The organism is Mycobacterium sp. KBS0706 (assembly GCF_005938675.2).
GTDB lineage: Bacteria > Pseudomonadota > Alphaproteobacteria > DSM-16000 > Inquilinaceae > Inquilinus.
Window position 1 is genome coordinate 1 of sequence record NZ_VCCH02000044.1, and the last position, 55,927, is coordinate 55,927.

Consider the following 55,927-nt stretch of genomic DNA (forward strand, 5'->3'; position numbering starts at 1 on the left):
TCGCCGCGCGGCTGCTGGCCCGGCTGCAGCGGCGCGGGCCGGTGCTGTGGTGCGCCACGGCCGACGACCTGTACCCGCCGGCCCTGGCTGCGCTGGGCCTGGATCCTGACCGGCTGATCCTGGTCCGGCCGCGCGACGAGACCGGCGTGCTGGCGGTGGTGGAGGAGGCGCTGCGCACGCGTGGATTCGGCGCCGTGCTGGCCGAGGCGGCACGTGCCGACTTGCTGGCTGAGCGGCGGCTGCAGTTGGCCTGCGAGTCGCACGGCACCACTGCCCTGCTGCTGCAACGCCGGCCGATCGCACCGCGGGCCGGACGCGACGGCATTGTCCGGGCGGGCGCCAGCGCCGCGGTGACGCGCTGGACCGTGGCCCCGGCGCCGAGCGGCGGCACCGCCGCCTGGGTCGGGCCGGCGCGCTGGGCGCTGGACCTGACCCACAGCCGCGGCGGCCTGCCCGGCCGCTGGATCGTGGAGACCGAGGATGGGACGGATCGTCTCGCTGTGGTTGCCGAACTGGCCGATCACGCGACTGAGACTGTCGACGCCCCCCGACGCCTGGCCGGCTGAGCCGGTCGCGATCGTCGAGACCGTCGAGCAGCGGCGCCAGGTGGTGGCGGTGGACGACCGCGGCTGGGCCGCCGGCATCCGGCCGCGGCAGAAGGCGACCGATGCCCGCGCCGTACTGCCGGGGCTGGCCCTGATCCCGGCCGACCACGCCGCCGATGCCCGGGCCCTGGCCCGGCTGGTGCGCTGGGCCGGCCGCTACAGCCCGGCCGCGGCCCCCTGCCCGCCCGACGGGCTGTGGCTCGACATCACCGGCTGCGCCCATCTCTGGGGCGGCGAGGACGGGCTGGTGGCCGACCTGGCCGCACGGCTGCAGCGCTGGGGCCTGCCGGCCCGCATCGCCGTCGCCGGCAGCTTCGGCGCCGCCTGGGCGCTGGCGCATCACGACAGATCCGATCGGCGGATCCTGCCCGACGGCGCCGAGCGCGCGGCCCTGGCCCCGCTGCCCATGGCGGCGCTGCGGCTGGACGAGGAGGAGGTCGCGGCGCTGCAGCGGATCGGCCTGACCCGGATCGGCGAGCTGCTGGCGGCGCCGCGCCCCGGCCTGGCCCGCCGCTTCGGCGCCGGGCCGCTGCTGCGGCTGGACCAGGCGCTGGGCCGGGCGGAGGAGACGGTCGGCTTCCGCCGGCCGCCGACGTCCTGGTTCGCCCGCCTGGCCTTCGCCGAGCCGATCGGCACCCCGGAGGACCTGCAGCGCGCCATCGCTGCGCTGGCCGCCGATCTCTGTGCCCGGCTGGAGGCGCGGATGATGGGCGCGGCGCAGTTCACCGCCGCCTTCCACCGGGTCGACGGCCGCTGCCAGGGCATCGCCATCCGCACCGCTTTGCCGGTGCGCGACCCAGCCCGGGTCGGGCGCCTGCTGGCCGACCGGCTGGACCGGGTCGATCCCGGCTTCGGGGTCGAGGTGGCGACCCTGCGCGCCGACCGGGTGGCGCCGGTCGGCGGCCGCCAGTCCGGGTTGAGCAAGCTGGAGGGCGAGGGTGCCGGAATCGGCGATCTGGCCGGCTTCGTCGACATCGTCGGCAACCGCATCGGCTTCGACCGGATCTGGCGCCCGGCCGCGGTGGAGAGCCACCTGCCCGAACGCTGCGTCGCCGCCCGCCCGCCGCTGGCGCCGGACCAGGCCAAGCCCTGGCCGCCCGGCTGGGTGCGGCCCTTGCGCCTGCTGCGCCGGCCGGAGCCGATCGAGGCGATCGCCCAGGTGCCGGACGACCCGCCGAGCAGCTTCCGCTGGGCCGGTGCGACCCATCGGATCCGCCGCGCCGACGGGCCGGAGCGCATCGCCTATGAATGGTGGCGCCGGCCCCGGCCGCGGGACCGGGACGAGCCCGACATGATCCGCGACTATTACCGGGTGGAGGACGAGACCGGCCGCCGCTTCTGGGTCTACCGCGCCGGCCTGTACCACGAAGGCGAGACCGCCCGCTGGTTCCTGCACGGGATGTTCGACTGATGGCGTTCGTCGATTGCCCCCTTTCTGTCATCGCCGGGCTTGACCCGGCGATCCAGGGGCCACCCAGAACCGCTCTTGCCGCCCTGGATGCCCGGGTCAAGCCCGGGCATGACAGGAAAGGGAATCTCGGTTTCGTTCCAGATCTTCATTCCGGGCAGGCGCAGTGGCGGTCATCCCCATGACCGCCTATGCCGAGCTCCAGGTCACCACCAACTTCTCCTTCCTGCGCGGCGGGTCGCATCCGGCGGAGCTGGTGGAGACGGCGATCCTGCTGGGCCTGTCGGCCATCGCCGTGACCGACCGCAATTCCCTGGCCGGGATCGTGCGCGGCCATGTCGCCGCCAATCGCAACGAGAATCACCGCAAGGCCAGCCGCATCCCCTACATCGTCGGCTGCCGGCTCGACTTCGCCGATGCGCCGAGCCTGCTGTGCTACCCGACCGATATCGACGCCTATGGCCGCCTGTGCCGGCTGCTGACCCAGGGCAATGGCCGGGCGAAGAAGGGCGAGTGCCTGCTGCACCAGGCGGACCTGCTGCCGTTCAGCGACGGCCAGATCCTGGTGGCGCTGCCGCCCGACCGCATCGATGACGGCTTCGTCGCGCATCTCGACCGGCTGCGCGCGGAGATGGGCAAGCGGGTCTATCTGGCGGCCAGCCACCGCTATCGCGGCGACGACGCCCGGCGGCTGGAGGCGCTGCGCGAGGTGGCCCTGCGCACCCGGACCCTGCTGGTCGCCACCAACGACGTGCTGTACCACGTGCCGCAGCGGCGCCGGCTGCAGGATGCCCTCACCTGCATCCGAGAGCACTGCACCATCGACGATGCCGGCTGGCGGCTGGAGGCCAATGCCGAGCGGCACCTGAAGACCCCCGAGGAGATGGAACGGCTGTTCCGCGACCATCCCTATGCGCTGGAGCGGACGGTCGAGATCGCCGAGCGCTGCCGCTTCGACCTGGACGAGTTGGCCGACAAGTACAAATACCCCGAGGAGATCACGCCCGACGGCGAACCGGCCCAGGCCCGGCTGGAGCGGCTGGCCTGGGAGGGGGCGGCCAGGCTGTACCCGGCGGGCGTGCCGCCCGGGCTGCGCGGCCAGATCGAGAAGGAGCTGGACCTGATCGGCCGGCGCGACTACGCGCCCTTCTTCCTGACCGTGGCCGATATCGTCGGCTTCGCCAACAGCCAGCAGATCCTGAACCAGGGCCGCGGCTCCGCCGCCAACAGCGTCGTCTGCTATTGCCTGGGCATCACCGCGGTCAACCCGGTCGAGGTCAACCTGCTGTTCGAGCGCTTCATCAGCGAGCAGCGCCACGAGCCGCCCGACATCGACGTCGATTTCGAGCATGAGCGGCGCGAGGAGGTGATCCAGCACATCTACCGGAAGTTCGGCCGCCATCGCGCCGCGCTGACCGCCACCGTCATCTGCTACCGCACCCGGGCCGCGGTGCGCGATGTCGGCAAGGCGATGGGCCTGTCGGAGGACATGATCGGCGCCCTGTCCGGCTCGGTCTGGGGCTGGAGCATGAACGGGCTGGACGAGGGCCAGGTGCGCGAGGCCGGGCTGGACCCGACCGATCCCCGGCTGCGCCTGGCGCTGGAGCTGGCGGTCGAGCTGATGGGCTTTCCCCGCCATCTCAGCCAGCACACCGGCGGCTTCGTCTTCGCCCGCAAGCGGCTGGACGAGCTGGTGCCGATCGAGAACGCGGCGATGGCGGACCGCACCGTCATCTGCTGGGACAAGGACGACATCGAGGCGCTGGGCATGCTGAAGGTCGACGTGCTGGCGCTGGGTATGCTGACCGCCCTGCGCCGCTGCTTCGACCTGCTGCACGCGCACTATCCGGAAACATTCCCCGAACGGCCGAAGCTGGGCCGCCGGCCGACCGACAAGGCGGTCTACGACATGCTGAGCCGAGCCGATTCGGTCGGCGTGTTCCAGGTCGAATCCCGGGCCCAGCAATCGATGCTGCCGCGGCTGAGGCCGCAGACCTATTACGACCTGGTGATCGAGGTCGCGATCGTCCGCCCCGGCCCAATCCAGGGCGACATGGTGCATCCCTATCTGCGCCGCCGCGACGGCATCGAGCCGGTGAGCTATCCGAAGGACGAGCTCAAGGAGGTGCTGGAGAAGACCATGGGCGTGCCGCTGTTCCAGGAACAGGGCATGAAGCTGGCCATCGTCGCCGCCAAATTCACCCCGGCCGAGGCCGACAGCCTGCGGCGGGCGATGGCGACCTTCAAGAATGTCGGCACCATCCACACCTACGAGAAGCGCTTCGTCGAGGGCATGGTCGCCAACGGCTATGAGCGCGACTTCGCCGAGCGCTGCTTCAACCAGATCAAGGGCTTCGGCAGCTACGGCTTCCCTGAGGCGCATGCCGCCTCCTTCGCGCTGCTGGTCTATGAGAGCGCCTGGGTCAAGCACCACCACCCCGAGGTGTTCTGCTGCGCCCTGCTCAACTCGCAGCCGATGGGCTTCTACGCCCCGGCCCAACTGGTGCGCGACGCGCGCGAGCATGGCGTGGAAGTGCGCCCGGTCGACGTCAACCGCAGCGATTGGGACTGCACGCTGGAGCCGACCGGTGGCCGCGACCACGCCGTGCGCCTGGGTCTGCGCCTGGTGAAGGGGCTGAACGAGGAGGAGGGCAAGCGGATCGTCGAGCGCCGCGGCGCCGGCTACGCCGCGCCGGCCGAGCTGGCCCGCCGTGCCGGCGTCTCCGCCCGTGCCCTGAACCGCCTGGCCGAGGCCGCCGCCTTCGGCTCGATCGGCCTCGACCGGCAGCAGGGGCTGTGGGCCGTGGCCGGGGTGGAGGGCGAGGCCCTGCCGCTGTTCGCCGCCCGCCCGGCCCAGCTGGCGCTGTTTGAGGAGGAAGCGGCGGCGCTGCCGCCGCTGCCGCCGGGGCTGGAGGTGCTGGAGGACTACGCCACCACCGGCCTGTCACTGACCAGGCATCCGCTGGCGCTGCTGCGCCCGGCGCTCGCCAGGCTGGGCATCGTGCCGGCGCGCAGCCTGCGCGACGACGGGACCCGTGACGGCACCCGCATCCGCGTCGCCGGCATCGTGCTGTTCCGGCAGCGGCCGCAGACCTCCAACGGCACCATCTTCGTCACCGTCGAGGATGAGAGCGGCGCCGCCAACATCGTGGTCTGGTCGCAGGTGTCGGAGCAGTATCGCCGCGCCGTCTATGCCGGCCGCCTGCTGGCCTGCGAGGGCCGGGTGCAGAAGGTGGGCGAGGGCGAGCACCAGGTAATCCATGTGGTGGCCGAGCGCTTCGTCGACTGGACCGACCAGCTGCCGGTGCTGGCCCGCGGCACCGACCAGGTGATGCTCGACCCCGGCCACCAGGCCCGACCCCGCGCCGATCCCAGCCGCGGCCACCGGGTGACGCTGCGCAGCCGCGACTTCAAATAGACCCTGCCGCCAGCCTTCCCGCCGCCGCAAATCCCGGCTAAAGCTCGGCCATGTCCCTGCTGCGCGGCATGGCGACGGTCGGAGGGTTGACGGCCGTCAGCCGGATCGCCGGATTCGCCCGCGATATGCTGACCGCCTCGCTGCTGGGCGCGGGGCCGATGGCCGACGCCTTCGTGATTGCAGTCAAGCTGCCCAATCTGGCCCGGCGTCTGTTCGGCGACGGCGCCTTCATGGTCACCTTCGTGCCGCAATACGCCGCCGAGCGCGGCGAGCGCGGCCCGGCCGCGGCGCTGGCCTTCGCCGGCGAGGTGCTGGCCGCCCTGCTGGCGGTGCTGATCCCGCTGACCCTGCTGGCGCTCTTGGCCATGCCCGCGATCCTGGCGGTGATCGCCCCCGGCTTCGTCGCCGACCCGGTGCGCAAGGCCCTGGCGCTGGACTATGCCCGCCTCGCCTTCCCCTACCTGCTGCTGATGTCGGTCTCGGCCCTGCTCGGCGGCATCCTGAACGCGCAGGAGAAGCTGGCCCCCTTCGCCGCGGCGCCGATCCTGTTCAACCTGGTGCTGATCGCGGCACTGCTGTTCGGCACGCATCTGGCCGGGTCGCCCGGCCGGGCGCTGGCGATCGGCGTCACCCTGTCCGGCATCGTCCAGCTGGCCTGGCTGGCGCTGGCCTGCCGCCGCCACGGCGTGCCGGTGCGGCTGATGCCGCCGCGGATCGGGCCGCGGCTGCGCCGGCTGGTGGTGCTGATGGGGCCGGGCGCGATCGGCACCGGCATCACCCAGATCCAGATGGCGCTGAACACGCTGATCGCCAGCTTTCTGCCGGCCGGCGCGGTCAGCGCCCTCTACTACGCCGACCGGCTGACCCAGCTGCCGCTCGGCATCGTCGGCATCGCGCTCGGCACCGCCCTGCTGCCCACTCTGACCCGCCTGCTGGTCGCCGACAGCACGCAGGAGGTCGCGGCGACCCAGAGCCGGGCGATCGAATACGGGCTGCTGCTGGGCTTGCCCGCCGCCGCCGGGCTGGTCCTGCTGGCCGGGCCGATCGTGCATGGGTTGCTCGAGCGCGGCGCCTTCGGGCCGGAGCAGACGGTGGCGGTGGCCGGGGCGCTCGCCGCCTACGCCGCCGGCATCCCGGCCTATATCTTGATCCGGGTGTTCTCGACCCTGTGCTTCGCCCGGCAGGACACGGCGACGCCGATGCGCACCGCCCTGGCCGCCACGGTCCTCGCCGTCGCCGGCGCCCTACTGCTGATGCGGCCGCTGGGCCATGTCGGCATCGCGCTGGCCACCGCCGTCTCGGCCTGGGCCAATGCCGGGCTGCTGGCCTGGTCGCTGCGCCACCGCGGCGCCCTGCCGATCGATGCCGGGCTGCGCCGGCGCGGCGGCCGGATCCTGCTGGCGGCGCTGGGCATGGCGGCCGGGCTGCTGCCGGCCCGGCAGGGCACGGCGGCGACCGGCATCGCGGCGCTGGCCGCGCTGATCGCCGGCGGCATCGCGCTTTACGCCGTCCTCTGCCTGCTGCTGGGCGCGGTCGATCGCGGCGAGCTGGCCAAGTTCCGTCGCCGCGGGCATCAGGCGGCCCCGAATCTACACCGTTGACCCGCCCGCACCGGCCCGGCCATAAACCGAGCCTCCCCATCCCTCTGCGGCACCGGCGGACATGAAGCGCATCTTCTCGGGCATCCAGCCCACCCACAACATGCATCTCGGCAACTATCTCGGCGCGGTGCGGAACTGGGTGGCGCTGCAGGGGGACGAGTTCGAGACCATCTACTGCGTCGTCGACCTGCATGCCCTGACCCAGCCGCAGGATCCGGCCGAGCTGCGGGCCCATATCCGCGAGCTGACCGCGACATTGCTGGCCGTCGGCATCGACCCGGAGCGCAGCATCCTGTTCGCGCAGAGCCAGGTGCCCGGCCACAGCGAGCTGGCCTGGCTGTTCTCCTGCGTCACCCCGCTGGGCTGGCTGCGCCGCATGACCCAGTTCAAGGACAAGGCCGGCAAGCAGCAGGACACGGCGATGCACGGCCTCCTGGCCTATCCCGTGCTGATGGCGGCGGACATCCTCTTGTACAAGGGCACGCATGTGCCGGTCGGCGAGGACCAGAAGCAGCATCTGGAGCTGACCCGCGACATCGCCCAGTCCTTCAACCAGCGCTACGGCGTCGACTTCTTCCCGCTGCCGGAGCCGCAGATCCTGGGGTCTGCCACCCGGGTGATGAGCCTGCGCGACGGGTCGAAGAAGATGAGCAAGTCGGACGAGTCCGACTACAGCCGCATCAACATGACCGACGACGCCGACACCATCGCGCTGAAGTTCCGCCGCGCCAAGACCGACCCCGAGCCGCTGCCGACCGAGGCGGCCGGGCTGGCGAGCCGGCCGGAAGCCGAGAACCTGGTCGCCATCTATGGCGCTTTGGCCAACAAGGACGTCGACGCGGTGCTGGCCGAGTTCGGCGGCGCGCCGTTCTCGACCTTCAAGGGCGCCCTGACCGACATCGCGGTCACGGTGCTGGCACCGATCGGCGGCGAGATGCGCCGGCTGATGGCCGATCCCGGCCATGTCGATGCGGTGCTGCGCCGGGGCGGCGAGAAGGCCGCCGCCATCGCGGCGCCGGTGCTGGCCGAGACGCAGGACATCATGGGGCTGCTGCGGCCGTGAGGGAGCGTCCGATCGCAGCCCTGCCCAATCTGGGGCCCAAGACCGCCGAGTGGCTGGCCGCCGTCGGCATCACCACCGAGGCCGAGCTGCGCGCGATCGGCCCGATCGAGGCCTGGCAGCGGCTGAAGGCGGCGCAGCCGGAGCTGATCACGGTCAACGCCCTCTACGCGCTGCACGGCGCCCTGACCAACCAGCACTGGGCCTCGCTGCCGCAGGAGCTGCGCGCTTTGCTGCGCAAGGATGCCGGGGTGGAGTGAGGTCGGCCCGGTGGCCACCGGGCCGGAAAGTCCCTATATTGAGGGCATGAGCCGAGCCCTGTCCCCGATCGAGTCCGAGTTCGCCACGGTCGAAGAGGCCGAGGCCTATGACCGCTGGTTCCGGGCCAAGGTGGAAGCGGCCCTGGCCAGCACGCAGCCTTCCGTTCCTCACGACGAGGCGATGGCACGCCTGCGCGCGCTGATCGAGGAGAAGCGTCGCGCCCATGCTGCCCGTAAGCTGGAGCGCTGAGTCTTTCGCCGATCTCGAGCAGATTCTCGGCTACATCGCCGAACGCAATCCCGCTGCCGCAGACCGATTGCTGGCCATCTCCGCCGAGACGGCGGAGCGGCTTTCCGAGCATCCTTACCTGTATCGACCGGGACGCGTTGCCGGAACGCGCGAGGGGGTGATCCACCCGAACTACATCATCGTCTATCGGGTCGGCCCGTCCGTCATCGATATCATGAGCGTCCTCCACGCACGGCAAGCCTACCCGCCAGGCTGAGGCCGCCTCGAACACCATCCACCTGTCATTGCCCGGCTCGACCCGCAATCCAGAGGATGTCGACGCTCTTGGATGCCCGGGTCAAGCCCGGGCATGACAGAATGGGGAGGTCAGCCCTACCTCAAATCGACGGATCCGCATCCTCCCCCGCCCGCTTGGCCGAGCCGGCGAAGCTGGTGATGGCGAAGGATTCCAGCAGGTCGATCGCGGCGTCGCGCGGCATGGCGCCGGTGTCGATCGTCAGGTCCGGCGTCTCCGGCTCCTCGTAAGGCGCCGAGACGCCGGTGAAGCCCTGGATCTCGCCGCGGCGCGCCTTGGCGTAGAGGCCCTTGGGGTCGCGCTGCTCGCAGATCGCCAGGTCGGCCTTGACGAAGATCTCGCGGAAGCCGTCGCCAATCACGTCGCCGGCCAAGGCGCGGTGCCAGCGCTCCGGCGAGATCAGCGCCACGATCGCGATCAGCCCGGCCTCGGCGAACAGCCGCGCCACCTCGGCCGCGCGGCGGACATTCTCGGCCCGGTCCTCGGTCGAGAAGCCGAGATCGCGGCCCAGGCCGGTGCGCAGCGAATCGCCGTCCAGCACCGTGGCCTGCCAGCCACGGGCGAACAGCCGCGACTCCAGCGCCGTCGCCAAAGTCGACTTGCCGGCGCCGGACAGGCCGGTCAGCCAGACCACGCCGCCGGCATGGCCGTTGGCCAGGCGCCGGGCCGCGGCATCAACCCGCCGCTCGGTCGGGAACAGCAGGCGGCTGTCGCCCGTCGCGTCGAGGATGGTGACGCCGCCCACCACGTCGTAGCCATCGACCAGCACGCCGCGACCGGTGCCCGGCAGGTCGGCATGGCGGTCGAAGGCGATGGCGGTGCGGCCGACCACCTCGATCTCCGCGGTCTCGTTGCGCCGCACCAGCTCGGCCGTCCGGGTCTCCAGCGTGTGCACCTCGACCACATGGGCGATGCGCTCCACCGTCACCGTGTGCTCGGCGGCGGCCAGGCGCAGCGTCAGCCGGGCGCCGGGGCGCAGCGGCTCGCGCGCCAGCCAGAACAGCCGCAGCTTCAGCCGGGTCGAGGTTTCCGGCGCCTGCTCGACCAGGGTCGCGATCTGGCCGCGCTCGACGAAGACCGGCGGGTCGAGCGTCAGCCCGACCGCCTGACCGGCCTTGGCCGAGGTAATCTCCGCCGCCGGCCAGCTCTCGATCGAGGCGATGCGCGCGACCTTGCCGGAGGGGGCGAAGCGCAGGGTCTGGCCGACCGCCAGCCCGCCGCTCTCGATCCGGCCGGAGACGATGCGGCGCTCGTCGAATTTGTAGACGTCCTGCACCGGCAGGCGCAGCGGCTGGTCGACTGCCGACGGCGCCGCCTCCAGCCCGTCCAGCGCCTCGACCAGAGACGGCCCGTCATGCCAGGGCATCAAGGCCGAGCGGGTGGCGATGTTCTCGCCATGCCGCGCGGCCAGCGGCACCACCACCGCGGGGGTGATGCCGACGCTGCTGAGATAGGCCGAGATCTCGTCGGTCACCGCCTGGAACCGGGCCTGGTCGTACTCCACCAGGTCCATTTTATTGATCGCCACCACCACCTGGGTGATGCCGAGCAGGCCGAGGATCAGGGCGTGGCGGCGCGACTGCTCCAGCGTGCCCTCGCGGGCATCGACCAGCAGCAGCGCCGCGTCGGCCCCGGCGGCGCCGGAGACCATGTTCTTCAGGAACTCGGCATGGCCCGGCGCGTCGATCAGCACATAGCGCCGGCGCGGGGTGCGGAACTGCACCTCGGCCGTGTCGATGGTGATGCCCTGGTCGCGCTCCGACTGCAGCGCGTCGATCAGGAACGACCATTCGAACGGCATGCCGCGCTTCTTGCTCATCGCCTCGACCGCCGTGACGCGTTCGGGGCCGAGCGCGCCGGTGTCGTGCAGCAGGCGGCCGATCAGGGTCGACTTGCCGTGGTCGACATGGCCGGCGATGACGACGCGCAGGGTGCGGGCCGCGGCCAGCGCGGGGTGCAGGGCGACGATGCCGTCCATCTTACATGTATCCCGCACTGCGGAGGCGCTCAAAGCCGTCCTCGGTCTCGTTGTCGATGATGCGGCCGGCGCGCTCGGAGACCTTGGTGGTCTCGAGCTCGGCGATGATCGCCTCGATCGAATCGGCGTCGCTGGCCACCGGCAGGGTGATGTTCTTCTCGCCCAGCGAGCGGTAACGCAGCCCGTCCCTGGCCAGGTACAGCGGCACGATCGGGATGCCCTCGCGCTGGGTGTAGCGCCAGACGTCGATCTCGGTCCATTTCAGGATCGGGTGGATCCGGACATGGGTGCCGGGCTCGAACCGGGTCTTGTATTGGCCCCAGAACTCGGCCGGCTGGTCGGACACATCCCAGGCGCCCTCGAAGCTGCGCGGGCTGAACACCCGCTCCTTCGCCCGCGTCCCCTGCTCGTCGCGGCGGATGCCGACGATGATGCCCTCGAAGCCCTCGCGCTGGATCACCGCCTTCAGCCCCTCGGTCTTGCGCGCCGCCGCCCGGCCGCCGGGCGCCAGGGTCTGGTCCATCAGCTCCTCCGGCGGGCAGTCCTCGACGATCAGCGGCAGCTTCCACTCGCGCACCAGCCGGTCGCGGAACTCATAGACCTCCGGCAGCTCCATATGGGTCTCGAGCTGGACCAGCGGGAACGGCACATGGCCGAAGAACGCCTTGCGCAGCAGCCACAGGATCAGGGTGGAGTCCTTGCCGATGGACCACAGCATCGCCAGCCGATCGATGCGGGCGAAGGCCTCGCGGAGGATGGTGATGCTCTCCGCTTCGAGTTCGTCGAGATGATTCATGGCCTAAAGGAACGTGACTGGGGAGGGATCGGCGGGGCGGTGGATACCGCATTCGGTCTTGTCTTGGCCAGACCAGCGGCCGGAGCGCGGGTCTGCGCCTTGCGCCACCCGCTCGGTACAGGGCATGCAGCCGATCGACAGGAAGCCGTCGGCCTCCAGCGGATGATGCTGCAGGCCCCGGGCCTCGAATTCCGCGGCGATCCGGTCGGGTGACCAGCCGGCCAGCGGGTTGATCTTGAAGCGGCCCTCGTCGGCCGCCCATTCGACCGCCGGCAGGTCGGCACGGGTGAGCGCCTGGAAGCGCTTGCGGCCGGTGATCCAGCCGCCGAAGCCCGACAGGGCCCGTTCCAGCGGCTCCACCTTGCGCAGCGCGCAGCAGGCGTCGGGGTCACGCTGGAACAGCAGCAGATCGGGGTCTCGTCGGGCGATTTCGTCGGGGTCGGGCCTGACCGAGCGTACATCCTCGAGTCCGAGCTGCGCGACCAGACGGTCGCGGTAGCGCAGAGTCTCGCCGAAATGTCGCAGCGTGTCGAGGAAGATGACCGGCACGGCCGGCGCGACCTCGGCGGCCAGGGCCAGCAGCACCGCCGATTCGGTGCCGAAGGACGATACCAGGGCGACCGGCCCGAGCCGTGGATCCGCCAGCACCTTTTCGATCAGCGCATGCCCGTCCAGCCCGTCGAATTCGGCGGCGATCAGCTCCTGGACAACAGTGGCGGCAGCGGACATAGAGTGCTCATGGTCGGCAAATTTCTCCAGTTTTCCTGTAAAATGGAGCACATTTGCTGGTTGACTGTGTGTGAATCCCGAGACTAATGTCAACCATCAATTGTGGATAGAACGCCGCCGCCGATGTCCGCCGAACACCCCGCCGCCCCCGCGGCCCCGCCGAAGCTTTCCGCCGTCGAAGGCGTGAAGGAACAGAGCCGATTCCTGCGCGGCGGCATCGCCGCCGACCTCCTCACCCCCGGTCCCTCGGTCACCGAGGAAAGCTATAACCTGCTGAAATTCCATGGCAGTTATGAGCAGTACGACCGCGACACCGCGACGCCGCGGAAAAAGCAGGGGCTGGAGAAGGAATACCAGTTCATGGTCCGCGCCCGCATCCCGGGCGGGCGGCTGACGGCCGAGCAGTACCTGGCGCTCGACGCCATCGCCGACAGGTATTCCAACGGAACGCTGCGGATTACCACGCGCCAGGGAATCCAATTCCACGGCGTTCTGAAGGGAAACCTGAAGGCGACGATCGCCGACATCAACCACTCGATGCTGACCACCATGTCGGCCTGCGGCGACGTGGTGCGCAACGTCATGACCACCCCGGCGCCGATCCGCGACGCGGTGCATGCGCGGCTGGAGGCGGATGCCCGTTTCCTGTCGACGCGGCTGCTGCCGAAGAGCCGGGCCTATTACGAGCTGTTCCTCGACGAGGAGAGCCAGGCGCCGGCCGAATCGGTCGACGAGCCGCTGTACGGCGCCACCTACCTGCCGCGGAAGTTCAAGATCGGCCTCGCCACGCCCGAGGACAACTCGATCGACCTGCTGACCCAGGATCTCGGCATCCTCTCGGTGTTCGAGGGCGACCACCTGGTCGGCTACAACCTCAATCTCGGCGGCGGCCAGGGGCTGACCCACACCAAGGCCGGCACCCATGCCCGCATGGCGTCGCCGATCGCCTCGGTCGGCCCGGGCGAGCTGCTGCAGGGCGCCGAGGCGGTGATCCGCCTGTACCGCGACCACGGCAACCGCACCGACCGCAAGCGCGCCCGGCTGAAATACGTGCTCGACGACATGGGGCTGGACTGGACCCGCAAGGAGCTGGAGCGCCAGTTCGGCCGGGTCCTGGCCGACCCGCTGCCGCATGCGCCGTTCCAGGTGCCCGACCATCTCGGCTGGCATGAGCAGGGCGACGGCCGCTTCTGGCTCGGCCTGCCGGTGGCCAGCGGCCGGATCGAGGACGGCCCGAAGGTGCGGCTGCGCACCGCGCTGCGCGCCCTGTTCGAGAACTGGGCCAAGCCGGCGGTGCTGACGCCGCAGCAGGACATCCTGATCGCCGACATCGCGCCTTCGGAGCGCGACGAAATCGAGGCCCATCTGCGCGCCCACGGCGTGGTCTTCGCCGAGGACCTGACCGCCGTCCGCCGCTGGACCCTGGCCTGCCCGGCCCTGCCGACCTGCGGCCTGGCCCTGTCCGAGGCCGAGCGCATCCGCGAGCCGCTGGTCGATTCGATCGAGGTCGCGCTGCGCAAGCACGGGCTGATCGAGGAGCGGATCAGCATCCGCATCACCGGCTGCCCGAATGGCTGCGCCCGCCCCTATGCCGGCGACATCGGCCTGGTCGGCCGCACCCCCGGCACCTTCGCCCTGTTCGTCGGCGGCGATTTCGAAGGCACCCGGCTGAACGCCAAGCTGACCGAGAAGGTGCCGGAGGCGGCGATCGCCGACACGCTGGACCCGCTGCTCGGCGCCTTCGCGCAGGAGCGGCTGCCGGGCGAGGGCTTCGGCGACTGGTGCCACCGCCAGGGCATGGACAAGCTGGCCACGCTGCTGCCCGGCGGGAAGGCGCTCTGATGCTGCCGATCGCGCTGTGCCCAGAGGCCGTGCCGGTCGCCCTGGTCGGCATCGGCGACAAGACGGTGCATCGCCTGGCCCAGCTGGACGAGGCCGGCTTCACCGTTACCGTATTCTCCGACGCGCCGTCGCCGGATCTCGTGCTCGCCGCCGGCGACCGGCTGCGGCGCCGCCTGCCCGGCGCGGCCGATCTCGGCGCCCAGCGTCTGCTGCTGGTGGCCGACCTGGACGAGGGCCGCGCAGCCGACCTCGCCCTGCTGGCCCGCCGCCTGGGCCTGCTCGTGAACGTCGAGGACCGCACGGCGCTGTGCGACTTCCACCTGCCGGCGATCGTCCGCCGCGGCGACCTGGTGGTGGCGATCTCGACCGGCGGCCAGAGCCCGCGCCTGGCCGGCCGGCTGCGCCGCGCCGCCGAGCGTCTGATCCACCGCGACTGGGGCGCCCGCCTGGCCCGGCTCGGCCTGCTGCGCTCCGAGCTGCGCGCCCAGGGCAAAGGCCCGGCCGAGATTTCCCACGCGGTCGACGCCATGATCGACGGCGAAGGCTGGCTCGGCCGGCCGGGAGCTTGAGCGGTCAGACGGTGCGCTTCGCTGCATTCGCGGCGACGATCTTTCGTCCCGGTCGGCCTCAGGCTTTGTCGAGCGGGAAGCCCCTGAACGGCTTGATCTCCTTCAGCACGAACATCGTCTGCATCTCCTTGATCCCGGGCAGGCGGCGCACCACCGCCATGGCGAAGTCGGCATAGCTGTCGAGGTCGGGGGCGACGACCTGCAGCAAAAAATCCGAATCGCCGGCGATGCTGTAGCAGGCGACCACCTCCGGCAGCTGCCGGACGCTCTCCGAGAACTCCTCCGCCTCCGCCTCGCTGTGGCTGTCGATCCTGACCCGGATGAAGGCGAGCACGCCGAGGCCGATCCGCCGCCGGTCCAGCAGCGCCGCATAGCCCTGGATGACGCCGTCCTCCTCCAGCTGGCGGACCCGGCGCCAGCAGGGCGAGGTCGACAGCCCGACCTCGGCTGACAGCGCCTGGTTGGTCAGCCGGCTGTCCTGCTGCAGGGCGGCCAGGATGCGGAGATCGACCGGTTCGAGCATGATCTACCTTGTGGAAAATGATTCTGGGTAGACCCTACCAAAGATCTTCGCAGACGGCGCAAGGATAGGCAGGATCGACCAGCCGGCCGGCGGTATCCTGCCTGCAGACAGCATCCGCGAAAGCCGCCATGACTCAAGATCTCCGCCTCGCCATCGTCGTGAACCCCGACCTGCCGCTCGGGCTGATCGCCAACACCGCCGGCGCCATCGCCATCGGCCTCGGGGCCCGGCTGCCGGCCCTGGCGGCGCGGCAGCTGACCGACCGCCACGACCGCACCATCGACATCAGCTCGAACCAGCCGGTGCCGGTGCTGCAGGCCGATGCGGAGGCGATCCGCGCGCTGCTGCTGAAGGCGCTGGCCCGGCCGGACGAGAGCGAGCGGGCGGTCGTCCCCTTCCCGGCCTTCGCCCGGTCGCTGCACGCCTATGCCGACTACGAGGCCGCCTTCCCCGGCCGCGACCTGGGCGAGGAGGCGATCGACGGGCTGGGCCTCGCCGGTCCGGCGAAATGGGTGAAGTCGCTGACCGGCTCGCTCAAGCTGCTGCGCTAGCCTACTCCGGATCCTCCGGCCAGCGCCGGGCGTGCTCGGGGATGATCACGCCGGGCAAGGCCCGGCTGGTCCAGATATGGACGGCGTCGCCGAGGTCCAGCGGCGCGTCGAGCGAGCCGCCCTTGATGCAGACCTCGTCCTCCCGGTCCTTGTCGCCGTCCCAGAGGCGGGACCCACAGTCCGGGCAGAAGGAGGAGACGATCGTCCACCCGGATTTCGTTGGCCGCGACCAGCGGCTGGGCGTGCCGCCGAGCAGGCGGAGGTCGGCGCTGCGGAAGAACGCCGAGATCCCGAAGGCCGAGGCCGACTGCTTCCGGCATTCGCGGCAGTGGCAGACATACAGGCCGAGCGGCGGGCCGGTGAGCTCGTAGCGGACCTGGCCGCATTGGCAGCCGCCGGTGCGGGATAGTCCGGCCGTTGAGGCGCTCATGGCTCATCCTCCTGAAGCGGCGACAAAGGCAGGCCCGCCATGATGCCTGCCTTCTCGGCCACGCGAAAATCGATCTTGGACCTGTGTGACGCCGGTGACAGCGATCCCCCGCCCGACCAGGGCAGCTTGAGGATCAGCATCCAAGGGAGATCCGAGATGACCATGATCGTTTCACCCCGCGAGTCCCGGGCACCGACCATCCGGCCGGCAATCTGGACGATGACCGGCGGCATCGCCTGGGTCCGGCATCGGCTGCGGATCCGGCGGGACGCGGCGAAGCTGCTGGCGCTCAGCGACCACCTGCTCGCCGATATGGGCATCCGCCGTGATCAGGTCAGGCACGCCGTGCACGACGGCTACCGCACCCCGCAGTGACAGAGCCTCAGCCGCCGGTCGTCAATCGCAGCCGGAAGCGGAACTGCAGCGTGCCCTCGCACCACATCGGAAAGTTGGTGCCCCATTTGTTGTTGTGCAGGTTGATCCGCACGCCGCCGGAGACATCCGGCAGGCCGGGGGCGAAGGGCATGAAGGGCGAGGCCACCGGCGCCGCCAGCGGCGCGTCGAGCGATTGCAGCAGGCCGATGCCGCCATCCGCCAGCCGGCCGCGGAGGCCGGACACGGCCTGCAGCTGGCCGCCGCCCTTCGGCGTGATGCGGTCGGCCGGCTGCCACAGCCCCATCTTGCGGAAGTCCCAGCCCTCGACCCCGGCCGGGGTGAAGCCGAGGAAACTCGCCTCCGGCATCCGGTTCGCCGGCTTGTCGCGCAGCACCAGGATGAGGTCGAGCCCGTCTTCCGCCGCCACGATCCGCAGCTCCGCCCGCCGCGGCGCGCCGAACACTTCATGGGCCTCTTCGGGCAGATCCAGCAGCAGCGACGCACCCGATTCGTCCTGCGCCAGCCCAGCCAGGCGCGGCCGCCAGACGGCGGAACGCGCAGTCCGGGCCCGCTCCAGCCCCGGCTTGCCGTGGTCGAGCAGCGCCCATTCCAGCCGCTGGGTCAGATAGAACTGCATATGGGCGGCGACATCGGCGGCGTCGTAGCTCTCATAGCCATAGGCGATCAGGCTGCCGCCGATCCCCTCCAGCCCACGGCCATCCGGCGCGGTCAGCGCGGTCACGGCCCCGGTCGTGCCGTCGACGCCCAGCCGCCAGTCGCCGGCCCGAACCTCGACGAGTCCGGCCGCCGGCATGTCCCCTTCGACGGGTTCGCCCGGCCGCAGCTCCGCCAGCGCCTGGTCCGCCGCCGGCCGGTCTGCTGGAGCCAGCGCCTCCAGGGCTGCGTCGAGATAGCCGCGCTGCTCGGCCCAGGAGCTCTCGGTGAAGCGGAAACGCGGGTCGCGCTGCCGGGCCGCCTCGAACTCCGGCCGATCCCAGGCCGCCTCATCGCGCAGGAAGGTCTTCACGTCGACGCCGCAGGTGTGCTCGGCGACCATCGCCAAGCGCCGGCCGAAGGCCAGGCGGCCGGCATCCAGCCCCTGCTCCGCGAACCGGTCATAGACCCGCTGCAGCGCCAGGAACCGGGCGGTCTTCTCCGGATCGCTGGCGCTGCCATGGATCCAGCTGTCGCCGATCTCGCGGTCGACCACCGGGAAGCGCTCGCGCTGCGGCCAGACCCCGGCGGCGAAATCGTCCAGGGTCGAGGCCCGGACCGCGGCGCCCGGATTCGCCGCCCGGATTTCGCGATGGCATTCCGCCGCCGCCGAGATGCCCTGCGGCCCGACATTGTCCGAGGTGTGGGCGAAGCTCAGCCCCTGGTCCATGCCCTCGGGGAAGAAGGTGGCGCCGTAGCTGCTCTGATACGCCACCAGCACCTCCTCGCCCGACGGCGCGCGCCAGCGGAACAGCGGCGGCACCTCGGGCAGGGTCGAGGCCGAGTTGACGCCGATATGCAGGAAGCGGATGCCGGCTTCGGCCAGGATCGGCACGATGCCCAGCGGGTGGCCCGGCACGTCGGTCATCTTGGCGGCGATGGTGCTGGTGCCGAAGCGCCGGTCCAACTCCTGCGCATAGGACAGCCCGGCGCGGAACAGCGCCGGCGACATCAGCTCGGTGTGGGTGGTGAAGGGCAGGCCGTGCCAGCGGATCAGCCCGCGCTCGATCGCCCGCTCCAGCCGCCGCACCTTGTCGCGCGGCTGGGTCTCGAGATGGTCCCAGATCAGCCAGGCCCCGGTGGTCCAGACGAACATGCGCTGCGCCGGGTCCTCGGCGAAGAAATGCTCGCCGGTGTCGATCGCGCGCGGGATGAACACCTCGTGATATTCCCGCCGCACCGCCTCGGCCAGCTGGGTGAAGCCGATGTCGAGATGCGTCTTGAAGACGAGGTGGATCGTCCGGCCGGTCATCGTCTCATCCATGATGGCGTGATGGGTCAACCCACGGTGCTGCGGACGACCAGCTTGGTGCGGATCGTCTCGACCAGCGGCGGGGCGGCGCGGTGCTGCAGGCGCTGCAGGATCAGCCGCACCAGCGCGGCCACCCGCTCCTCGACATCGATCTTGATGGTCGTGAGGTCGTAGCTGCGCCAGGCGGCCTGGTCGATGTCGTCGAAGCCGACGACGCTGACCTCTTCCGGCACCCGCAGGCCCAGGGCATGGCGCAGGGCATCGAGCGCACCGAAGGCGCTGACGTCGTTGGCGGCGAACACCGCCTCAGCCCCCGGCCCGCCGCGGAACAGCTCGATGGTGGCGTCATGGCCGCGCTGGTAGCTGAAATCGCCCTCCACCACCGCGGCCGGCGGCAGGCCGCGCGCCGCCAGCACCTGCTGCAGCGTGCGCAGCCGCGCCGTGTTGGCCTGGGCCTTCGGGTTGCCGGCCAGATAGGCGAAGCGCCGCCGGCCGAAGCCGGACAGCAGCGCCACCGCCTGCTCGATGCCGTCACGCTGCAGCACCCGCAGGCAGTCGAACCGGTGCATCCCCGATTCCGGGAGCGGCCCGGGGTCGGTCGCCTCGTTCGGATAGTCGACATAGACCGGCACCGCCTGGTCGAAGGCGCGGTGCAGCTGGTCGGGCGGCACGTTCTCGGTGAACACCACCACGCTGTCCGGGTTGTAGGCCCGCATATAGGACAGCAGCTTCGGGTCCAGGCTGCGGTCGACCTGGGTCTTGAACAGCAGGGTAGCGAAGCCACGCGCCTGCAGCGCCGTGGTCAGCGCGTCGATCTCGAGGCTCTCCCAGGGGCTGCAGACATGCGGCACGATCACGCCGACCAGATGCGACCGCTGCGTCGCCAGCGCCCGGCCGGCCATGTTGGGGACGTAGTTCATCTCCTCGGCGATGCGCAGCACCAGCTCGCGCTTGTCGGCCCTGAGCGGCGCCTTCGGGTTGAACGCCCGGGACACCGCCGCGCGAGAGACCTTGGCCCGGTCCGCCACGATCTCGGCGATGGATTGTCTCTGGTCCTCTCGTGCCACCGGCCCCTCAACAAACTGAAATCGCTTTCAGCCACACTGAGCAGGCGGACTTGGGCTGTCAAGCGTGGTTCCGTGGAAATCTGGCAGGATTCCTTGCATTCTATCGATTCCCGGGCGGAGCATCAGCGACATCCGGGATCCAGAACGATCGCGATTGACGGAGAACTGAAAGCGTGTTCACTTTTGGGCGAAGCCGCATCCCGCCTGAAGGATGCGCCGCCTTGGGGAGGACAAGAGCGCATGACCGCACATCGCCTGGGGATTCTCGCCGCCGGCCTGCTCGCGACCCTGTCCTGGGGCGCGCCGGCCCAGGCCGCCGACCTGTCGATCGTCTGCCGCTGCGTCGAGGGCGGCGTGAACACCGAGCTGGCGACCTGGATCAAGACCTGGGTCATCCCGGAATTCGCCAAGTCCCCGGCCGGCGCCGGCAACACCGTGACGCTGAAGAGCTTCGGCGGCACCGACGAGCAGCTGACGCAGCAGCTGGCGCTCGACTTCTCCACCGGCGCCGGGGCCGACGTCTCCAGCTTCGACGGCTTCCTGATCCCCAGCTTCGTCGAAGGCGGCCTGTTGAAGCCGCTCGACGAGATCGCCGGCTCCGAGGTCGACGGCTGGGACGGCTGGCCGCACATCTCGGCCGGCGCCCAGGCGTTGATGTCCTACCAGGGCAAGCGCTTCGGCCTCGCCGAGGGCACCGATGTCCGCGTCATCTTCTACCGCCGCGACGTGTTCGAGAAAGCCGGGCTGAAGGCCGAGGGCTGGCAGCCGGCCAGCTGGGACGAGCTGCTGGCCACCGCCCGCGCCCTGAAGAAGGCCGATCCGGACAGCTTCCCGCTGCAGATCAATGCCGGGGTCTCGATGGGCGAGGCCACCACCATGCAGGGCTACTACCCGCTGCTGCTCGGCGCCGGCGAGGCGCTGCAGGACAAGGATGGCAAGTGGATCACCGGCAGCCCGGCGATCCTGGCGGCGCTGACGCTGTACAAGACCATCTATGTCGACGAGAAGCTGGGCGACCAGCGGGCCCAGCTGCTGGCCGACGGCCGCAACCGCAGCTTCGCCAATTTCCGCGACGGCAAGACGGCGATGCTGGTCGAGGGCGACTGGTTCTACCGCTCGGTCACCGCGCCGGGCAGCGAGTTCGCCGTCGCCGACCGCGACAAGACCATGGGCTGGGCCAAGATCCCGGCCGAGGCCGCGGGCCGCGGGCTGGACGGCCGCGACTTCGTCACCATCTCCGGCGGCACCGGCTTCGTGCTGAACCCGAACACGCAGCACCCGAAGGAGGCCTGGGCGCTGCTGGCCTTCATGAACAGCCAGACGGCGCTGGCCGCCTATCAGGGCTTCGAGGAGCGGATCCGCATCCGCGACGACGTGCCGGTGCCGAACTCCGCCTTCCTGCAGGACACCGCCAAGGCGCTGATGCCGATCACCACGGCGCGGCCGAACGACCCGAACTACGACAAGGTCTCGGCCGAGCTGCAGCGCATGACCGAGGCCGTGGTCTCCGGCACCGCCACGCCGGAGGAAGCGATGGCCCGCTACGGCGCCGCCGTGAAGAAGATCGTCGGCGAGGCCAACACCGTCAGCAAGGGCTGAGGATGGGGCCGGGGCTTGATGTGCCTGCAAGGCTGATGACCTCCCCCTCCCCTTGCAGGCTGCCCGCTTCACACATCGGTGAAACGAGCTTTTTAAAGTCAAAGAAGGCGACATCCGGATGCCCTGACCCCGCGAGGGGAGAATAGTGGAGAGACGCCCCACCCTGCTCTCCGCCCGCACCGGGGCCGCCTTCATGGTGCCGGCCGGGGTGCTGGTCGGGCTGTTCGTCGTCGTGCCGTTCTTCTGGATCATCGCGGTCAGCTTCACCAACCGCACCCTCTTGGGCCGCACCGCGCTGCACCCGGATTTCGTCGGGCTGCAGAACTACACCTCGCTGTTCGACGGCGGGTCCTTCTTCGCGCCGGGAGAGTTCGGCGCCTCGCTGATCCTGACCGTCCAGTTCGTGCTGCTCTCCGCCCTGATCGGCCAGGCCCTGCTGGGCCTGCTGCTGGCCTGGCTGCTGCAGAATGTCCCGCCGGCGCTGAAGGCCGCGGTGCAGGCGGCGGTGGTGGCGGCCTGGATCCTGCCGGAGGTGGTGATCGGCTTCGCCTGGTTCGCCTATCTCGACCGCGACGCCGGCACGCTGAACGGCATCCTCGGCGCTCTCGGCCTGCCCCGGCCGGACTGGCTCCTGGAGATGCCGTTCCTGGCCATCGTCGTGTTCAACACCTGGCGCGGCACCGCCTTCTCGATGATGCTGTTCTCCTCGGCGCTGCAGTCGATCCCGCCGAGCTATTTCGAGACCGCGAACGTCGTCGGCGCCTCGTCCTGGCAGAAGCTGCGGGACATCGCCCTGCCGCTGATCCGCGGCCATGTCGTCACCGACCTGATCCTGGTGACGATGTGGACCTTCAACGTGTTCACGCCATTCCTGCTGACCGGCGGCGGCCCGTCCTTCCGCACCGAGATCCTGTCGATCTACACCTACCAGCTGGCCTTCAAGCATTTCGAATTCGGCCGCGGCGCGGCGGTCGGCGTCGTCATCATGCTGATCAACCTGGCCTTCGCGCTGGTCTATCTCGGCCTGGCGCGGCGCCGCCGGGCCGCGGCGGAGCATTGACATGCCGCTGCGCCCCGTCCTCCTCCGCATCCTGTTCGCCGGCCTGGCGGCGCTGATCGGCCTGGTCTTCGCCCTGCCGCTCCTCTGGTTCCTGCTGGCGCCGTTCAACGCCCGGGCGGAACTGGGCTTGGCGGTGCCGGACCCGTTCACCCTCGGCAACTTCGCCAAGGCGTTCGAGAACGGCTTCGCCATGCGGGCGCTCTTGAACAGCCTGATCCAGAGCGTCGGCGGAGTCGCCCTGGTGACCGCGGCGGCGACGCTGGCGGCCTATGCCATGTCGCGCGCGCCGGTGCCGGGCAAGGGCGCCATCACCTATCTGCTGCTGCTGTTCTCCTCGGTCGTCTCCGGCTCCGCCGCCATGGTGCCGATCTTCCTGATCGTCAGCGCCATCGGCCTGGTCGACACCCACATCGCGGTGATCCTGGTCTTCGCCGGCGGCCTCTTGCCGACCGCGATGTTCATCCTGCGCGACTTCATCGACGGGCTGCCGCGGACCTATGAGGAATCGGCGCTGGTCTCCGGCGCCTCGCCGCTGCGCGCCTTCTTCGACGTCGCCCTGCCGGTGATCCGCCCCGGCGTCGTGGTCGTCGCCGTCTGGGCCTTCGTGCAGATCTGGGGCAGCTTCCTGATCCCCTTCGTCCTGCTGCGCAGCGAATCCCGGATGCCGGCGGCGCTGGCGATCTACTCCTACTATTCCGAGGCCGGGACGCCGGTGGTCACCCTGCTCTCCGCCTATGCCGTGGTCTATTCTGCGCCGGTGGTGGCCCTGTACCTCTTCGTCAGCTGGAAGTTCGGCTTCCGCTTCTTCGGCGGCATCAAATCTTGAGCGAGACTCGATGGCTTCGGTAACTCTCGAGCGTGTGCAGAAGGCCTTCGGCGACCTGACCGTGGTGCGCGACATCGACCTCGAGATCGGCGACGGCGACTTCGTCTGCCTGCTCGGCCCCTCCGGCTGCGGCAAGACCACGACGCTGCGCATGGTGGCGGGGCTGGAGCAGCCGACCGGCGGCCGTATCCTGATCGGCGGCGCCGACGTCACCCGCAAGCCGCCGAGGGACCGCAACCTGTCGATGGTGTTCCAGGACTATGCCCTGTACCCGCATATGTCGCTGGGCCAGAACATCGGCTACCCGCTGAAGGTCCGCGGCGCCCCGGTCGAGGCTCGCCGCAGCCGCACCCAGGAGGTGGCGGACATCCTGCAGATCGGTCATCTGCTGGACCGGCTGCCGTCGCAGATCTCCGGCGGCCAGCAGCAGCGCGCCTCGCTGGCCCGGGCCCTGGTGCATCCGTCCCAGGTCTATCTGTTCGACGAGCCGCTCTCCAACCTCGACGCCAAGCTGCGGCTGGAGGCGCGGGCCTTCCTGAACCACCTGCAGCGCGACATCGGCATGACCGCGATCTATGTCACCCACGACCAGGCCGAGGCGATGGCGCTGGCCACGAGGGTGGCGGTGATGGAGGCCGGGCAGGTGGTGCAATACGCCCCGCCGCTCGAGGTCTATCGCCGCCCGGCCACCACCTTCGTCGCCGGCTTCGTCGGCAACCCGCCGATGAACCTGGTGCCGGTGGAGGCCGCGCGGCAGGACGGCGCGGCGGTGCTGGCGGCCGACGGGCTGCAGGCCCCGCCCCTGCCGCTATGGGATGCACTGGCCCGGGCGATCGACCGCGGCAGCAAACTGACACTGGGCATCCGGCCCGAGCATCTGCGTATCGGCGGAGACGACTGGCACCTCTCCGGCGAACTGTTCGCCAATGAGGGCATGGGGCCGGAAAGCCTAGTCACGCTTATGCTGCCGGGCGACCGGCGCGTCACCGCCCGGATCTTCGGCGACGAGCCGCTGAGCCTCGACCGCACGGTCCGGCTCGGCTTCCGGGCCGAGGACGCAGTAGTCTTCGACGCCGAGGGACGCCGCATTCCCGGCCCAGGGGAGGAGCCGTGACCCAGGCGCTGAGCGTCCGGGTGACGGCCACCGAGGGCCCCTACCGCCCGGTGCCGGTCGAGATCCGGCCCGGCACCACCCGGATCGACGTGGCGATGGCCTATGCCAAGGCCGGCGACTGCATCATCGATCTCGGCCTCTTCGACCCGCGCGCCACCGCCTTCCCCAGCCCGGCCGGCTTCCGCGGCTGGAGCGGCGGCGCCCGCGACGCATTCTTCATCGCCACCGACGACGCCACGCCGGGCTACGTGCCGGGGCCGATTCCGGCCGGGACCTGGACCATCCTGCTCGGCCTGTACCGGGTGCCGCCGGGCGGCGCCGAGGTGGCGCTGACCATCCGGCTCGACGACATGCCGCGCCCCGACTGGTCGCCCGAGCCGGCGGCCGAGGCGCATCACCGGACGCCCGGCTGGTATCGCGGCGACCTGCACTGCCACACCCATCACAGCGACGCCCGCGGCGGGCCCGAGCTGCTGCACGAGGCGGCGCGGCGGGCGGGCTTGCGCTTCCTGGCCGTGACCGACCACAACACCACCACCCAGCGCCGCTACTTCTCGCCGCGCAGCACCCCGGATCTGGTCTTCGTGCGCGGCGAAGAGATCACCACCGCCGACGGCCATGCCAATGTCTTCGGCGCCGAGGACTGGATCGACTTCCGCATGACCGCGCCGGCCGATTCGCACCGCCTGGCGGAGGCGGTGCGCCGCGCCGGCGGCATCTTGTCGATCAACCACGACAAGCCGCCGATCCCGTGGCGGCACGAGCTGCCGGCGCTGGACTGCATGGAGGTCTGGCAGTCGCACTGGTTCGCCGGCAACTGGATCTCGCTGGCCCACTACGACGAGCGGCTGCGGCAAGGCCGGCGGATCTCGCTGATCGGCGGCAGCGACTGGCACCAGCCGGCGATCTTGGCCCCGCCCGGCCCGCTCGGTCCAGGCCGGCCGGCCACGGCGCTGTGGCTGCCGGAGCTGTCGGAACGGGCGGTGCTGAAGGCGCTGCGCGCCGGCCGCGGCTATGTCACCGAGGGGCCGGACGGACCGCATCTCTCCGTCACCTCCGGCGGCGTGCCGATGGGCAGCACCCGGCTCGGCGGCACCGTCTGGACCGTCGAGGCGGAGGTGCGCGGCGCCGCCGGCGACCGTCTGGTCTGGGTCGATGCCGGCGGCATCGTCGCCGAGCAGGAGATTCCGGCGGAGGGCTGGATCGGCCGGCTGACCCTGCCCTCGCCCGACCGCTTCCTGCGCGCCGAGATCGTCGCCGCCGCCAGCCGCCCGCGGCTCGAGGCCGAGTTCCTGCGGGCGCTGGCAGGCCGCAGCCTGCCGGCCGGCGTGACTCGGCAGGAGATCGCGGCCCAGCCGCTGCGCCGGGCATTGAGCAACCCGATCTATGTCGGGTGAGGCTGCCAGGCCCGTCGCAGCCGGCTCCGCTCCGCCTATTCGAACATCCCCTTCGGCGTCTGACCCTTGAGGAACGGCTCGATCACGGCCGCCAGCAGCTCGGTCTGGCCGATCACGGCGGTGTGCGAGGTCGCCGGCAGCACGGCGAGGCGTGAGGCCGGCAGCGGCTGGCCCATGTCGCCCATGCCGCCGCCGCCGAGCAGCCGGAACAGCGCCACCGAATGCTCCAGTGTCGCCACATCGGCGTCGCCGGTGATGATCAGCACCGGGGTCTTCAGCGCCTTGACCTCCGCCTCCCACGCCATCGGCTCCTTCTCCAGCGCGATCAGCTTGCGCACCAGCTCGGGGAAGCCATCGGGGTTGGCGGCAAGCTTGCGATACGCCTCGGCGAAGACCGGCATGTCGACGAACATCTCCACCGTCATCTGCGGGATGAACTCCCGGAACGCCGGCTGCCAGCCCTGGGCGTCATAGGCGACGGAGGCGGCGACGAGCTTGTTCACCTTGTCCGGGTGGCGGATCGCCAGCTGCAGCCCGGCGGCGGCGCCCATCGAATAGCCGAACACATCGGCCTTCTGCAGCCCCACCGCTTCCATGAAGGCGGCCGTGTCGTCCGCCAGGGCAGGATAGGTGATCGGCCGGTCGATGTCGGTGGTGCGGCCGTGGCCCTGGAACTCGAACGCATAGACCTTGTGGGTCTCGGCCAGCTTCGGGATGATCGCGCCCATCGACGGGATGTTCATATAGGCGCCGTGCAGCACGACCAGCGGGTCGCCGCTGCCGGAGACCTCGTAATAGACCTGCATGCCGTTGACCTCGACGCGGGCGCCCGCCGGCTGGGCCTGGGCGAAGGCGGGGCCGGCGACGAGCAGGGCCGCGGCAAACAAGGCGGTGCGGATCATGGGGCTTTCCTCTCCAGCGGGTGCGGTTTCGCTGACGCTGTCGATAAGACGAAGCACCCCTGCCCCGATCCGACACGGCCGCAGCAGAATCTTTGCGAAGGCATCCGGATGAAGATCCGCATCCGCCCGGCCCGGCCGGAGGACAGGGACGCGCTCGGGGCGCTCAAGCTGCGCGCCTCGCTGGCCTGGGGCGATCATGTCGAGGAATTGCAGGCGCTGCCCGAGGCGCGGCAGGTTCCGGCCGGGCACCTGCCCGCGGCCATCGTCGCCGAGTTGGACGGCGCGATCGTCGGCTTCGCCACGGTGCTGGCGCGCGGCGCCGGTGAGGCCGAGTTGGAGGACCTGTTCGTCGATCCCGCTTCCTGGCGTCGCGGCATCGGCGCCCGGCTGGTGGCCGAGGCCGAGACGCGCGCCGCCGCGCTCGGCACCCGTTCGCTGCATGTGATCGCCCATGAACGGGCGCGGGCCTTCTACGAGCGCTGCGGGTTCCGGGTCGTCGGCACGGCGATGACCGCCTTCGCCCCGGCCCCGGAGATGCGGAAGGATCTCGCGCGCTGACCGCAGGCCTGTCCAGCTACAGCAGGGCCACGCCCACCGCGGTGTTGACCACGTCCCTGACCGCTCTCAAGACCGCGTTGATGATGTCCTGGATCTCCTTCAGGACGCGGTTGGCGAACCTGACGATCACCGAGGCCGCGGCATCCAGCGACGCCGCCACCTCGACATCCGCGATGTCCTTCGTGAACGTGCCGTCGGCGAGCCGCCCTCCGGTCACGGCGAGGCTGCGGGCGATCGACGCCATGGTCGGGATGACATGCTGCTCGATGTCTTGGACGACACCCCGAAACGAGATTTCGGCCTGTCCGGTCAGGGCGGACAGGATTTTCCGCGTCGCGCTATCCAGGCTGGAGCTCGGCATGGGAGTCTCTCCTACTCATTGCCCAGCGGCTTGATGTCTCGCTCAGCGCCAACGAGTTCGTTGAGGCTGATGGCAACCGCGCTGACGATCGGGGCGTCGCTTTGCCCGGGCGAGAAGATGTTGAAGATCGGCGGCACCGAGAAGAGCGTCGTGCAAAGCACGGCCTTCGCCGACCGGTTGCACCGCAACTGGTGCTGGCTTCTGAGCCGCTCCATGTTGTTCTGGGCGAGCCGCACCAGGATGGTGATGCAGCTGGCGCTGTCCGCCTCTCCCTGCGGGGACGCTGCGGCGATCGACGGCGCGGCCTGGTCCCCCAGGGGGAGTGGAACCTTCTTGGCGGCGTCCAGCGCGCGCCCGCAGGGAACGCCGCCGCTCAGGCTCTCCGAGCGCATCCGGATCACCGCCAGGCGTGCTTCGAAGTCGGCATATTGTGACGCGTGCTCGTCGTAGTAGCCCTTCGGCGTGCCGGCGACCATCTGCATCCCCGCCGCGAATCTGAGGAAGTCGGACTGCAGGGCGCTGGCCTGGTCATCGATGTCGCTGCTGTATGGCGCCGTGAGCTGGACCGTGCACCCTGCGACGAGAGTGGTCGCCGCGATGCCCCTCAGCAGGCGGCGCACGCGACGCCCCCATGCCGCCAGGCGTATGGAGAAAGCGAGCTCTGTATTGCTCATCGAGTTCTCCTGAACTTGTTTTCCATTATTGAAATAAATCGAGAAATCTTGGCTATATGAAATGAACTCTCAAACCGCTCTCAATAATTATACACCGCCCTTAATCACATCAATGAAAGGCTAACCTAGCTAGAGAGCGTTCTTGATCACGCCGACGAAGGTGCGTCGCCCGTCCCTGATCCGCCCCTCGGAGTCCAGCTTGTACGTCGTCCGGGTCACCGCCTGTGAGACGTTTCCGCCGATGACGTCGACTTCGCCGTCGCGGATTGCGACGACGATGTCGGAATGACTGCAGAAGCTGCCCGCCGTGCCCTCGCGGATCTTCTTGAGCTCCCTCCTGGCCTCGGCAAAGGTCGATGGCGGCCTGCGGCAATCACGGCCGGTCCGGCTCGACCAGAGGAGATCGCCGATGCCGGGCGCGGTGACGCCGGGATCCTCGACCGAGAGCCCCGGGAACCTCCCCGAATCGATCTTCGAGACGTAGATCGAGTGGTTCTCATGCGAGGGAAAGCGCTCGCCGGAGCCGGCCTCGATGAAGCAGAACGAGATGAAGGCTGCCGACCATGCCGGAGGATCCCTGCCGTCGAGGTCGATGTCGATCGACCGCCAGTAGTCTCCGACAAAGGCGAAGAACGGAGAATCTTCCTCCATTTTGGGGCCGGCAAATCCCGCTTGGGTACTGTCGATCGCGACGCGCGGCCCGCCCCAGCGGTCCCATTCCGCTCGCGCCACCCTGACCAGATCGTCGACGAAGGCCATTGCCACCTCCCCTCAGACGAAGTCGCCTGCTGCACGAGACCATGTCCTTGTCTTCAGCTTTGCCCGCCGGGTCTCGAGCGCGGCCTTCAGGTTCTGCACGCGCTGGGGCTCTCCGTCGCCGCCGACTTCGAGCAGGGCTTCGAACGGCTTTCTGGCGCCGAGCGCCGCCTGCAACTCGTCGAACCGGGCGCGCCCCTGGTGCCTGACATCCATCACGATGCAGCACAGGTCGGCGCCGCGGCCGTCCAGCCCCAGCCGCCGGTCCGCTTCCTTCACCAGGCGGCGGGCCGTGTTGATCATGTGCTGGACCTGCAGCAGCCGCACATCCGGGTGATGGCCAGTCCAGTGGATCAGCTTGGCCGCGGCGATGACCTCGGCATCCTCCACATCGTCGAGCGTTGGGTTGAGGAAGAGTTGCAGCGGCTCGGTCGAGCCCGCATCCTCCATGGGGATGACCCTCGCCTCCTCGACCTTGACGATGCGTCCCGCCTGGACCTCGAGATTGGGGAAGTAGTCCTCGACCTCGGGCCGCTGCAGCATGTCGCGAAACCAGCGGATGAAATCGCCGTCCGGAACGTGGGCGGCGAACTGGCCGAACCCGAAGGTGAAGCGCGCGCGATCGAAGGTGTTCAGCGAGATGAAGCTTTGCCCTTCGCAGATCGCCGTCGGTTCGATGAAATCGCACCAGAACGGATGTACGGCTTCGAAGTCCTTCGCGACGTAGAGGACCTTCCTCGCCTCCTCCGACCCGAAGAAGCCGCGGTCGTTCGACAGCCCGAACCGCTCCCCGCCGAACCGGACCTTCGAAGCGATGGCGAAGGCTTCGCCGTCGTCGGCTCGCGCCGAGAAATGCCTGCCGTCGCGCACGATGTCGAAATGAATGGCCATGAGGCCCCCCGAAATGCGCAAACCCAATGAATTCTGAATGCGTCGGCATCGGCTCGGCGGGAGCAGAAAACACCGCCGGCCACGATCAAACCATTCCATATATTATACACAAATGGTAATAAGATTACAGCAGGCATATTTTCATGGATATTTAAGATCGCCTGCAGCGCGCTTGAGACAATCGCTTCAGGCACTTCAGCCTGCTGTCCTGCCGCAACAGATCAATCCGCGCGACCGGCACGCGGAATCGCTGTCTATGGTCCGGGGCGCGGGCTCGCCCCGTCTCGTCCCGCAGAGCGGCGCGCCGCCCCGGCTACTCCGCCGGCTTCGGATGGGCCGGCGGCGCGTCCGCCTCGACCACCCGGTGATGGTCGCGGGCGAGGTAGGTGTAGACCATCGGCACCACGAACAGGGTGAACAGCGTGCCGATCGACATGCCGGAGGCGATCACCAGCCCGATCGAGAACCGCGCCGCGGCGCCGGCGCCGCTGGCATAGAGCAGCGGCACCACGCCCAGCACCATCGCCGCCGTGGTCATCAGGATCGGCCGCAGCCGGATCGCCGCCGCCTGCTCGATCGCGTCGCGCCGCGACAGCCCCTGCTCCTCCTGCAGCTTGTTGGCGAACTCCACCATCAGGATGCCGTGCTTGGTGATCAGCCCGACCAGCGTGATCAGCCCGATCTGGGTGTAGATGTTGATGCTGGCGCCGGGCACGGTGATGACGATGCCGAGCAGCTTGCCGATCCCCGGCAGCATCGAGCCGAGATTCAGCGCCGCCAGCGCGCCGAAGATCGACAGCGGCACCGACATCATGATGATCAGCGGGTCGCGGAAGCTCTCGAACTGCGCCGCCAGCACGAGGAAGATCACGATCACCGCGAAGGCGAAAGCGATCATCACCGTGTTGCCCTCGGTGATGTACTGCCGCGAATCACCCTCGTAGTCATAGGTGACGCCGCGCGGCAGGATGCGGTCGGCCGTCTCCTGCAGGAAGGTCAGCGCCTGGCCCAGGGTGACGATCACCGGGGTCGGCACCCCCTGGATGGTCGAGCTGTTGAGCTGGTTGAACTGGGCGAAGGCATTCGCCGTCGCCTGGGTCTTCAGCGTCACCACCGAGGACAGCGGGATCAGGGCGCCGCTGGCGGTGCGGACGAAGTACTTGTTCAGCTCCTCCGGGTTCAGCCGGCTCTCCTGCGCCACCTGCGGGATCACCTTGTAGCTGCGGTTGTCGCGGTCGAACCGGCCGATGTCGTTGCCGCCCAGCATGACGTTCAGCGTGGTGCCGACGTCGTCCATGTTGATGCCCAGCGCCGCCGCCTTGTTGCGGTCGATCTCGACCGACAGCTCCGGCCGGTCGAAGGACAGGGTGGCGTTGGCGAACAGGAACAGGCCGCTCTTGCGCGCCTCGTTCGCGATCTGCTGCGCCATCTCGTAGACCAGCTGAGGCGAGCCGGGGGCCTTGATCACGAACTGGATCGGCGGGCCGCCGGAGGAGCCGGGCAGCGCCGGCGGCGTGACGACGAAGCCCTCGACCCCGGCGATGCCGCTGACCACCTGCTGGACCTGGGCCTGGATCTCGGCGCCGCTGCGGGTGCGTTCGCCCCATGGCTTGAAGGTCATGCCGCCGAAGCCGGAGGCCAGCGAGCCGGCGCCGTTGACCGCGAAGATCGCGTCGTGCTCCGGGATCGCCTGCAGGTCCTTGATCAGCTTGTCGCTGAACCGGTTCATGTATTCCAGATTGGCGTAGCGCGGCCCCTCGAGGATCATGAACACGAAGCCCTGGTCCTCCTCCGGCGCCAGCTCGCTCGGCGTGTTCGCGAACAGGAAGGCCGAGGCACCGAGCAGCACGACGGCCAGGAAGATGGTGACCGGCCGGTAGTTCAGCGAGTGGCGCAGCCGCCGGTGGTACCAGCCCTGCAGCCCGGTGAAGAAACGGTCGACCGCGCGCTGGAACCGGCCCCCGCCTTCGCCATGCGGCTTCAACAGCTTGCTGGTCATCATCGGCGACAGGGTCAGCGCGACGATGCCGGAGATGATGACGGCGCCGGCCAGGGTGAAGGCGAATTCGCGGAACAGCGCCCCGGTCAGGCCGGTGGCGAAGCCGATCGGGGCATAGACCGCGGCCAGGGTGATGGTCATCGACACCACCGGCCCGGCGATCTCCGCCGCGCCCTGCAGCGCCGCCTGCCTGGGCGTCAGCCCCTCCTCGATATGGCGGTGGATGTTCTCCACCACCACGATGGCGTCGTCGACCACCAGGCCGATGGCCAGCACCATGGCCAGCAGCGTCAGCGTGTTGATCGAGTATCCCAGGGCATAGAGGCAGAACAGCACGCCGATCAGCGACAGCGGGATGGTGACGATCGGGATGATCACGGCGCGGAACGAGCCGAGGAACAGCAGGATGACCACGACCACGATCGCCACCGCCTCGGGGATGGTCTTGCCGACCTCCCAGATCGAGGCCTCGATGAACTCGGTGGCGTCGTAGACGATCTCGCCGCGCATGCCCTCCGGCATCTGGCGCACGATGTCCTGCATCGCCGCGCGCACATTGGCCGCCGTGGTCAGCGGGTTGGCGGCGGGGGTCGGGTTGATGGCGATGAAGATCGCCTCGCGGCCGTTGAAGGTGACGCGCGCGTCGTAGCTCTCGCTGCCCAGCTCGACCCGGGCCACGTCCTTCAGCCGGACGATGTTCGACCCGTCCGAGCGCACCACCAGGTCGCCGAAGGCCTCGGCCGTGCGCAACGTGGTGTCGGTGCGGATGGCGAAGGTGACCAGCTCGCCCTCGGTCCGGCCCGGCGCCGACTGGAAGTTGTTGGCCCGGATCGCCGTCACCACATCGGCCGCCGTCACCATGTGCGCGGCCAGCCGCATCGGGTCGACCCAGACCCGCATGGCGAAGCTCTTGGCGCCCAGGATGTCGGCATCGGCCACGCCCTCGGTGGTCGAAAGCTGCGGCTGCACCACCCGGGTGATGTATTCGGTCACCTCCTCCGGCGACATCCGGTCGCTGTCCAGCGCGATGTACTGGATCGCGATGTCCTGGCCGGTGCCCTTCACCACCACCGGGTCCTTCGATTCGTCCGGCAGGTCGTTGCGGACCTGCTGCACCTTGGTCAGCACCTCGGTCAGCGCCGAATCGGGGTTGGCGTTCAGCCTCATATGCACCGACACGGTGCTGACGCCCTGGACCGAGGAGGAGGTCACGTAGTCCAGCCCCTCCGTGCTCGCCACCGCCTGCGCGACCGGGGTGGTGATGAACCCCTGCATCAGGTCGGCGCTGGCGCCCGGATAGGCGGTGGTGATGGTGATCACCGTCTCTTCGGTCTTCGGGAACTGGCGCACCGGCAGCGACGCCAGCCCCTGCAGCCCGAGCAACAGGATCAACAGGCTGATCACCGAGGCCAGCACCGGCCGGCGGATGAAGATCGAGGTGAAGTTCATCGTTCCCCCTTCCCGGCCGGCTCAGGACCCAGCCGGCGGAGGACGGGTGGGGTCGACCGAGTTGTCGATCACCACCGGGAACCCGTTCTGCAGCTTGAGCTGGCCGGAGGTGACGACCTGGTCGCCCGCCTTCACCCCCTCGACGATCTCGGCGAGATTGCCCTGGCGCTGGCCGACCCGGACGAAGACCTGCTCGACCGCCAGCTGCGGCCCGGCCGGCGCCTGGCCCTCTCCCTTGGCGGCATCACCTGAGGCCGCCGGCGGCTGCTGGCCGGCCTCCGCCGGCTTCTCGCGGATCGCGAAGACGGTGTCGCCATAGAGGCTGAAGGTGATCGCGGTCTGCGGCACGGTCACCACATTGGGCCGCTCCGGCAGGATCAGCCGGACATTGGCGAAGAAGCCGGGGCGCAGCTTGAGGCCCGGATTGTCGATGGTCGCCCGCACCTTGACCATGCGGCTGGCGGCGTCGACCACCGGCTCGATGCCGCTGACCTCGCCGCGGAACACCTCGTCCGGGAAGGCATCGGCCCGCACCTCGACCTTCTGGCCCTGGCTGATGCGGCTGAACGCCTGCTCCGGCAGGGTGAAGTCGGCATAGACCTGGTCCAGGCGCTGCAGCGTCACCAATGCGTCGCCGGCGGCGACGTAGCGGCCGATGTCGATCTTGCGGATGCCGACCATGCCGGCGAAGGGCGCCATCACCGCCTTCTTGTCGATCGTCGCCTGGGCGCGGGCGATCTGCGCCTGCGCCTTCAGCAGCTCGGCATTGGCGGAATCGAGGTCGGATTGCGGGGCGTTGCCGCGCGACCGCAGCGACGACACCCGGTCCAGGACCCGCTGCGCCAGATCCATTGCGGCCTGGTACAGACGCACATCCGCCTGGTCGATCGAATCATCCAGCTGCACCAGCCGCTGCCCGGCCTGGACCGTGTCGTTGGCCTTGAAGTCGATCGACTTGACCGTGCCTGCGACCTCGGAGGCGACCTCGATGCCCTCGACCGCGGAGACGCTGCCGATGCCCTCGAGATAGTCGGTCCAGGTCTTCGCCTCGGCCTTGGCGGCGGAGACGGTGACCGGCGGGATCTGCGGATTGGCGAACATCTCCGCCACCACCTGATCGCGCTTGAGGTTCATGCCGACGAGCCCGCCGACAACGACGATCAGGGCGATTCCGACCAGGATGAAGCGGAGGATCATGCGCAATTCCGTCCCCAGGCCCGCGTTGATCATACGGGCTCGTGCTGTGAATCGAAAAGCGCAGCACCATACACTAGACCGCGACGCCCAGCCTAACTTGAAACATACATGCATGTACGGCATGGGTAACCGAGGCGCGCATGCCGCGGCGGCATCGCTTCGCCGCCGCCGCCAACGGCCTTCGCATCGACGCGTTCACCGACTAAGGTGCGGCTGAGACTGGACGGGACCCCGCGCCATGCAAGTCTATCTGCCGATCGCCGAGGTCTCGGTGAACGCCCTGCTGATTCTCGGCATGGGCGGGCTGGTCGGTTTCCTGTCCGGCCTGTTCGGCGTCGGCGGCGGCTTCCTGATGACGCCGCTCCTGATCTTCATCGGCATCCCGCCGGCGGTCGCGGTCGGCACCCAGGCCAACCAGCTGGTCGCGGCCAGCGTCTCCGGCATGCTGGCGCATCTGCGACGCGGCAATGTCGACCTGAAGATGGGGCTGGTGCTGCTGGCCGGCAGCGTCGTCGGCAGCGTGCTGGGGGTCCGGCTGTTCAGCCTGCTGCAACTGCTCGGCCAGATCGACCTCGCCATCAACCTGTTCTACCTGCTGTTCCTCGGCACGGTCGGCGCGCTGATGCTGGTCGAGAGCCTGCGGTCGATGCTGCGACGCCGCCGATCTCCCGGGCAGCGGCGGAAGCTGCACAAGCACGGCTGGTTCCACGGCCTGCCGTTCAAGACCCGGTTCCCGAAGTCGCGGCTGTACATCAGCGCCCTGGCGCCGATCGCGATCGGCGCGCTGGGCGGCTTCCTGACCGCGATCATGGGCATCGGCGGCGGCTTCATCCTGGTGCCGGCGATGATCTACCTGCTCGGCATGCCGGCCTCGCTGGTGGCCGGCACCTCGCTGTTCCAGATCATCTTCACCACCGCGCTGGTCTGCTTCCTGCAGGCCTTCCAGAACCAGACGGTCGACGTGCTGCTGGCCCTGCTGCTGCTGGCCGGCGGCGTGATCGGCGCCCAGTTCGGCACCCATGCCAGCGGCCGGCTGCGCGGCGACCAGGCCCGCGCCCTGCTGGCCACGCTGGTGCTGATCATCTGCATCAAGGTCGGCTTCGACCTGATCGGCACGCCCGCCGACCTGTTCACCGTCGCCATGCGCCGGGGGGGCTGAGCCGTGCGGCGCATCGTTCTCGCCGTCGCCATCTGGGCCGCGGTCCTGGGCCTGTGCCGACCCGGCGCCGCCCAGGACCTGGTGGCCGATCTGTCCGACCACGTCATCGCCATCAACACCGGCTTCACCGGCACCAAGGTGCTGCTGTTCGGCGCCACCGAGGGCGAGGGCGACGTCGCGGTGGTGGTGCGCGGCCCGGCCGACCGGGCCACGGTGCGCGAAAAGGACCGCGTCGCCGGGGTCTGGCTGAATCATGCCAGCATGAAGTTCAGCGGCGTGCCCGGCTTCTACGCCGTGGCCTCGAGCAAGCCGCTGGAGCAGCTGGCCGCGCCGAATGTGCTGGAGCGCGCCGGCATCGGCCTGAAATACCTGCAGCTGGCCGTCAGCGACGACGACCGCGAGGCCGGGCCCGAGGCCATCGCCGCCTTCCGCGACGCGCTGATCCGCGGCCAGCAGCGCAGCGGCCTCTACGTCACCGACACCGGCCAGGTCAGCTTCCTCAGCGGCCGCCTGTTCCGGACCCGGATCGAGTTCCCGGCCAATGTCCCGACCGGCCAGTACCAGGTCGAGGCCTATCTGTTCCGCGGCGGCCAAGTGGTCGACGCCCAGACCACGCCGCTGATCGTCGGCAAGGTCGGGATGGGCGCCGAGATCTACGAATTCGCCCAGAACGATCCGGCGCTGTACGGGCTGGCCGCCATCCTCGTCGCCGTCGCCGCCGGCTGGCTGGCCAGCGTCGTCTTCCGTCGTCCCTGATGCGTTCCCATCTATCGAGGGTGCCATGACCGACAACGCCCCAGAGACCAAGCACGAGCTGCCGCGCATCTTCCTCGTCGTCGTCGACGACAGCGAGGAGTGGCGGGCGGCGCTGCGCTACGCCTGCCGCCGGGCCCAGCACACCGGCGGCCGGGTCGCCCTGCTGCACGTCATCAGCCCCAGCGAGATCCAGCATTGGGGCGCGATCGAGGACGTGCTGCGCGAGGAGGCCCGGCACGAGGCCGAGCAGCGGCTGCAGCGGGTGGCGCGCGAGGTCAACCAGCTGACCGGCACCATCCCGATCCTGCACATCCGCGAAGGCGCCGCCCGCGACGAGCTCCTGGCCCTGATCGCCGAGGAGCCGTCGATCTCGATCCTGGTGCTGGGCGCCGACACCACCTCCTCCGTCGGCCCCGGCCCGCTGATCCAGTACCTGACCAGCAGCAAGGCCATCGCCCGGCTGCGGATCCCGCTGACCATCGTGCCGGGCCACCTGACCACCGACGCGATCGACGCCCTGAGCTGACGCGCCCCTCCCGCGCAAGGCCGGCCGCTTGACGGCGCCACCCGGCGGTGGCATCCGAGCGTGACGGGTGCCGCCAGGCCCTGCCTTCGATGAATCGAGACATGGACGAGCCAGACAGTCGTCCCGACCGGGACGAACCACGGAGGCGACCCGACCGGATCGCCCCGCCAGGGAACGGACGGCCCAGCGCCGCGCCGGCCGAAGGGCTCCGCTAGACACCGCGGTCCCGGCCCGGCGATGCGCCGGCACCAGGGGACAGACCGCGATGCTGCGCATCTACACGCTTTCGAATGCCCGTTTCGTCACGATCGACCCGTCGGAGGGCGCCGCCTTCCCGCCGGACATGGTCTGGATCGACCTGTTCAACCCGACCGCCGAGGAGGAACGGCTGGCCGAAGCGCAGCTCGGCCTGTTCCTGCCGACCCGCGAGGAGATGCAGGAGATCGAGGCGTCGAGCCGGCTGTACCAGGAAGACGGCGGCATGTTCATGACCGCCAGCGTGCTCTACGCCACCGAGACCGACGCGCCCGGCACCGCCCCGATCACCTTCGTGCTGAAGGGCCAGACCCTCGTCACCATCCGCTATGCCGAGCCGAAATCCCTGGCCGGCTTCATCGCCCATGCCGAGCGCCAGCCGATGCTGTGCCCGTCGGGCTCGGCCACGCTGATCGGCCTGCTCGAGGCCATCGTCGACCGCACCGCCGACATCCTGGAGCGGGTGGCGGGCGAGGTCGACGCGCTGTCGCAGCGCATCTTCAAGGTGCATGAGGCGGTGCACAAGCGCACCACCAACGAGGAGCTGGAGGCCAATCTCAAGCAGATCGGCCGCAGCCAGAACCTGGTGTCGAAGGCGCGCGAGAGCCTGGTCAGCCTGGCCCGGCTGCTGAGCTTCCTGGCGGTCGGCGACGCCACCAAGGACAAGGTGTTCCGCACCCATCTGAAGAGCCTGAGCCGGGACGTGGCGTCGCTGACCGACCACGCCACCTATATCGGCAACAACATCACCTTCCTGCTCGACGCCTCGATGGGGATGATCAACATCGAGCAGAACGCGATCATCAAGATCTTCTCGGTCGCCGCGGTGGTGTTCCTGCCGCCGACCCTGGTGGCCAGCATCTACGGCATGAACTTCGAGAGTATGCCGGAGCTGCATTGGGCGGCCGGCTATCCCTGGGCGCTCGGCCTGATGGTGCTGTCGGCCGTGCTGCCCTATCTGTGGTTCAAGCGGAAGGGTTGGCTGTAGGACGGCCTGCCGTCACCCGTGCCGCTCCCACCATCGTCATGGCGAGCCCCGCAGGGGCGTGGCCATCCAGTGGCACCGCCCTCTGGATGGCCCCTTTCTAAACTCAACGGGGCGGCTTCGCCTCCTCGCCATGACGGCTTTGTGATCACCTGAACAGACCCAAGGGCCTCGGCATAGCCACCACCAGATGGCACCATAGCCATCCATATCGCCTGGATATGCCGATGATCGAGCTGCGCCATCTCCGCTATTTCGTCGCCGTGGCCGAGGAGGGGCATGTCACCCGGGCGGCGGAGCGGCTGGGCATGCAGCAGCCGCCGCTGAGCCAGCAGATCAAGGCGCTGGAGCAGGCGCTGGGCGTGCCCCTGCTGCACCGGCTGCCGCGCGGCGTGCGGCCGACCGAGAGCGGCCTGGTGCTGCTGGCCGAGGCCCGCGCGATCCTGGCCCAGCTCGACCGCGCGCTGGAGACGGTGCGCCGCACCGGACGCGGCGAGCAGGGGCGGATCGCCGTCGGCTTCACCAGCTCCGCCGCCTTCCACCCCTTCGTCTCCGCCGCCATCCGCGGCTTCCGCGAGGCCGCGCCGCAGGTCGAGATGGCAATGGAGGAGGCCAGCACCGGCGAGCTGGTCGAGGCGCTGCGGCTGGGGCGGCTGGATGCCGCCTTCATCCGCTCGCCGGTCGGCGACGCCGCCGGCCTCGCGGTCGAGCCGCTGCTGGACGAGCCGATGGTCGCGGTCGTCCCGGCCGGCCACCCGCTGGCCGCCGGGCCGGACCCGATCCCGCTCTCGGCCCTGGCCGAGGAAGCCTTCGTGCTGTACCGCCGGCCGAGCGGGCCGGGCCTCTATGACTCGATCATCGCCGCCTGCCGCGCCGCCGGCTTCAGCCCGCGCATCGTGCAGGAGGCGCCGCGGCTGGTGTCGACGCTGAGCCTGGTCGAGGCCGGGCTCGGCGTGTCGATCATCCCGGCCTCGATGGCCCGGCTGGACGCCGGCGGCATCGCCACCCTGCGCCTGGCCGCGCCCCCGATGGCGCCGCTGCACCTGGCCCGCCGCGACGCCGAGCCGCTCGGCGCGACCCGGCGCTTCGTCGAGCATGTCCGGCGGATGGTCGAGGCCTAACGCGAAAAGCGCTTGGCTCCCGCGACGCACAGCACCACCGCGGAGGCGCAGCCGACCAGGCCCCAGCCGACCGGCTCATGCAGCAGGCCCGCGGCCAGGGCCAGGCCGAAGAAGGGCTGCAGCAGCTGCAGCTGGCTGACCGCGGCAATGCCGCCCAGCGCCAGGCCGCGATACCAGAAGATGAAGCCGATCAGCATGCTGAACAGCGAGACATAGGCCAGCGCCGCCAGCGCCGGCCAGCCGACCCCGGCCCAGGAGGCGGGCCAGGTCAGCAGCGACGCCGGCAGCGACAGCGGCAGCGAGATCAGGAGCGCCCAGGAGATCACCTGCCAGCCGCCGAGCCGGCGCGACAGCCGGGCGCCTTCGGCATAGCCCAGGCCGCAGGCCAGGATGGCGGCCAGCATCAGCCCGTCGCCGAGCGGCGAGGCCTCGCCCCCCTGGCGCAGCGCATAGCCGCCGACGATCGCGGCGCCGAGCACCGAGAAGATCCAGAAGGCCGGACGCGGCCGCTCGCCGCCGCGCAGCACGCCGAACACTGCGGTTGCAATCGGCAAGAGGCCGACGAAGACGATGGCATGGGCCGAGGTGACGTAGCGCAGCGCCAGCGCCGTCAGCAGCGGGAAGCCGACGACCACGCCGAGCGCGACCACGACCAGCGGCCCGAGATCCGCCCGTTCCGGCCGCCGCGGCCGCAGCGCCAGCAGCATCGCGGCGCCGAGCAGCCCAGCGATCGCCGCCCGGGCCACGGTCAGGAACAGCGGGTCGAGGTCGAGCACCGCCACCCGGGTCGCCGGCAGCGAGCCGCTGAAGATGAGCACGCCGAGCAGGCCGTTGATCCAGCCCGCCGCCGCCTCGTTCGAGGGTCCGTCCAAGGTTCGTGTCGCTTCCATGCGGCCGACCATGACGGCCGGCGACGGCGACGGCCAGAGATGGTAGGGTACAGTTTCGCCGAACTGTCCTGATCCGGAGCCCGGTACGGATGCTCGATCTCGTTTCTGTGCCAAGACACGGCGCCACCCTGGTCTCGACCGTGATGGACAGCATCCGGCAGCGGATCGAGAGCCGTGCCCTGGCGCCGGGCGCCAAGGTGCCGTCGATCCGCCGCCTGGCCGAGGCGCTGGGCGTGTCGAAATCGACCGTGGTCGAGGCCTATGACCGGCTGGCGGCGGAGGGGGCGATCGCCGCCCGCCCCGGCTCCGGCTTCTACGTCGCCCGGAAGGCCCAGCCCCTGACCCTGGCCGAACCCGGCCGGCGGCTGGACCGCACCATCGACCCGCTGTGGATCGCCCGCCAGGCGCTGGAGGATACGGATAGTCCGACGCTGAAGCCGGGCTGCGGCTGGCTGCCGGCCGACTGGATGCCCGACCCGGCGATCCGGCGGGCGCTGCGTGGCCTGGCCCGGTCGGAGGGCGAAGGCCTGGTCGAGTATGATTCGCCGCTCGGCTTCGCCCCCCTGCGCCGGCACCTGGCCGGGCGGCTGGCAGAACGCGGCATCGTCGCCGAGGCCGGCCAGATCCTGCTGGCGGATGGCGGCACCCAGGCGATCGACCTGATCGGCCGGTTCCTGCTGGAACCGGGCGACGCCGTGCTGGTCGACGACCCCTGCTACTTCAACTTTCTCGGCGTGCTGCGCGCCCACCGCGCCCGGGTGATCGGAGTGCCACGCACCCCGGCCGGCCCCGACCTCGACGCCTTCTCTCGTGCCGCGGCGGAGCACCGGCCGAAGCTCTATGTCACCAACGCCGCCCTGCACAACCCGACCGGCGCCAGCCTGTCGCCGCAGGCGGCGCACCGGCTGCTGATGCTGGCCGAGGCGCATGACCTGGTGGTGGTGGAGGACGACATCTTCGCCGATTTCGAGACTGAGCCGTCGCCGCGCCTGGCCGCGCTGGACGGGCTGCAGCGGGTGATCCATATCGGCAGCTTCTCCAAGACCCTGTCGGCCGCGGTGCGCTGCGGCTTCATCGCCGCCCGGCCGGACTGGATCGAGGGGCTGACCGACCTCAAGCTCGCCACCAGCTTCTCCAACAGCGCGCTGGCGGCGCGGCTGGTGCACCGGCTGCTGACCGACGGCAGCTACCGCCGCCATGTCGAGGGGCTGCGCGGCCGGCTGGCGCGGACGATGGGCGAGACCGCGCGGCGGCTCGGCGCCCTCGGCCTGGTCCCCTGGGTCGAGCCGCGCGGCGGCATGTTCCTGTGGGCGGCCCTGCCCGACGGCCTCGATTCGGCCGAGGTGGCGCGCCGCGCCCTCGCCCGCGACCTGGTGCTGGCCCCGGGCGACGTGTTCAGCCCGTCCCGCAGCGCCGGCCGCTACCTGCGCTTCAACGCCGCCCAATCCGCCAGCCCGCGCATCTTCGCCGTGCTGGAGGAGGCGATGCGGGGGTGACTGCTGGTCGGCAGAGCCGATTGCCTCTCCCGCCTGGCGGGAGAGGTCGGGCGTCCGCAGGACGACCGGGTGAGGGCGGGCCCGGGCCTCGACGCCCTCCCCTCACCCGGAGCCGCTTCGCGTCTCCGACCTCTCCCGTAAACGGGAGAGGCAATCTGTAAGTCGCCCCTCGGTCTGCTCCGTCCCCCAAACCAAAAGGGCGCCCCGACCGGGACGCCCCTTTGTCTTTTGCGCCGACCCGCCAATCAGGCCAGCTCGGGTTCCTTGGCCGCGTCGTCGGAGGAGACCGGGGCGGTCGGGTTCTCGATGTACTCGAACGCCAGAGTCTCGCCGTCCGCCGCGACGTCGACCCGGACCTGGCCGCCCTTGACCAGCTTGCCGAACAGGAGCTCGTTGGCCAGCGGCTTCTTGATGTGCTCCTGGATCACCCGGGCCATCGGCCGGGCGCCGTAGAGCTCGTCATAGCCGCGCTTGACCAGCCACTGCCGCGCCGCCGAGGACAGCTCGATGGTGACGTGCCGGTCGGCCAGCTGGGTCTCCAGTTGGATCACGAACTTGTCGACCACCTGGGCCACGATCTCCGGCGTCAGATGGCCGAAGGCGATGGTCGCGTCCAGCCGGTTGCGGAACTCCGGCGTGAACATCCGGTTGATCGCCTCGGTGCCCGCATCGTCCTTGCGGGTGGCGCCGAAGCCGATCGACTGCTTGGTCAGCTCGGTGGCGCCGGCATTGGTGGTCATGATCAGGATGACGTTGCGGAAATCGACCGACTTGCCGTTGTGGTCGGTCAGCTTTCCGTGATCCATGATCTGCAGCAGGATGTTGAACACATCCGGATGCGCCTTCTCGATCTCGTCCAAGAGCAGCACGCAGTGCGGGTGCTGGTCGACCGAATCGGTCATCAGCCCGCCCTGGTCGAAGCCGACATAGCCCGGCGGGGCGCCGATCAGCCGGCTGATCGAGTGCCGCTCCATGTATTCCGACATGTCGAAGCGCACCAGCTCGATGCCGAGCAGCCGGGACAGCTGCCGCGCCACCTCGGTCTTGCCGACGCCGGTCGGGCCGGAGAACAGGTAGTTGCCGATCGGCTTCTCCGGCTCCCGCAAGCCCGCGCGGGCCAGCTTGATCGCCGCCGCCAGGGCGTCGATCGCCTGGTCCTGGCCGAACACCAGCGTCTTCAGGTCGCGGTCCAGGGTCTGCAGCAGCGCCTTGTCGTCGCGGCTGACGCTCTTCGGCGGGATCCGGGCGATCTTCGCCACCACCGCCTCGACGTCGCGCATGCCGATGGTCTTCTTCCGCCGCGACGGCGGCAGCAGCATCTGGGCGGCGCCGGCCTCGTCGATCACGTCGATCGCCTTGTCCGGCAGCTTGCGGTCGCCGATATAGCGGGCCGACAGCTCCACCGCGGCGCGGATCGCATCCGCGGTGTAGCGCACTTGGTGGTGCTTCTCGTAATAGGTCTTCAGCCCCTGCAGGATCTTGATCGTGTCGTCGACCGACGGCTCGTTGACGTCGATCTTCTGGAACCGGCGCACCAGGGCGCGGTCCTTCTCGAAGTAGTTGCGGTATTCCTTGTAGGTGGTCGACCCGATGCATTTCAGCGCGCCCGAGGCCAGGGCCGGCTTCAGCAGGTTGGAGGCGTCCATCGCCCCGCCCGAGGTGGCGCCGGCGCCGATCACGGTGTGGATCTCGTCGATGAACAGCACCGCGCCGGGCAGGTTCTCCAGCTCCGACATCACCGCCTTCAGCCGCTCCTCGAAGTCGCCGCGATAGCGGGTGCCGGCCAAGAGCGCGCCCATGTCGAGGGCGAAGATGGTGGCGTCGGCCAGCACCGGCGGCACCTCGCCATCGACGATGCGGCGGGCCAGCCCCTCGGCGATCGCGGTCTTGCCGACCCCGGGGTCGCCGACATAGAGCGGGTTGTTCTTCGAGCGGCGGCACAGGATCTGGATCGTCCGCTCGATCTCGGCCTCGCGGCCGATCAAGGGGTCGATCTTGCCCTTCGTCGCCTTCTCGTTGAGGTTGACGCAATAGGTCCTGAGCGCCTCCGAGCCCTTCTTCACGACCTTCTCCGCCTGCGCGTCCTCATCGGCGCCCGACACCGGACGCGCTGATTCGCCCGACCCGGACCCGGTCCGTGCCGCGCCCGAAGCACCGGCCTTGGCGATGCCGTGGCTGATGTAGTTCACCGCGTCGAAGCGGGACATGTCCTGCTCCTGCAGGAAATATACCGCATGGCTCTCGCGCTCGGAGAACAGGGCGACCAGCACGTTGGCGCCAGTCACCTCCTCCCGCCCCGAGGACTGGACGTGGATCGCGGCGCGCTGCAGCACGCGCTGGAAGCCGGCGGTCGGCTTCGCGTCCTCGATCCCGTCGATCTTCAGGGTTGCGAGCTCGGTGTCGATATAGCCGACGAGATCGCGGCGCAGCTTTTCGAGATTGACGCCGCAGGCCCGCATCACGGCCACGGCGTCCTGGTCTTCTGACAGCGCCAGCAACAGGTGTTCGAGCGTGGCGTACTCATGCCGTCGCTCATTGGCGAAAGCGAGGGCCCTGTGCAGCGTCTGCTCCAGATTCCGCGAGAGCATCGGTCGTCCCCATGCCGGAAGGGCCCGCCAGACCTCTGGTCAGGCCTTCTCAAGAATACATTGTAGAGGATGCTGATTGCGGCGCGCGAAGTCCATCACCTGCGCCACCTTCGTCTCCGCGACCTCGTAGGTGAAGACGCCGCAGACGCCCACACCCCGCCGGTGCACATGGAGCATGATGGTGGTGGCTTCCTCGCGGCTCTTCGCGAAGAAGCGTTCCAGGACATGGACGACGAACTCCATCGGCGTGTAATCGTCGTTCAGCATCAGGACCTTGTACATGGACGGCTTCTTCGTCCGCGTCCTGGTCTGAACGACAACCCCCGTGCCGGCGTCGTTGCCGCCTCCTCGATCATCCTTCCGTTCGGTGTCGCTCATGGATATGGGATGCGTGCTGCCGGTTTTGAACCCGATCATGATGATAGTGCCGCGAGGCCCGGAGTTGTAGGCCTGCGATGCGAAAGAACGCGGAAAGCTGAAATGCGAACGGCCCCGGCGACGCGATGTCGCCGGGGCCGTGCGGCCGCCGATCCGGGGGAGGAGGACGGATCAGGCAGCGAGCGGCTTGGACAGCTTCTCGACCGCGACGTTGACGCGGGCGGCGATCGGCGCCACGGCGTCGTTGGTCACCTTCAGGCCCAGCTCCGACAGCTTGCTGCTCTCGGCGACGAGGCCGTCGAAGGCGGTCTTGCTGTAGGTCGACTGCAGGTCGACGACCTCGCGCAGGGTCTTGGCGGCGAACAGCGAGCGGGTCGCCTCGGCGGCCTGCTCGGCGGCGCCGTGCTGCAGCGCGAACCAGGCGCGGGTCAGCTGCTCGGTGCCCTGGGCGAAGATGGCGGCCGACGCGAACACGGCGTCGACATTGCCCTTGGCGAAGGCGACCAGCTCGTCGACGTTCTTGGTCGCGGCCTGGGCGGCCTTCTCGAACTGGTCCTTGGACAGGGCGAGGCCCTGGGCGACATTCTTCTCGACGGCGGCCTGGCTGGCCTTGACGGTGTCAGTCACGGTGTCCCTCACGGTCTCGATGTTGGTGTCGACGGCGGCGGGCTTGCCCGCGCCGGCACGGCTCTTGGCGGTGGTCATGACGAACGGCTCCTCATGCTTCGCAGCCGACTGCCGTCGCCCGGGGCGCCCACCCAGCCATGCTGCACTGCAACATGGCGCATATATGAGCAGATCGATTCGATCTGTCAACGTTTTTTGTGCACTGCAACATGCCGGACATATGGCGCCCCGCGGCCAAGGCCGTTGCCGCGGGACACGCGATGCTGTCAGGATGTCTGCAACCGGGCGGATGTCGAGGCCGGCATATCTTTTTGCCGTGTTCACGAATTGGTTTATGGACAAAAATCAACGACTTAATTTAGACTTCTGAAATCACGCCTTAACCAAAGATCCGCAAGTGGCGTGGAGCGGGGGGTCGGCATGACAGCTTTCGTTGCGCGATCGGCGGCAATTCTTCTCGCCTGCCTCACTTTGGCGCTTCTGCCCGCCCGGGCCGAGGCGGCGTCGCGTTATGCCGCCTATGTCATCGACGCGCGCACCGGCGAGGTGCTGCACGAGGAGAACGCGAACCAGCAGCTGTATCCGGCGTCGCTGACCAAGCTGATGACGCTGTATCTGACGTTCCGCAGCCTGGAGCGGGGCGAGCTGACGCTGGACACGCGGCTGCCGGTGTCGAGCTACGCCGCCTCCCAGTCGCCGACCAAGCTGGGCCTCGCGACCGGGTCCCGCATCCGGGTCGAGGACGCGATCCTGGGCCTGGTCACCCAGTCGGCCAATGACGCATCGGTGGTGCTGGCCGAGACCATCGGCGGCAACGAGGCCCGCTTCACCCGGCTGATGACGCAGCAGGCGCGGGCGCTGGGCATGAGCCGCACCAACTTCACCTCGACCAACGGCCTGCCGGACCCGGACAACGTGTCGACCGCGCATGACATGGCGGTGCTGGCCCGGGCGCTGATCAACGACTACCCGCAGTACTACCCCTATTTCGCGACCAAGAACTTCCGCTATCGCGGCCGCAACTTCCCGAACCACAACCGGCTGATGCAGTCCTATGCCGGCATGGACGGGATGAAGACCGGCTACATCCGGGCCGCGGGCTACAATCTCGTGGCGTCGGCGGTGCGCGGCCGCACGCGGCTGATCGGCGTGGTGTTCGGCGGCACCAGCCCGATCGCCCGCAACGCCCAGATGGCGGAGCTGCTGGACGCAGCGTTCGAATCGCATGAGGGCACCGGCGCCTATGTCGCCGAGGCGCCGGCCGCGGCCGCGCCGCGGGTCGCCTCTCCGGCATTCCAGCCGCCGGTGCCCGACCGCCGGCCGGATGTGCTGGACGAGCCGTTGCTGGCCGCGGCCGACGGCGAGGGCGACGCCGAGGATGACGGCGCTGCCGGCACCGACGGCATCGGCGCGATGATCGCGATGCACGCCCGCCCCCGGGCGCAGAAGGTGGCCTTCGAGCCGGTGCCGAGCGCCCTGGCCGACATCCCCCTGCCCAAGCCCCGGCCGCTGCGGCGGCGCTGAGGCTTAACCGCCCTCCCCTTCATTGTCATTGCCGGGCTTGACCCGGCAATCCAGGGGCCACCCAGAGCGGCATCGACAGTCCCTGGATGCCCGGGTCAAGCCCGGGCATGACAGGAATGGGGAGTGAACGCCTGTCCCCTACCCCCGCAGCGTGCCGCCCTGCTTCTCGACCGCGGCGACGATCTTCTTGCCCACGGCCTCGATCGCCTCGTCGGTCAGGGTCGCCTCGACCGGCTGCAGCGTCACCGCCAGCGCCAGGGACTTGCGGCCCTCCGCCACGCCCGGGCCGCGATAGACGTCAAACAGGGCGACATCGGCGACCAGCGCCTTGTCCGCGCCCTTCGCCGCCTTGAGGATGCGGTCGGCCGGCACCGCCTCCTCGACCACGAAGGCGAAGTCGCGCACCACCGGCTGGAACGCCGCCAGCTTCAGCAGCGGCTTGGCCGTGCCGGCCTTCTTCTTCGGCTGCGGCACGGCGTCGAGGAAGACCTCGCAGCCGACCACCGGCCCGTCGACCTCCAGCCCCGCCAGCACCGCCGGGTGCAGCTCGCCGAAATGCGCCAGCACCGTCGGCCCCAGCCGCAGGCAGCCGGAGCGGCCCGGATGGTACCAGTCCGGCGCGTCGGTCGAGACTGCGAGGTTGGCGACCGGCGCCCCCGCCGCCTCCAGCGCCGCGATGGCGTCTGCCTTGGCGTCGAACACATCGGCCGGCCGCGGCGCCTGCGCCCAATGACGCGGACCGCTGGATCCGGCGCGGACCGCGGCGGCGACCATGGCCTGGCCGGTCTCGCTGGCATCGCGATAGGCCGGACCGATCTCGAACAGCGCCACGTCGGGCAGGCCGCGCGCGGCGTTGCGGCCGGCCGCCCGGATCAGGGTCGGCAGCACCGAGGGCCGCATCGTGTCGAGATCCGACGCGATCGGGTTGAGGAGCTTGAGCCCGCTGTTCTGGAAGCCGAACCAGCCGGCGTCGCGCCCATCCATGAAGGACCAGGTCACCGCCTCGTCCAGGCCGCGGGCGGCGAGGGTACGCCGCACCAGCTCACGCGCCTTCTGCGCCGGCGTCAGGGCCGGCTGGGTCAGCGAGGTCAGCTTGGGCAGCGGCACCGCCGGGATGGCGTCATAGCCGGTGACCCGCAGCACCTCCTCGACCAGGTCGGCCTCGCCCTGGACATCGCCACGCCAGGACGGCACAGCCGCCTGGATCAGCCCGTCGGCGCCATCCGAGACGCCGAAGCCCAGCGCCGAGAGGATCGCCACCTGCCGGTCGCGCGCCACGTCGAGGCCGCCCAGGCTCTCGACCCGCGCCGGGCGCAGCGTCAGGGTCCGGCGCCAATCCGGCTCACCCCCGGCGATCACCAGCTGAGACGCCTCGCCGCCGCACAGCTCCAGGATCATCCGGGTCGCCTGCTCGATGCCGGCGACCACCGCCGCCGGGTCGACGCCGCGCTCGAAGCGGTAGCGTGCATCGCTGGTGACGCCCAGCGCCCGGCCGCTCATCGCCGTGCGCACCGGGTCGAACAGCGCCGCCTCCAGGATCACCTCGCTGGTGTCCCCGGACACGCCGGTCGACGCGCCGCCCATGATGCCGCCGAGGCTGAGCGGCCCACTGTCGTCCTCGATCACGGTGACGCCGGCGCCCAGCGTGTAGGTCTTGTCGTTCAGCGCCGCCAGCGTCTCGCCGCCCTGCGACAGGCGCAGCCGCAAGCCGCCGCGGACCTTGGCCTGGTCGAAGACGTGCAGCGGCCGGTTGCGGTCGAAGGTGAAGTAGTTGGTGATGTCGACCAGCAGCGAGATCGGCCGCAGCCCGATCGCCTTCAGCCGCGCCTGCAGCCAGGCCGGGCTCGGGCCGTTCCTCACCCCGCGGAACACCCGCGCCGCGAACATCGGGCAGGCCGAGGCGGCGTCGACCGGGAAGTCGAGGCCGACCGTCAGGTCGGTGCGGAAGCGACCCTCGACCGCCGTCTCGTCGAGCGGCTTCAGCGTGCCGAGGCCGGCGGCGGCGAGGTCGCGGGCGATGCCGCGGATGCCGGCGCAATCGGCCCGGTCCGGGGTCAGCCCGATCTCGATCACCGGGTCGTCCAGGCCGCGCCAGGCGGCGAAGGAAGCGCCGAGCGGCGCATCCTCCGGCAGGTCGATGATGCCGTCATGCTCGTCCGACAGGCCGAGCTCGCGCTCCGACACCAGCATGCCGTTCGATGCCTCGCCGCGGATCATGCCGGCCTTGAGGTCGACCTTGGTGCCGGGGATATACGATCCGGCCGGCGCGAACACGCCCTTCATGCCGGTGCGGGCGTTGGGGGCGCCGCACACCACCTGGACCTCGCCGCGGCCGGTATCGACGATGCAGACCCTGAGCCGGTCGGCGTTGGGGTGCTGCACCGCCGATTTGACATAAGCGATGGTGAAAGGCGCCAGCTCGGCGGCCGGGTCCTCGACGCCGTCGACCTCGAGGCCGAGGCTGGTCAGCGTATCGGTGATCTCGCCCAGCGACGCCGTGGTGTCGAGATGGTCCTTCAACCAGGACAGCGTGAATTTCATGATCTCGGTCTCGCTGCGGCGGATTGGATCAACAAGAGCTTGCCCGAGCCCGTTCGAGAATGCGCTGGCGTGAGTCGGATGGCGGTGGTTTTGAGAACCGGAGCGCAGCGGACATTGAGTCCGTGAGCACCGGAAGCGGAAAAACCACCGTCAGACGGCCACGCCAGTAGCATTATCGGACGGGCTCAGCGGGTCAGGCCGGTGGCCAGGCTGGGCACGTCGAGCGGCACGAAGCCGTAGTGCTTCAGCCAGCGCAGATCGGCCTCGAAGAAGGTGCGCAGGTCGGGGATGCCGTATTTCAGCATCGCCGGGCGCTCGATCCCCATGCCGAAGGCGAAGCCCTGGTAGCGGGTCGAGTCGATGCCGCAGGCGTCCAGCACCTTCGGATGGACCATGCCGCAGCCCAGGATCTCGAGCCAGTCGCCGTAATTGCCGAGCTTGAGCTCGCCGCCCTTGCGCGAGCAGCCGATATCGACCTCGGCCGAGGGCTCGGTGAAGGGGAAGAAGCTGGGACGGAAGCGGAGCGGCAGGTCCGGCAGGTCGAAGAAGGCGCGGCAGAACTCGATCAGGCAGCCGCGCAGATGGCCCATATGGATGGCCTCGTCGATCACCAGCCCCTCGATCTGATGGAACATCGGGGTGTGGGTCTGGTCGTAATCCGACCGGAAGGTCCGGCCCGGCGCGACGATGCGGATCGGCGGCTTCTGCGACAGCATGGTACGGATCTGCACCGGCGAGGTGTGGGTGCGCAGCACCGCCGCTTTCCCGTCCGGCCGGTCCGGCAGATAGAAGGTGTCGTGCATCTGCCGCGCCGGATGCTCCGGCGGGATGTTCAGCGCGGTGAAGTTGTGCCAGTCGTCCTCGATGTCCGGGCCTTCGGCGACGGTGAAGCCCATCTCGGCGAAGATCGCGACCATCTCGTCGCGGGTCTGGCTGATCGGGTGGATCCGGCCGGTCCGCTCCGGCCGCGCCGGCAGGGTGACGTCGACCGTCTCGCGCGCCAGCTTGGCGTCCAGCGCCGCGCGCTCCAGCTCCGCCTTGCGGGCATCGAGCAGGGCCGTGATCTCGTCCTTGGCCACGTTCAGCGCGGCGCCGAAGGCCTTGCGCGCCTCGGGGTCGAGGTCGCGCAGGCCCGCCAACAGGCCGGTCAGGCTGCCCTTCTTGCCCAGCGCCGCGACCCGCACGGAGTCCAGGGCCGCGAGGTCCGGGGCCTGGGCCAGCGCCGCGGTCACCTCGCGCTTCAGCGTCTCTACCTGTTCCATCGCCTGGCAATCCTCGATGGCATCGGCCGCCCCTCACTGCGTTAAGACAGCGGCCATGAAAAAAGGGGCCGAGCCCTCAGGCCCGACCCCCGCTTCCTTTCGCTTTATCCAGTCCCGCCGGAGCGGGACGAGGATCAAGCGGCGTTCTTGAGCGCGGCCTGGGCCTGATCGACCAAGGCCTTAAACGACTCCGGCTCGCGCGTGGCGATGTCGGACATGACCTTGCGGTCGATGTCGATGCCGGCCAGCTTGATGCCGTGCATGAACTTCGAATAGGTCAGGCCGTGCTCGCGCACGCCGGCGTTGATGCGCTGGATCCACAGGCCGCGGAAATCACGCTTCTTGTTGCGGCGATCGCGATAGGCATAGCGCAGCGCCTTCTCGACCTTCTCGATCGCAATGCGATAGTTGGTCGAAGCGCGGCCCCGATAGCCCTTGGCGAGCTTGAGGATCTTCTTGTGGCGGGCGTGGCTGGTGACGCCGCGGGAAACTCGTGCCATTGCTCAGCGCTCCTCTGCTCAGCCGTTAACCAGGAGGTAGCGCTTCACCTTCGTCGCGTCGGCGTCGCACATCACCTTGGTGCCCTGGTTCCGCTCCTTGGCCGCCTTGGTCTTGGTCAGCAGGCGGTGGCGGCGATAGGCCGAGTTGTAGCGGACCTTGCCGGAGGCGGTCAGCCGGAAGCGCTTCTTGGCGCTGGAATGGGTCTTCATCTTGGGCATTTTCGGTCCTTCCGAAGGAAGACGATGGAGGGTGGTTGGGCATGCCCCGGGGATCGGACCCCGGCCTCGCCACCCGAACGGAGCGCGCGTTATAACGGCACGGGCGCGCGTTGACAAGCGCCGCATAAGCTGGGCTTAGTCCGAGCCTTCCCGCAACCACGAGACTCTGACCGAGACTCACTCCAAGCGAGCCTGTCCATGATTCCCGCTGTCATGCCGACCTATGCGCGTGCCGACCTCGCCTTCGCGCGGGGCGAAGGGGCGTATCTGTTCGGGACCGACGGGCGACGATACCTGGATTTCGCGGCGGGCATCGCGGTCGTGGCGCTGGGCCACTGCCACCCGCATCTGGTGCGGACCCTGCAGGAGCAGGGCGCGAAGCTGTGGCACGTCTCGAACCTGTACCGGATCCCGGAGGGCGAGCGCCTGGCCCAGCGGCTGGTCGACAGCACCTTCGCCGATACGGTGTTCTTCACCAATTCCGGCGCCGAGGCCTGGGAAGGCGCCACCAAGCTGGTGCGCAAGTATCATTATACCCGCGGCAACCCGAAGCGCTGGCGGATCATCACCGTCACCAACAGCTTCCACGGCCGCACCCTGGCCGCGATCTCGGCCGCCAAGGGCGAGAAGCTGATCAAGGGCTTCGGCCCGCTGGTCGACGGCTTCGACCAGGTCGCCTGGGGCAACATGAACGAGCTGCGCGCGGCGATCACCGACGAGACCGCGGCGATCTGCATCGAGCCGATCATCGGCGAGGGCGGCATCAAGGCGGCGACGCCGGAGTATCTGCGCGAGCTGCGCCGCGTCTGCGACGAGTTCGGCCTGCTGCTGTTCTTCGACGAGATCCAGTGCGGCTACGGCCGCACCGGCAAGTTCTTTGCCCATGAATGGGCCGGGATCACGCCGGATGTGATGTGCGTCGCCAAGGGCATCGGCGGCGGCTTCCCGCTCGGCGCCTTCATGGCGACCGAGGAGGCGGCCTGCGGCATGACCCCGGGCACCCATGGCTCGACCTATGCCGGCAACCCGCTGGCGACGGCGATCGGCAACGCCGTGCTCGACATCGTCCTGGCCGACGGCTTCTTCGAAAGCGTCGAGCGCACCGGCCGGCAGCTGAAGGCCGAGCTGGAGGCGCTGGTCGCCCGCCATCCGGCGGTGCTGGAGGAGGTGCGCGGCACCGGGCTGATGCTGGGCCTGAAATGCGTGCAGAAGAGCGACGAGTTGGTCCCCGAGCTGCGCGCCGCCGGCCTCTTGACCGTCGGCGCCGGCGAGAACGTCGTCCGCATCCTGCCGCCGCTGACCATCGGCGCGACGGAGATCGCCGAGGCCGTCTCGATCCTCGACCAAGTCTGCACCGCCCGGGCGGCGAAGGCGGTTGTGAATGGCTGACATCCGGCACTTCACCGACCTGCACCACCTGCCCAAGGCCGATCTGCGCCGGATCATCGACCGGTCGATCGAGCTGAAGCGCACCGATCCGCGCGGCGCCGCGTCGAAGCCGCTGGCCGGCCGCACCCTGGCGCTGATCTTCGAGAAGCCGTCGACCCGCACCCGCGTCTCCTTCGAGGTCGGGATGCGCCAGCTCGGCGGCGAGGTGGTGATGCTGACCGGCACCGAGATCCAGCTCGGCCGCGGCGAGACCATCGGCGACACCGCCCGGGTGCTGTCGCGCTATGTCGACATCATCATGCTGCGCACCTCGGACGAGGACCGGCTGCGCGAGATGGCCGAGAACGCCACGGTGCCGGTGATCAACGGCCTGACCGACGAGACCCATCCGTGCCAGCTGATGGCCGATGTGATGACCTTCGAGGAGAAGCGCGGGCCGATCGCCGGGCGCGTCGCCGCCTGGACCGGCGACGGCAACAACGTCGCCCGGTCCTGGATCCGCGCCGCCGGCATGTTCGATTTCGAGCTGCGCCTGGCCTGCCCGGACGAGCTGTCGCCGCCGGCCGACCTGATCCAGTGGGCGCATCGCGAGGGCGCCCGCATCTCGGTCGGCACCGACCCGGAGACGACGGTGCGCGGCGCCGACCTGGTGGTCACCGACACCTGGGTGTCGATGGGCGACAAGGACGCGCCGTCGCGCCACAACCTGCTGCGGCCCTACCAGGTCGATGAGCGGCTGATGGCGCAGGCCAAGCCGGACGCCCTGTTCATGCACTGCCTGCCGGCCCATCGCGGCGAGGAGGTGACGGACGGGGTGATCGACGGCCCGCAATCCGTGGTCTGGGACGAGGCGGAGAACCGCCTGCACGCCCAGAAGGGTATCTTGCTGTGGTGCCTGGGGGCCCTCGAGGCGAAGTGATCATGGCGGTGTCAAAGACGGGGGGCGATGACCTCATCCTCCCCTTCCAGATCGAGGCGTCGGGGCTGCGCGGCCGGCTGGTCCGGTTCGGCCCGCTGCTCGACGAGATCCTGGGCCGCCACGCCTATCCCGAGCCGGTCGCCCATCTTCTGGCCGAGACGGTGGTGTTGACCGCTCTCCTGGCCAGCGCCCTGAAATACGAGGGGGTGTTCACCCTGCAGGCCAAGGGCGACGGGCCGGTGCGGCTGGTGGTGGCCGACGTCACCACCGACGGCGCGGTCCGCGCCAACGCCATGTTCGACGAGGCCCGGCTGACCGGCACCGCCACCACGGTGCCGGCGCTGCTGGGCCGCGGCCACCTGGCCTTCACCGTCGACCAGGGCCAGGACACCGAGCGCTACCAGGGCATCGTCGACCTGTCCGGCGAGACGCTGTGGGAATGCGCCCAGCATTATTTCCGGCAATCGGAGCAGCTGCAGGCCGGGCTGCGCTCCGCCGTCCGGCACGGCGAGGCCGGCTGGCGCGGCGGCGGCATCATGCTGCAGCGCCTGCCCGACCCCGAGAAGCAGGTGCCGACCGACCGCGAGGACGACTGGCGCCGCGCCATGGTGCTGCTCGGCTCCGCCACCGATGACGAGCTGACCCAGCCGGCCCTGTCCGGCGAGGCGCTGCTGTTCCGCCTCTATAATGAGGACGGCGTCCGGGTCTTCCCGTCGCAGCCGATGCGCTTTTCCTGCCGCTGCTCGCGCGAGCGGGTGGCGTCGATGCTGAAATCGATGCCGAAGGCGGAGATCGAGGGCCTGGCCGTCGACGGCCGGGTCGAGGTCGCCTGCGAGTTCTGCAACACCCGGTACGATTTCGACCGGGACCAGCTCGCGGCGCTGTACGCCGCCTGAGCCGACCGGAGGACCCGATGCCCCATCCGAACCGTCGCAGCCTGTTGGCCGGCGCCGCCCTGCTGCTGCTCGGCGCCTGCGGCGGCCCGGAGCTGGCCGCGGTCGCGCCGGTCAGCTTCGCCGGCCGCCCGCCGATCCGGCTGAACGTCGCCCGGATCGACACGGTCGACCGGTCGGTGCCGGGCGCGACGCAGTCGGGGCAGAGCCCGGCGGCGGCGATCCGCGGCTGGGCCGCCGCGCGGCTGCAGGCCGGCGGCCGCGCCGGCGCGGCGCAGCTGATCATCCAGGAGGCCGGCCTGACCCGGGAGCCGCTGGCGACCCAGGGCGGCATCACTTCGATCTTCAAGGACCAGCCGTCGCAGAGGCTGACCCTGCGGCTGACCGCCCGGCTGCAGGTCGGCCCGGTCGGCAATTACACCGGCGGCTACACCGACGTCAGGGTCGAACGCTCGACCACCGTGACCGACGGCTCCAGCGTCGCCGACCAGAGCCGCGCCGAGGCCGGCCTGCTGCAGGACGGAATGGCCGAGTTCGACCGCCAGTTCGAGGCCAACATCCGGCAATACCTGGCGCCCCTGCTGCTGCCGTAGCGCGATTTCCGGCGGTGTCCATCGGGCCGATGCGGGCCATCCTTCCGGCCAGGGCGGCCGTGAGCCGTCTGCCCGATTTCCCTTTCGCCTCGCTCTATGGCACAAGGCGGGATGTGGAGCGTTCTAAACGGGCGTCCTGATTTTTCGGAAGAAGGTATTCATGTCCGAACCCGTCAAGGTAGCCGTGTTTCCCGTCGCGGGTCTCGGCACCCGGTCGCTGCCCGCCACCAAGGCAGTGCCGAAGGAGATGCTCTGCGTCGTCGACAAGCCGGTGCTGCAATACGCGGTCGAGGAGGCCAAGGCCGCCGGGATCGAGGAGTTCGTCTTCGTCTCCAGCCGCGGCAAGACCGCGCTGGAGGATCATTTCGACGAGAATGCCGAGCTCTACGCCTCGCTCGAGGCCCGCAACAAGGCGGAGCAGCTGAAGGCGGCGCGCGACGCCGAGCTGCCGCCCGGCCAGTTCAGCTTCGTCCGCCAGGCCCAGCCGCTGGGCCTCGGCCACGCCGTCTGGTGCGCCCGCCACCTGGTCGGCAACCGGCCCTTCGCCGTGCTGCTGCCGGACGAGATCTTCAAATGCCAGACGCCGCTGCTGGCGCAGATGGCGCAGGCCTATGCCGGGCACGGCGGCAACCTGATCGCGGTGCGCGAGGTGCCGAAGGCCCAGACCTCGCGCTACGGCATCCTGGCGATCGGCCAGGACGACGGCACGGTGGCCGAGGTCACCGGCCTGGTCGAGAAGCCGAAGCCGGAGGAGGCCCCGTCCGACCTGTCGATCGTCGGCCGCTACATCCTGCAGCCGG

At 69.8% G+C, this 55,927-nt stretch carries 53 protein-coding genes (1 of these 53 cut by a window edge); 30 read left to right on the top strand and 23 right to left on the bottom strand.

What is annotated here, in order from left to right; all coding sequences use genetic code 11:
* The 8 genes from FFK22_RS43115 to FFK22_RS22790 all read left to right on the top strand — a co-directional run.
* Positions 1 to 566 (top strand): ImuA family protein (locus FFK22_RS43115; protein WP_186002597.1); only part of this gene is annotated, 566 nt, incomplete at its 5' end.
* Entirely contained in the window at positions 481 to 2,016 is a 1,536-nt protein-coding gene (locus FFK22_RS22760) for a DNA polymerase Y family protein (protein WP_138890016.1), read from the top strand. The genes FFK22_RS43115 and FFK22_RS22760, both read left to right, overlap by 86 nt.
* A 163-nt stretch (positions 2,017 to 2,179) precedes the next feature.
* Positions 2,180 to 5,431, top strand: a complete 3,252-nt coding sequence (locus FFK22_RS22765; protein ID WP_306770154.1) for an error-prone DNA polymerase — start codon at positions 2,180 to 2,182, stop codon at positions 5,429 to 5,431.
* Between the two features lie 50 nt (positions 5,432 to 5,481).
* Complete coding sequence (murJ, locus tag FFK22_RS22770; RefSeq protein ID WP_138890019.1) at positions 5,482 to 7,032, top strand: murein biosynthesis integral membrane protein MurJ; 1,551 nt, start codon at positions 5,482 to 5,484, stop codon at positions 7,030 to 7,032.
* Between the two features lie 61 nt (positions 7,033 to 7,093).
* On the top strand, positions 7,094 to 8,095 hold the full coding sequence (trpS, locus tag FFK22_RS22775) for a tryptophan--tRNA ligase (RefSeq protein WP_138890020.1): 1,002 nt from the start codon (positions 7,094 to 7,096) through the stop codon (positions 8,093 to 8,095).
* Positions 8,092 to 8,352 (top strand): TfoX/Sxy family protein, encoded by a 261-nt coding sequence (locus FFK22_RS22780; protein ID WP_138890021.1) that lies wholly within the window; start codon positions 8,092 to 8,094, stop codon positions 8,350 to 8,352. The genes trpS and FFK22_RS22780 overlap by 4 nt, the downstream gene beginning before the upstream one ends.
* A gap of 46 nt (positions 8,353 to 8,398) precedes the next feature.
* Positions 8,399 to 8,602 carry a stability determinant gene (locus tag FFK22_RS22785; RefSeq protein WP_138890022.1) on the top strand — a complete coding sequence of 68 codons (204 nt, stop codon included), beginning with the start codon at positions 8,399 to 8,401 and terminating at the stop codon, positions 8,600 to 8,602.
* Complete coding sequence (locus FFK22_RS22790) at positions 8,577 to 8,858, top strand: type II toxin-antitoxin system RelE/ParE family toxin (RefSeq protein WP_138890023.1); 282 nt, start codon at positions 8,577 to 8,579, stop codon at positions 8,856 to 8,858. The genes FFK22_RS22785 and FFK22_RS22790 overlap by 26 nt, the downstream gene beginning before the upstream one ends.
* Before the next feature lie 121 nt (positions 8,859 to 8,979).
* Here FFK22_RS22790 and cysC read toward each other — a convergent pair whose 3' ends face one another.
* From cysC to FFK22_RS22805, 3 genes are read right to left on the bottom strand one after another with little or no spacing between them, the layout of a single operon-like run.
* Positions 8,980 to 10,875 carry an adenylyl-sulfate kinase gene (gene cysC, locus FFK22_RS22795; RefSeq protein ID WP_138890024.1) on the bottom strand — a complete coding sequence of 632 codons (1,896 nt, stop codon included), beginning with the start codon at positions 10,873 to 10,875 and terminating at the stop codon, positions 8,980 to 8,982.
* A gap of 1 nt (position 10,876) precedes the next feature.
* Positions 10,877 to 11,671, bottom strand: coding sequence for a sulfate adenylyltransferase subunit CysD (cysD, locus tag FFK22_RS22800; RefSeq protein ID WP_138890025.1), 795 nt, complete (start codon positions 11,669 to 11,671; stop codon positions 10,877 to 10,879).
* 3 nt (positions 11,672 to 11,674) lie between these two features.
* Positions 11,675 to 12,400, bottom strand: coding sequence for a phosphoadenylyl-sulfate reductase (locus FFK22_RS22805; protein WP_138890026.1), 726 nt, complete (start codon positions 12,398 to 12,400; stop codon positions 11,675 to 11,677).
* Positions 12,401 to 12,523: 123 nt separating this feature from the next.
* Between FFK22_RS22805 and FFK22_RS22810 the strand changes: the two genes are divergently transcribed.
* Both FFK22_RS22810 and FFK22_RS22815 read left to right on the top strand, forming a co-directional pair.
* On the top strand, positions 12,524 to 14,242 hold the full coding sequence (locus FFK22_RS22810) for an NADPH-dependent assimilatory sulfite reductase hemoprotein subunit (protein WP_138890027.1): 1,719 nt from the start codon (positions 12,524 to 12,526) through the stop codon (positions 14,240 to 14,242).
* Entirely contained in the window at positions 14,242 to 14,811 is a 570-nt protein-coding gene (locus FFK22_RS22815) for a bifunctional precorrin-2 dehydrogenase/sirohydrochlorin ferrochelatase (RefSeq protein WP_138890028.1), read from the top strand. Before FFK22_RS22810 ends, FFK22_RS22815 begins: the two co-directional genes overlap by 1 nt.
* Positions 14,812 to 14,869: 58 nt before the next feature.
* Here FFK22_RS22815 and FFK22_RS22820 read toward each other — a convergent pair whose 3' ends face one another.
* Complete coding sequence (locus FFK22_RS22820) at positions 14,870 to 15,334, bottom strand: Lrp/AsnC family transcriptional regulator (protein ID WP_138890029.1); 465 nt, start codon at positions 15,332 to 15,334, stop codon at positions 14,870 to 14,872.
* A gap of 128 nt (positions 15,335 to 15,462) precedes the next feature.
* Between FFK22_RS22820 and FFK22_RS22825 the strand changes: the two genes are divergently transcribed.
* Positions 15,463 to 15,885, top strand: coding sequence for a DUF2000 domain-containing protein (locus FFK22_RS22825; RefSeq protein ID WP_138890030.1), 423 nt, complete (start codon positions 15,463 to 15,465; stop codon positions 15,883 to 15,885).
* Position 15,886: 1 nt separating this feature from the next.
* Here the strand turns inward: FFK22_RS22825 and FFK22_RS22830 are convergent, their stop codons facing one another.
* A complete protein-coding gene (locus FFK22_RS22830; RefSeq protein ID WP_138890031.1) occupies positions 15,887 to 16,315 on the bottom strand; it encodes a GFA family protein in 429 nt (142 codons plus the stop codon).
* A complete protein-coding gene (locus FFK22_RS43120; RefSeq protein ID WP_186002598.1) occupies positions 16,312 to 16,455 on the bottom strand; it encodes a hypothetical protein in 144 nt (47 codons plus the stop codon). Before FFK22_RS43120 ends, FFK22_RS22830 begins: the two co-directional genes overlap by 4 nt.
* A gap of 16 nt (positions 16,456 to 16,471) precedes the next feature.
* Here FFK22_RS43120 and FFK22_RS22835 point away from each other — a divergent pair, with 16 nt between their 5' ends.
* Positions 16,472 to 16,690 carry a DUF1127 domain-containing protein gene (locus tag FFK22_RS22835; RefSeq protein WP_186002599.1) on the top strand — a complete coding sequence of 73 codons (219 nt, stop codon included), beginning with the start codon at positions 16,472 to 16,474 and terminating at the stop codon, positions 16,688 to 16,690.
* Positions 16,691 to 16,697: 7 nt separating this feature from the next.
* Here the strand turns inward: FFK22_RS22835 and FFK22_RS22840 are convergent, their stop codons facing one another.
* Both FFK22_RS22840 and FFK22_RS22845 read right to left on the bottom strand, forming a co-directional pair.
* A complete protein-coding gene (locus tag FFK22_RS22840; RefSeq protein ID WP_138890033.1) occupies positions 16,698 to 18,656 on the bottom strand; it encodes a DUF5054 domain-containing protein in 1,959 nt (652 codons plus the stop codon).
* 26 nt (positions 18,657 to 18,682) lie between these two features.
* Positions 18,683 to 19,723 (bottom strand): LacI family DNA-binding transcriptional regulator, encoded by a 1,041-nt coding sequence (locus FFK22_RS22845; protein ID WP_221938783.1) that lies wholly within the window; start codon positions 19,721 to 19,723, stop codon positions 18,683 to 18,685.
* Positions 19,724 to 19,963: 240 nt separating this feature from the next.
* Here FFK22_RS22845 and FFK22_RS22850 point away from each other — a divergent pair, with 240 nt between their 5' ends.
* The 5 genes from FFK22_RS22850 to FFK22_RS22870 all read left to right on the top strand — a co-directional run bounded on the left by FFK22_RS22850 (position 19,964) and on the right by FFK22_RS22870 (position 25,719).
* Entirely contained in the window at positions 19,964 to 21,322 is a 1,359-nt protein-coding gene (locus FFK22_RS22850) for an extracellular solute-binding protein (protein WP_138890034.1), read from the top strand.
* 145 nt (positions 21,323 to 21,467) lie between these two features.
* Complete coding sequence (locus FFK22_RS22855) at positions 21,468 to 22,382, top strand: carbohydrate ABC transporter permease (protein ID WP_221938784.1); 915 nt, start codon at positions 21,468 to 21,470, stop codon at positions 22,380 to 22,382.
* Position 22,383: 1 nt separating this feature from the next.
* Positions 22,384 to 23,208 (top strand): carbohydrate ABC transporter permease, encoded by an 825-nt coding sequence (locus FFK22_RS22860; protein WP_138890035.1) that lies wholly within the window; start codon positions 22,384 to 22,386, stop codon positions 23,206 to 23,208.
* A 10-nt stretch (positions 23,209 to 23,218) separates the two neighbouring features.
* Positions 23,219 to 24,322, top strand: a complete 1,104-nt coding sequence (locus FFK22_RS22865) for an ABC transporter ATP-binding protein (protein ID WP_138890036.1) — start codon at positions 23,219 to 23,221, stop codon at positions 24,320 to 24,322.
* On the top strand, positions 24,319 to 25,719 hold the full coding sequence (locus FFK22_RS22870; RefSeq protein ID WP_138890037.1) for a CehA/McbA family metallohydrolase: 1,401 nt from the start codon (positions 24,319 to 24,321) through the stop codon (positions 25,717 to 25,719). The genes FFK22_RS22865 and FFK22_RS22870 overlap by 4 nt, the downstream gene beginning before the upstream one ends.
* Before the next feature lie 35 nt (positions 25,720 to 25,754).
* On the opposite strand, the gene FFK22_RS22875 is transcribed toward FFK22_RS22870, so the two are convergent.
* Complete coding sequence (locus FFK22_RS22875; protein ID WP_138890038.1) at positions 25,755 to 26,621, bottom strand: alpha/beta fold hydrolase; 867 nt, start codon at positions 26,619 to 26,621, stop codon at positions 25,755 to 25,757.
* A 108-nt stretch (positions 26,622 to 26,729) separates the two neighbouring features.
* On the opposite strand from FFK22_RS22875, the gene FFK22_RS22880 reads away from it, so the two are divergent.
* Positions 26,730 to 27,179 carry a GNAT family N-acetyltransferase gene (locus FFK22_RS22880; RefSeq protein ID WP_138890039.1) on the top strand — a complete coding sequence of 150 codons (450 nt, stop codon included), beginning with the start codon at positions 26,730 to 26,732 and terminating at the stop codon, positions 27,177 to 27,179.
* Positions 27,180 to 27,195: 16 nt separating this feature from the next.
* Here the strand turns inward: FFK22_RS22880 and FFK22_RS22885 are convergent, their stop codons facing one another.
* The 6 genes from FFK22_RS22885 to FFK22_RS22910 form a co-directional block, all read right to left on the bottom strand.
* Entirely contained in the window at positions 27,196 to 27,540 is a 345-nt protein-coding gene (locus FFK22_RS22885) for a hypothetical protein (protein ID WP_138890040.1), read from the bottom strand.
* Positions 27,541 to 27,551: 11 nt separating this feature from the next.
* The gene (locus FFK22_RS22890) at positions 27,552 to 28,214 is read right to left on the bottom strand and encodes a hypothetical protein (protein WP_138890041.1); all 663 of its coding nucleotides are present in this window, start codon (positions 28,212 to 28,214) and stop codon (positions 27,552 to 27,554) included.
* A 129-nt stretch (positions 28,215 to 28,343) separates the two neighbouring features.
* Positions 28,344 to 28,973 carry a DUF2272 domain-containing protein gene (locus FFK22_RS22895; RefSeq protein ID WP_138890042.1) on the bottom strand — a complete coding sequence of 210 codons (630 nt, stop codon included), beginning with the start codon at positions 28,971 to 28,973 and terminating at the stop codon, positions 28,344 to 28,346.
* Positions 28,974 to 28,985: 12 nt separating this feature from the next.
* Positions 28,986 to 29,888 (bottom strand): hypothetical protein, encoded by a 903-nt coding sequence (locus tag FFK22_RS22900; protein ID WP_143956859.1) that lies wholly within the window; start codon positions 29,886 to 29,888, stop codon positions 28,986 to 28,988.
* Between the two features lie 286 nt (positions 29,889 to 30,174).
* A complete protein-coding gene (locus FFK22_RS22905; RefSeq protein WP_138890044.1) occupies positions 30,175 to 33,309 on the bottom strand; it encodes an efflux RND transporter permease subunit in 3,135 nt (1,044 codons plus the stop codon).
* A 21-nt stretch (positions 33,310 to 33,330) separates the two neighbouring features.
* Positions 33,331 to 34,506: an efflux RND transporter periplasmic adaptor subunit gene (locus FFK22_RS22910; RefSeq protein WP_186002600.1), complete on the bottom strand. Its 1,176-nt coding sequence runs from the start codon at positions 34,504 to 34,506 to the stop codon at positions 33,331 to 33,333.
* 238 nt (positions 34,507 to 34,744) lie between these two features.
* Between FFK22_RS22910 and FFK22_RS22915 the strand changes: the two genes are divergently transcribed.
* The 5 genes from FFK22_RS22915 (at position 34,745) to FFK22_RS22935 (ending at position 39,308) form a co-directional block, all read left to right on the top strand.
* Positions 34,745 to 35,665 carry a sulfite exporter TauE/SafE family protein gene (locus FFK22_RS22915; RefSeq protein ID WP_138890046.1) on the top strand — a complete coding sequence of 307 codons (921 nt, stop codon included), beginning with the start codon at positions 34,745 to 34,747 and terminating at the stop codon, positions 35,663 to 35,665.
* Between the two features lie 3 nt (positions 35,666 to 35,668).
* The gene (locus tag FFK22_RS22920; RefSeq protein ID WP_221938785.1) at positions 35,669 to 36,421 is read left to right on the top strand and encodes a TIGR02186 family protein; all 753 of its coding nucleotides are present in this window, start codon (positions 35,669 to 35,671) and stop codon (positions 36,419 to 36,421) included.
* Positions 36,422 to 36,446: 25 nt separating this feature from the next.
* Complete coding sequence (locus FFK22_RS22925; RefSeq protein WP_138890047.1) at positions 36,447 to 36,947, top strand: universal stress protein; 501 nt, start codon at positions 36,447 to 36,449, stop codon at positions 36,945 to 36,947.
* 265 nt (positions 36,948 to 37,212) lie between these two features.
* Complete coding sequence (locus FFK22_RS22930; RefSeq protein ID WP_138890048.1) at positions 37,213 to 38,190, top strand: magnesium transporter CorA family protein; 978 nt, start codon at positions 37,213 to 37,215, stop codon at positions 38,188 to 38,190.
* Between the two features lie 224 nt (positions 38,191 to 38,414).
* Positions 38,415 to 39,308 (top strand): LysR family transcriptional regulator, encoded by an 894-nt coding sequence (locus FFK22_RS22935; protein WP_221938786.1) that lies wholly within the window; start codon positions 38,415 to 38,417, stop codon positions 39,306 to 39,308.
* Here the strand turns inward: FFK22_RS22935 and FFK22_RS22940 are convergent.
* On the bottom strand, positions 39,305 to 40,180 hold the full coding sequence (locus FFK22_RS22940) for a DMT family transporter (RefSeq protein ID WP_306770155.1): 876 nt from the start codon (positions 40,178 to 40,180) through the stop codon (positions 39,305 to 39,307). The genes FFK22_RS22935 and FFK22_RS22940 overlap by 4 nt on opposite strands.
* A gap of 107 nt (positions 40,181 to 40,287) precedes the next feature.
* Here FFK22_RS22940 and FFK22_RS22945 point away from each other — a divergent pair, with 107 nt between their 5' ends.
* Positions 40,288 to 41,694: a PLP-dependent aminotransferase family protein gene (locus FFK22_RS22945; protein ID WP_138890051.1), complete on the top strand. Its 1,407-nt coding sequence runs from the start codon at positions 40,288 to 40,290 to the stop codon at positions 41,692 to 41,694.
* Between the two features lie 245 nt (positions 41,695 to 41,939).
* Here FFK22_RS22945 and clpA read toward each other — a convergent pair whose 3' ends face one another.
* The 3 genes from clpA to FFK22_RS22960 form a co-directional block, all read right to left on the bottom strand.
* Positions 41,940 to 44,282: an ATP-dependent Clp protease ATP-binding subunit ClpA gene (gene clpA, locus FFK22_RS22950; RefSeq protein ID WP_138890052.1), complete on the bottom strand. Its 2,343-nt coding sequence runs from the start codon at positions 44,280 to 44,282 to the stop codon at positions 41,940 to 41,942.
* Between the two features lie 39 nt (positions 44,283 to 44,321).
* Positions 44,322 to 44,660 carry an ATP-dependent Clp protease adapter ClpS gene (gene clpS, locus FFK22_RS22955; protein WP_186002603.1) on the bottom strand — a complete coding sequence of 113 codons (339 nt, stop codon included), beginning with the start codon at positions 44,658 to 44,660 and terminating at the stop codon, positions 44,322 to 44,324.
* Positions 44,661 to 44,831: 171 nt separating this feature from the next.
* Entirely contained in the window at positions 44,832 to 45,365 is a 534-nt protein-coding gene (locus tag FFK22_RS22960) for a phasin family protein (protein WP_138890054.1), read from the bottom strand.
* 342 nt (positions 45,366 to 45,707) lie between these two features.
* Here FFK22_RS22960 and FFK22_RS22965 point away from each other — a divergent pair, with 342 nt between their 5' ends.
* A complete protein-coding gene (locus tag FFK22_RS22965; protein ID WP_138890055.1) occupies positions 45,708 to 46,811 on the top strand; it encodes a D-alanyl-D-alanine carboxypeptidase family protein in 1,104 nt (367 codons plus the stop codon).
* Between the two features lie 138 nt (positions 46,812 to 46,949).
* Here FFK22_RS22965 and pheT read toward each other — a convergent pair whose 3' ends face one another.
* From pheT to rpmI, 4 genes are all read right to left on the bottom strand, one after another.
* Complete coding sequence (pheT, locus tag FFK22_RS22970; protein WP_138890056.1) at positions 46,950 to 49,352, bottom strand: phenylalanine--tRNA ligase subunit beta; 2,403 nt, start codon at positions 49,350 to 49,352, stop codon at positions 46,950 to 46,952.
* A gap of 185 nt (positions 49,353 to 49,537) precedes the next feature.
* A complete protein-coding gene (gene pheS, locus FFK22_RS22975) occupies positions 49,538 to 50,614 on the bottom strand; it encodes a phenylalanine--tRNA ligase subunit alpha (RefSeq protein ID WP_138890057.1) in 1,077 nt (358 codons plus the stop codon).
* A 134-nt stretch (positions 50,615 to 50,748) separates the two neighbouring features.
* Complete coding sequence (gene rplT / locus FFK22_RS22980) at positions 50,749 to 51,114, bottom strand: 50S ribosomal protein L20 (protein ID WP_138890058.1); 366 nt, start codon at positions 51,112 to 51,114, stop codon at positions 50,749 to 50,751.
* 18 nt (positions 51,115 to 51,132) lie between these two features.
* The gene (gene rpmI, locus FFK22_RS22985; protein ID WP_034836893.1) at positions 51,133 to 51,333 is read right to left on the bottom strand and encodes a 50S ribosomal protein L35; all 201 of its coding nucleotides are present in this window, start codon (positions 51,331 to 51,333) and stop codon (positions 51,133 to 51,135) included.
* A gap of 198 nt (positions 51,334 to 51,531) precedes the next feature.
* Between rpmI and FFK22_RS22990 the strand changes: the two genes are divergently transcribed.
* From FFK22_RS22990 to galU, 5 genes are all read left to right on the top strand, one after another.
* Positions 51,532 to 52,722, top strand: coding sequence for an aspartate aminotransferase family protein (locus FFK22_RS22990; protein ID WP_138890059.1), 1,191 nt, complete (start codon positions 51,532 to 51,534; stop codon positions 52,720 to 52,722).
* The gene (gene argF, locus FFK22_RS22995; protein ID WP_138890060.1) at positions 52,715 to 53,641 is read left to right on the top strand and encodes an ornithine carbamoyltransferase; all 927 of its coding nucleotides are present in this window, start codon (positions 52,715 to 52,717) and stop codon (positions 53,639 to 53,641) included. The genes FFK22_RS22990 and argF overlap by 8 nt, the downstream gene beginning before the upstream one ends.
* Before the next feature lie 2 nt (positions 53,642 to 53,643).
* Entirely contained in the window at positions 53,644 to 54,537 is an 894-nt protein-coding gene (locus tag FFK22_RS23000; RefSeq protein WP_138890061.1) for an Hsp33 family molecular chaperone HslO, read from the top strand.
* Between the two features lie 17 nt (positions 54,538 to 54,554).
* Positions 54,555 to 55,127: a hypothetical protein gene (locus tag FFK22_RS23005; RefSeq protein ID WP_138890062.1), complete on the top strand. Its 573-nt coding sequence runs from the start codon at positions 54,555 to 54,557 to the stop codon at positions 55,125 to 55,127.
* 160 nt (positions 55,128 to 55,287) lie between these two features.
* On the top strand, positions 55,288 to 55,927 hold the 5' portion of the coding sequence (gene galU, locus FFK22_RS23010; protein ID WP_138890063.1) for a UTP--glucose-1-phosphate uridylyltransferase GalU. The gene runs 230 nt beyond the window's last position; 640 of the gene's 870 nt are visible here — the first part of the coding sequence; the start codon lies at positions 55,288 to 55,290; its stop codon lies beyond the right edge, outside the window.

Bases quoted from the DNA above. Each gene is read 5' to 3' on its own strand.
- FFK22_RS22760 (WP_138890016.1), top strand. From the start codon at position 481: ATGGGACGGATCGTCTCGCTGTGGTTGCCGAACTGGCCGATCACGCGA.
- murJ (WP_138890019.1), top strand. From the start codon at position 5,482: ATGTCCCTGCTGCGCGGCATGGCGACGGTCGGAGGGTTGACGGCCGTC.
- trpS (WP_138890020.1), top strand. From the start codon at position 7,094: ATGAAGCGCATCTTCTCGGGCATCCAGCCCACCCACAACATGCATCTC.
- FFK22_RS22785 (WP_138890022.1), top strand. From the start codon at position 8,399: ATGAGCCGAGCCCTGTCCCCGATCGAGTCCGAGTTCGCCACGGTCGAA.
- FFK22_RS22790 (WP_138890023.1), top strand. From the start codon at position 8,577: ATGCTGCCCGTAAGCTGGAGCGCTGAGTCTTTCGCCGATCTCGAGCAG.
- cysC (WP_138890024.1), bottom strand. From the start codon at position 10,875: ATGGACGGCATCGTCGCCCTGCACCCCGCGCTGGCCGCGGCCCGCACC.
- cysD (WP_138890025.1), bottom strand. From the start codon at position 11,671: ATGAATCATCTCGACGAACTCGAAGCGGAGAGCATCACCATCCTCCGC.
- FFK22_RS22805 (WP_138890026.1), bottom strand. From the start codon at position 12,400: ATGTCCGCTGCCGCCACTGTTGTCCAGGAGCTGATCGCCGCCGAATTC.
- FFK22_RS22810 (WP_138890027.1), top strand. From the start codon at position 12,524: ATGTCCGCCGAACACCCCGCCGCCCCCGCGGCCCCGCCGAAGCTTTCC.
- FFK22_RS22815 (WP_138890028.1), top strand. From the start codon at position 14,242: ATGCTGCCGATCGCGCTGTGCCCAGAGGCCGTGCCGGTCGCCCTGGTC.
- FFK22_RS22820 (WP_138890029.1), bottom strand. From the start codon at position 15,334: ATGCTCGAACCGGTCGATCTCCGCATCCTGGCCGCCCTGCAGCAGGAC.
- FFK22_RS22825 (WP_138890030.1), top strand. From the start codon at position 15,463: ATGACTCAAGATCTCCGCCTCGCCATCGTCGTGAACCCCGACCTGCCG.
- FFK22_RS22830 (WP_138890031.1), bottom strand. From the start codon at position 16,315: ATGAGCGCCTCAACGGCCGGACTATCCCGCACCGGCGGCTGCCAATGC.
- FFK22_RS43120 (WP_186002598.1), bottom strand. From the start codon at position 16,455: ATGCTGATCCTCAAGCTGCCCTGGTCGGGCGGGGGATCGCTGTCACCG.
- FFK22_RS22835 (WP_186002599.1), top strand. From the start codon at position 16,472: ATGACCATGATCGTTTCACCCCGCGAGTCCCGGGCACCGACCATCCGG.
- FFK22_RS22840 (WP_138890033.1), bottom strand. From the start codon at position 18,656: ATGACCGGCCGGACGATCCACCTCGTCTTCAAGACGCATCTCGACATC.
- FFK22_RS22850 (WP_138890034.1), top strand. From the start codon at position 19,964: ATGACCGCACATCGCCTGGGGATTCTCGCCGCCGGCCTGCTCGCGACC.
- FFK22_RS22860 (WP_138890035.1), top strand. From the start codon at position 22,384: ATGCCGCTGCGCCCCGTCCTCCTCCGCATCCTGTTCGCCGGCCTGGCG.
- FFK22_RS22865 (WP_138890036.1), top strand. From the start codon at position 23,219: ATGGCTTCGGTAACTCTCGAGCGTGTGCAGAAGGCCTTCGGCGACCTG.
- FFK22_RS22875 (WP_138890038.1), bottom strand. From the start codon at position 26,621: ATGATCCGCACCGCCTTGTTTGCCGCGGCCCTGCTCGTCGCCGGCCCC.
- FFK22_RS22880 (WP_138890039.1), top strand. From the start codon at position 26,730: ATGAAGATCCGCATCCGCCCGGCCCGGCCGGAGGACAGGGACGCGCTC.
- FFK22_RS22885 (WP_138890040.1), bottom strand. From the start codon at position 27,540: ATGCCGAGCTCCAGCCTGGATAGCGCGACGCGGAAAATCCTGTCCGCC.
- FFK22_RS22890 (WP_138890041.1), bottom strand. From the start codon at position 28,214: ATGAGCAATACAGAGCTCGCTTTCTCCATACGCCTGGCGGCATGGGGG.
- FFK22_RS22895 (WP_138890042.1), bottom strand. From the start codon at position 28,973: ATGGCCTTCGTCGACGATCTGGTCAGGGTGGCGCGAGCGGAATGGGAC.
- FFK22_RS22905 (WP_138890044.1), bottom strand. From the start codon at position 33,309: ATGAACTTCACCTCGATCTTCATCCGCCGGCCGGTGCTGGCCTCGGTG.
- FFK22_RS22910 (WP_186002600.1), bottom strand. From the start codon at position 34,506: ATGATCCTCCGCTTCATCCTGGTCGGAATCGCCCTGATCGTCGTTGTC.
- FFK22_RS22915 (WP_138890046.1), top strand. From the start codon at position 34,745: ATGCAAGTCTATCTGCCGATCGCCGAGGTCTCGGTGAACGCCCTGCTG.
- FFK22_RS22925 (WP_138890047.1), top strand. From the start codon at position 36,447: ATGACCGACAACGCCCCAGAGACCAAGCACGAGCTGCCGCGCATCTTC.
- FFK22_RS22930 (WP_138890048.1), top strand. From the start codon at position 37,213: ATGCTGCGCATCTACACGCTTTCGAATGCCCGTTTCGTCACGATCGAC.
- FFK22_RS22935 (WP_221938786.1), top strand. From the start codon at position 38,415: ATGATCGAGCTGCGCCATCTCCGCTATTTCGTCGCCGTGGCCGAGGAG.
- FFK22_RS22945 (WP_138890051.1), top strand. From the start codon at position 40,288: ATGCTCGATCTCGTTTCTGTGCCAAGACACGGCGCCACCCTGGTCTCG.
- clpA (WP_138890052.1), bottom strand. From the start codon at position 44,282: ATGCTCTCGCGGAATCTGGAGCAGACGCTGCACAGGGCCCTCGCTTTC.
- clpS (WP_186002603.1), bottom strand. From the start codon at position 44,660: ATGAGCGACACCGAACGGAAGGATGATCGAGGAGGCGGCAACGACGCC.
- FFK22_RS22960 (WP_138890054.1), bottom strand. From the start codon at position 45,365: ATGACCACCGCCAAGAGCCGTGCCGGCGCGGGCAAGCCCGCCGCCGTC.
- FFK22_RS22965 (WP_138890055.1), top strand. From the start codon at position 45,708: ATGACAGCTTTCGTTGCGCGATCGGCGGCAATTCTTCTCGCCTGCCTC.
- pheT (WP_138890056.1), bottom strand. From the start codon at position 49,352: ATGAAATTCACGCTGTCCTGGTTGAAGGACCATCTCGACACCACGGCG.
- pheS (WP_138890057.1), bottom strand. From the start codon at position 50,614: ATGGAACAGGTAGAGACGCTGAAGCGCGAGGTGACCGCGGCGCTGGCC.
- rplT (WP_138890058.1), bottom strand. From the start codon at position 51,114: ATGGCACGAGTTTCCCGCGGCGTCACCAGCCACGCCCGCCACAAGAAG.
- rpmI (WP_034836893.1), bottom strand. From the start codon at position 51,333: ATGCCCAAGATGAAGACCCATTCCAGCGCCAAGAAGCGCTTCCGGCTG.
- FFK22_RS22990 (WP_138890059.1), top strand. From the start codon at position 51,532: ATGATTCCCGCTGTCATGCCGACCTATGCGCGTGCCGACCTCGCCTTC.
- argF (WP_138890060.1), top strand. From the start codon at position 52,715: ATGGCTGACATCCGGCACTTCACCGACCTGCACCACCTGCCCAAGGCC.
- FFK22_RS23000 (WP_138890061.1), top strand. From the start codon at position 53,644: ATGGCGGTGTCAAAGACGGGGGGCGATGACCTCATCCTCCCCTTCCAG.
- FFK22_RS23005 (WP_138890062.1), top strand. From the start codon at position 54,555: ATGCCCCATCCGAACCGTCGCAGCCTGTTGGCCGGCGCCGCCCTGCTG.